Annotated in this window: 49 protein-coding genes (2 of these 49 running past the window's edge); 19 read left to right on the forward strand and 30 right to left on the reverse strand. The window is 68.3% G+C overall.

The genetic code is table 11. The features are described from left to right. Positions 1-493, forward strand: the 3' portion of a protein-coding gene (locus ACLJOO_RS07110; protein ID WP_410785999.1) for a hypothetical protein. It extends 32 nt beyond the left edge of the window; the window shows 493 of its 525 coding nt (coding positions 33-525); the start codon falls outside the window, past its left edge; the stop codon is at positions 491-493. 4 nt (positions 494-497) lie between these two features. On the opposite strand, the gene ACLJOO_RS07115 is transcribed toward ACLJOO_RS07110, so the two are convergent. Next, positions 498-893, reverse strand: coding sequence for a hypothetical protein (locus ACLJOO_RS07115; RefSeq protein ID WP_410786001.1), 396 nt, complete (start codon positions 891-893; stop codon positions 498-500). A 577-nt stretch (positions 894-1,470) separates the two neighbouring features. Here ACLJOO_RS07115 and ACLJOO_RS07120 point away from each other — a divergent pair. Next, the gene (locus ACLJOO_RS07120) at positions 1,471-4,590 is read left to right on the forward strand and encodes a glycoside hydrolase family 3 N-terminal domain-containing protein (RefSeq protein ID WP_410786002.1); all 3,120 of its coding nucleotides are present in this window, start codon (positions 1,471-1,473) and stop codon (positions 4,588-4,590) included. Positions 4,591-4,710: 120 nt separating this feature from the next. Here the strand turns inward: ACLJOO_RS07120 and ACLJOO_RS07125 are convergent, their stop codons facing one another. The 3 genes from ACLJOO_RS07125 to ACLJOO_RS07135 all read right to left on the reverse strand — a co-directional run bounded on the left by ACLJOO_RS07125 (position 4,711) and on the right by ACLJOO_RS07135 (position 6,968). Then, positions 4,711-5,370: a hypothetical protein gene (locus ACLJOO_RS07125; protein ID WP_410786003.1), complete on the reverse strand. Its 660-nt coding sequence runs from the start codon at positions 5,368-5,370 to the stop codon at positions 4,711-4,713. 76 nt (positions 5,371-5,446) lie between these two features. Then, entirely contained in the window at positions 5,447-6,364 is a 918-nt protein-coding gene (locus ACLJOO_RS07130; protein ID WP_410786004.1) for a GlxA family transcriptional regulator, read from the reverse strand. 4 nt (positions 6,365-6,368) lie between these two features. Further along, positions 6,369-6,968 (reverse strand): isochorismatase family protein, encoded by a 600-nt coding sequence (locus tag ACLJOO_RS07135; RefSeq protein ID WP_410786005.1) that lies wholly within the window; start codon positions 6,966-6,968, stop codon positions 6,369-6,371. Between the two features lie 191 nt (positions 6,969-7,159). On the opposite strand from ACLJOO_RS07135, the gene ACLJOO_RS07140 reads away from it, so the two are divergent. Further along, positions 7,160-8,383: an aldose epimerase family protein gene (locus tag ACLJOO_RS07140; RefSeq protein ID WP_410786007.1), complete on the forward strand. Its 1,224-nt coding sequence runs from the start codon at positions 7,160-7,162 to the stop codon at positions 8,381-8,383. A gap of 108 nt (positions 8,384-8,491) precedes the next feature. On the opposite strand, the gene ACLJOO_RS07145 is transcribed toward ACLJOO_RS07140, so the two are convergent. Further along, complete coding sequence (locus ACLJOO_RS07145; RefSeq protein ID WP_410786008.1) at positions 8,492-9,274, reverse strand: SDR family oxidoreductase; 783 nt, start codon at positions 9,272-9,274, stop codon at positions 8,492-8,494. Positions 9,275-9,378: 104 nt separating this feature from the next. Between ACLJOO_RS07145 and ACLJOO_RS07150 the strand changes: the two genes are divergently transcribed. Beyond that, positions 9,379-9,966, forward strand: coding sequence for a TetR/AcrR family transcriptional regulator (locus tag ACLJOO_RS07150; protein ID WP_410786009.1), 588 nt, complete (start codon positions 9,379-9,381; stop codon positions 9,964-9,966). 56 nt (positions 9,967-10,022) lie between these two features. Further along, entirely contained in the window at positions 10,023-11,225 is a 1,203-nt protein-coding gene (locus ACLJOO_RS07155) for a cytochrome P450 (protein ID WP_410786010.1), read from the forward strand. 21 nt (positions 11,226-11,246) lie between these two features. Here the strand turns inward: ACLJOO_RS07155 and ACLJOO_RS07160 are convergent, their stop codons facing one another. Next, a complete protein-coding gene (locus tag ACLJOO_RS07160; protein WP_410786011.1) occupies positions 11,247-12,650 on the reverse strand; it encodes a hypothetical protein in 1,404 nt (467 codons plus the stop codon). A gap of 216 nt (positions 12,651-12,866) precedes the next feature. Here ACLJOO_RS07160 and ACLJOO_RS07165 point away from each other — a divergent pair, with 216 nt between their 5' ends. From ACLJOO_RS07165 to ACLJOO_RS07175, 3 genes are all read left to right on the forward strand, one after another. Further along, positions 12,867-13,082, forward strand: a complete 216-nt coding sequence (locus ACLJOO_RS07165; RefSeq protein ID WP_410786012.1) for a hypothetical protein — start codon at positions 12,867-12,869, stop codon at positions 13,080-13,082. Between the two features lies 1 nt (position 13,083). After that, a complete protein-coding gene (locus ACLJOO_RS07170) occupies positions 13,084-13,635 on the forward strand; it encodes a phosphotransferase (RefSeq protein ID WP_410786013.1) in 552 nt (183 codons plus the stop codon). A gap of 64 nt (positions 13,636-13,699) precedes the next feature. Beyond that, positions 13,700-15,106: a sensor histidine kinase gene (locus ACLJOO_RS07175; protein WP_410786014.1), complete on the forward strand. Its 1,407-nt coding sequence runs from the start codon at positions 13,700-13,702 to the stop codon at positions 15,104-15,106. A gap of 3 nt (positions 15,107-15,109) precedes the next feature. On the opposite strand, the gene ACLJOO_RS07180 is transcribed toward ACLJOO_RS07175, so the two are convergent. From ACLJOO_RS07180 to ACLJOO_RS07200, 5 genes are read right to left on the reverse strand one after another with little or no spacing between them, the layout of a single operon-like run. Next, positions 15,110-16,018: a PmoA family protein gene (locus ACLJOO_RS07180; protein ID WP_410786016.1), complete on the reverse strand. Its 909-nt coding sequence runs from the start codon at positions 16,016-16,018 to the stop codon at positions 15,110-15,112. Then, entirely contained in the window at positions 16,015-17,127 is a 1,113-nt protein-coding gene (locus tag ACLJOO_RS07185; protein WP_410786017.1) for a Gfo/Idh/MocA family protein, read from the reverse strand. The genes ACLJOO_RS07180 and ACLJOO_RS07185 overlap by 4 nt, the downstream gene beginning before the upstream one ends. Before the next feature lie 25 nt (positions 17,128-17,152). Further along, positions 17,153-18,454, reverse strand: coding sequence for an ABC transporter substrate-binding protein (locus tag ACLJOO_RS07190; protein WP_410786018.1), 1,302 nt, complete (start codon positions 18,452-18,454; stop codon positions 17,153-17,155). A 20-nt stretch (positions 18,455-18,474) separates the two neighbouring features. Then, positions 18,475-19,359: a carbohydrate ABC transporter permease gene (locus tag ACLJOO_RS07195; RefSeq protein ID WP_410786019.1), complete on the reverse strand. Its 885-nt coding sequence runs from the start codon at positions 19,357-19,359 to the stop codon at positions 18,475-18,477. Continuing rightward, the gene (locus ACLJOO_RS07200; protein ID WP_410786020.1) at positions 19,349-20,272 is read right to left on the reverse strand and encodes a carbohydrate ABC transporter permease; all 924 of its coding nucleotides are present in this window, start codon (positions 20,270-20,272) and stop codon (positions 19,349-19,351) included. The genes ACLJOO_RS07195 and ACLJOO_RS07200 overlap by 11 nt, the downstream gene beginning before the upstream one ends. Before the next feature lie 182 nt (positions 20,273-20,454). Here ACLJOO_RS07200 and ACLJOO_RS07205 point away from each other — a divergent pair, with 182 nt between their 5' ends. Then, positions 20,455-22,203, forward strand: coding sequence for a hypothetical protein (locus tag ACLJOO_RS07205; RefSeq protein WP_410786021.1), 1,749 nt, complete (start codon positions 20,455-20,457; stop codon positions 22,201-22,203). Here ACLJOO_RS07205 and ACLJOO_RS07210 read toward each other — a convergent pair whose 3' ends face one another. The 3 genes from ACLJOO_RS07210 to ACLJOO_RS07220 are packed head-to-tail and all read right to left on the reverse strand — an operon-like array spanning position 22,204 to position 27,159. Then, positions 22,204-24,054 carry a hypothetical protein gene (locus ACLJOO_RS07210; RefSeq protein WP_410786022.1) on the reverse strand — a complete coding sequence of 617 codons (1,851 nt, stop codon included), beginning with the start codon at positions 24,052-24,054 and terminating at the stop codon, positions 22,204-22,206. Between the two features lie 25 nt (positions 24,055-24,079). Then, the gene (locus ACLJOO_RS07215; protein ID WP_410786023.1) at positions 24,080-25,027 is read right to left on the reverse strand and encodes a glycoside hydrolase family 26 protein; all 948 of its coding nucleotides are present in this window, start codon (positions 25,025-25,027) and stop codon (positions 24,080-24,082) included. Further along, entirely contained in the window at positions 25,024-27,159 is a 2,136-nt protein-coding gene (locus ACLJOO_RS07220) for a glycosyl hydrolase family 28-related protein (protein ID WP_410786024.1), read from the reverse strand. Before ACLJOO_RS07220 ends, ACLJOO_RS07215 begins: the two co-directional genes overlap by 4 nt. Positions 27,160-27,331: 172 nt before the next feature. Here ACLJOO_RS07220 and ACLJOO_RS07225 point away from each other — a divergent pair, with 172 nt between their 5' ends. From ACLJOO_RS07225 to ACLJOO_RS07245, 5 genes are read left to right on the forward strand one after another with little or no spacing between them, the layout of a single operon-like run. Then, the gene (locus tag ACLJOO_RS07225; protein WP_410786025.1) at positions 27,332-28,360 is read left to right on the forward strand and encodes a LacI family DNA-binding transcriptional regulator; all 1,029 of its coding nucleotides are present in this window, start codon (positions 27,332-27,334) and stop codon (positions 28,358-28,360) included. Further along, on the forward strand, positions 28,361-29,956 hold the full coding sequence (locus tag ACLJOO_RS07230) for an FAD-dependent oxidoreductase (RefSeq protein ID WP_410786026.1): 1,596 nt from the start codon (positions 28,361-28,363) through the stop codon (positions 29,954-29,956). It abuts the gene before it with no gap. A gap of 14 nt (positions 29,957-29,970) precedes the next feature. Next, positions 29,971-31,224 carry an ABC transporter substrate-binding protein gene (locus ACLJOO_RS07235; protein ID WP_410786028.1) on the forward strand — a complete coding sequence of 418 codons (1,254 nt, stop codon included), beginning with the start codon at positions 29,971-29,973 and terminating at the stop codon, positions 31,222-31,224. Then, a complete protein-coding gene (locus ACLJOO_RS07240; RefSeq protein ID WP_410786029.1) occupies positions 31,221-32,159 on the forward strand; it encodes a carbohydrate ABC transporter permease in 939 nt (312 codons plus the stop codon). The genes ACLJOO_RS07235 and ACLJOO_RS07240 overlap by 4 nt, the downstream gene beginning before the upstream one ends. Beyond that, a complete protein-coding gene (locus tag ACLJOO_RS07245; RefSeq protein WP_410786030.1) occupies positions 32,149-32,973 on the forward strand; it encodes a carbohydrate ABC transporter permease in 825 nt (274 codons plus the stop codon). The genes ACLJOO_RS07240 and ACLJOO_RS07245 overlap by 11 nt, the downstream gene beginning before the upstream one ends. Here the strand turns inward: ACLJOO_RS07245 and ACLJOO_RS07250 are convergent. Genes ACLJOO_RS07250 through ACLJOO_RS07280 form a run of 7 tightly spaced genes read right to left on the reverse strand, consistent with a single transcriptional unit; the run spans position 32,909 to position 42,282 of the window. Then, positions 32,909-33,496 carry an SUKH-4 family immunity protein gene (locus ACLJOO_RS07250; RefSeq protein ID WP_410786031.1) on the reverse strand — a complete coding sequence of 196 codons (588 nt, stop codon included), beginning with the start codon at positions 33,494-33,496 and terminating at the stop codon, positions 32,909-32,911. The two genes, ACLJOO_RS07245 and ACLJOO_RS07250, sit on opposite strands and share 65 nt — an antisense overlap. Positions 33,497-33,550: 54 nt before the next feature. Beyond that, positions 33,551-35,620: a hypothetical protein gene (locus ACLJOO_RS07255; RefSeq protein WP_410786033.1), complete on the reverse strand. Its 2,070-nt coding sequence runs from the start codon at positions 35,618-35,620 to the stop codon at positions 33,551-33,553. 31 nt (positions 35,621-35,651) lie between these two features. Further along, positions 35,652-36,533 (reverse strand): carbohydrate ABC transporter permease, encoded by an 882-nt coding sequence (locus ACLJOO_RS07260; protein WP_410786034.1) that lies wholly within the window; start codon positions 36,531-36,533, stop codon positions 35,652-35,654. Then, complete coding sequence (locus ACLJOO_RS07265) at positions 36,527-37,498, reverse strand: ABC transporter permease (RefSeq protein ID WP_410786035.1); 972 nt, start codon at positions 37,496-37,498, stop codon at positions 36,527-36,529. Before ACLJOO_RS07265 ends, ACLJOO_RS07260 begins: the two co-directional genes overlap by 7 nt. Continuing rightward, the gene (locus ACLJOO_RS07270; RefSeq protein ID WP_410786036.1) at positions 37,495-39,090 is read right to left on the reverse strand and encodes an extracellular solute-binding protein; all 1,596 of its coding nucleotides are present in this window, start codon (positions 39,088-39,090) and stop codon (positions 37,495-37,497) included. The genes ACLJOO_RS07265 and ACLJOO_RS07270 overlap by 4 nt, the downstream gene beginning before the upstream one ends. An 11-nt stretch (positions 39,091-39,101) precedes the next feature. Next, positions 39,102-40,631 carry an FAD-dependent oxidoreductase gene (locus tag ACLJOO_RS07275; RefSeq protein ID WP_410786037.1) on the reverse strand — a complete coding sequence of 510 codons (1,530 nt, stop codon included), beginning with the start codon at positions 40,629-40,631 and terminating at the stop codon, positions 39,102-39,104. A 1-nt stretch (position 40,632) separates the two neighbouring features. Next, positions 40,633-42,282: an FAD-dependent oxidoreductase gene (locus ACLJOO_RS07280; RefSeq protein WP_410786038.1), complete on the reverse strand. Its 1,650-nt coding sequence runs from the start codon at positions 42,280-42,282 to the stop codon at positions 40,633-40,635. 164 nt (positions 42,283-42,446) lie between these two features. Between ACLJOO_RS07280 and ACLJOO_RS07285 the strand changes: the two genes are divergently transcribed. From ACLJOO_RS07285 to ACLJOO_RS07295, 3 genes are read left to right on the forward strand one after another with little or no spacing between them, the layout of a single operon-like run. After that, the gene (locus ACLJOO_RS07285) at positions 42,447-44,000 is read left to right on the forward strand and encodes an FAD-dependent oxidoreductase (protein ID WP_410786039.1); all 1,554 of its coding nucleotides are present in this window, start codon (positions 42,447-42,449) and stop codon (positions 43,998-44,000) included. Then, positions 43,997-45,031, forward strand: a complete 1,035-nt coding sequence (locus ACLJOO_RS07290) for a LacI family DNA-binding transcriptional regulator (RefSeq protein ID WP_410786040.1) — start codon at positions 43,997-43,999, stop codon at positions 45,029-45,031. The genes ACLJOO_RS07285 and ACLJOO_RS07290 overlap by 4 nt, the downstream gene beginning before the upstream one ends. A 13-nt stretch (positions 45,032-45,044) precedes the next feature. Next, a complete protein-coding gene (locus ACLJOO_RS07295) occupies positions 45,045-45,578 on the forward strand; it encodes a dihydrofolate reductase family protein (RefSeq protein WP_410786041.1) in 534 nt (177 codons plus the stop codon). Positions 45,579-45,587: 9 nt separating this feature from the next. Here the strand turns inward: ACLJOO_RS07295 and hemB are convergent, their stop codons facing one another. The 7 genes from hemB to ACLJOO_RS07330 all read right to left on the reverse strand — a co-directional run bounded on the left by hemB (position 45,588) and on the right by ACLJOO_RS07330 (position 53,111). Continuing rightward, positions 45,588-46,571 (reverse strand): porphobilinogen synthase, encoded by a 984-nt coding sequence (hemB, locus tag ACLJOO_RS07300; RefSeq protein ID WP_410786042.1) that lies wholly within the window; start codon positions 46,569-46,571, stop codon positions 45,588-45,590. A gap of 1 nt (position 46,572) precedes the next feature. After that, entirely contained in the window at positions 46,573-48,300 is a 1,728-nt protein-coding gene (locus tag ACLJOO_RS07305) for a uroporphyrinogen-III synthase (RefSeq protein ID WP_410786043.1), read from the reverse strand. Next, positions 48,297-49,178 (reverse strand): hydroxymethylbilane synthase, encoded by an 882-nt coding sequence (hemC, locus tag ACLJOO_RS07310; protein ID WP_410786044.1) that lies wholly within the window; start codon positions 49,176-49,178, stop codon positions 48,297-48,299. Before hemC ends, ACLJOO_RS07305 begins: the two co-directional genes overlap by 4 nt. Next, a complete protein-coding gene (locus ACLJOO_RS07315; RefSeq protein WP_410786046.1) occupies positions 49,175-50,497 on the reverse strand; it encodes a glutamyl-tRNA reductase in 1,323 nt (440 codons plus the stop codon). Before ACLJOO_RS07315 ends, hemC begins: the two co-directional genes overlap by 4 nt. A gap of 76 nt (positions 50,498-50,573) precedes the next feature. Next, entirely contained in the window at positions 50,574-51,329 is a 756-nt protein-coding gene (locus ACLJOO_RS07320) for a redox-sensing transcriptional repressor Rex (protein ID WP_410786047.1), read from the reverse strand. A 100-nt stretch (positions 51,330-51,429) separates the two neighbouring features. Continuing rightward, on the reverse strand, positions 51,430-51,666 hold the full coding sequence (locus ACLJOO_RS07325; protein WP_410786048.1) for a glutaredoxin family protein: 237 nt from the start codon (positions 51,664-51,666) through the stop codon (positions 51,430-51,432). Continuing rightward, positions 51,663-53,111 carry a class I adenylate-forming enzyme family protein gene (locus ACLJOO_RS07330; protein WP_410786049.1) on the reverse strand — a complete coding sequence of 483 codons (1,449 nt, stop codon included), beginning with the start codon at positions 53,109-53,111 and terminating at the stop codon, positions 51,663-51,665. The genes ACLJOO_RS07325 and ACLJOO_RS07330 overlap by 4 nt, the downstream gene beginning before the upstream one ends. A 391-nt stretch (positions 53,112-53,502) precedes the next feature. Between ACLJOO_RS07330 and ACLJOO_RS07335 the strand changes: the two genes are divergently transcribed. Together ACLJOO_RS07335 and ACLJOO_RS07340 are read left to right on the forward strand one after the other, a co-directional pair. After that, entirely contained in the window at positions 53,503-54,045 is a 543-nt protein-coding gene (locus tag ACLJOO_RS07335) for a sigma-70 family RNA polymerase sigma factor (RefSeq protein WP_130384882.1), read from the forward strand. 217 nt (positions 54,046-54,262) lie between these two features. Continuing rightward, positions 54,263-55,375: a DUF5667 domain-containing protein gene (locus ACLJOO_RS07340; protein WP_410786050.1), complete on the forward strand. Its 1,113-nt coding sequence runs from the start codon at positions 54,263-54,265 to the stop codon at positions 55,373-55,375. Between the two features lie 232 nt (positions 55,376-55,607). Here the strand turns inward: ACLJOO_RS07340 and ACLJOO_RS07345 are convergent, their stop codons facing one another. Both ACLJOO_RS07345 and ACLJOO_RS07350 read right to left on the reverse strand, forming a co-directional pair. Continuing rightward, positions 55,608-56,753, reverse strand: coding sequence for a lysophospholipid acyltransferase family protein (locus tag ACLJOO_RS07345; protein WP_410786051.1), 1,146 nt, complete (start codon positions 56,751-56,753; stop codon positions 55,608-55,610). Beyond that, positions 56,746-56,969 carry the end of an NAD-dependent epimerase/dehydratase family protein gene (locus ACLJOO_RS07350; RefSeq protein ID WP_410787128.1) on the reverse strand. The gene runs 772 nt beyond the window's last position, so 224 of the gene's 996 nt are visible here — the last part of the coding sequence; its start codon lies off the right edge, out of view — the gene reads right to left on this strand; the stop codon is at positions 56,746-56,748. Before ACLJOO_RS07350 ends, ACLJOO_RS07345 begins: the two co-directional genes overlap by 8 nt.

Genomic DNA, 56,969 nt, shown 5'->3' on the forward strand with positions numbered 1-56,969 from the left:
ACTGGCGGGGCCTGAGCACTGGCAGACCGGGCAACTCAGCTCCGCCCACCTGACTGTCCGCGCCCTGGAGCCCCGCCGCGAGCACCTCCCCGCCGACGATCCAGTCGTCGCCCGCTACCAGTCGGCGTTGCACCGCGCGACCACTCGTGCCCAGTGGCCGATCGGGTTCCGAGTCACCGGCCTAACCCTCACCCCAGGCACGGTCATGGCCTGCGCCGAGCCGTTGGACCCGGCGGCCGACACGTTCAGCGACCATGTCACCCACGAGCTCGGGCCCGACGCCTGGTACGAGACCGAACGCCGCGACATCTGGTACCTCAATCTCCTCCACTTCACGGGCGCCATCACGGCCCCGGACGCCCTGATCAAGTGGGTCACGGACCACCGCACGACCCCGCTCGGCACCGTGGACATCGAGGCCCCGGAGCTCGTCCGCTCCGAGTACCAACCGGATCCGCGTCCGCACATGCGTCCGGTTCGGATCCCGGGATGAACAGTCAGCGCCGCCGGACGAGGTCTTCTTTCTCGAGGTCGCGATCGATCCAGAGCAAGTAGTCAGGCGTCAGTTCGCACCGGTACTGCGGATGCTCGCCCCGCAGCCCCGCGGCAGTTTGTGCGAGCAGGTCCTCGATGTCGACGTACGCGTTCTCGCTCGGTGGGCTGTCGTCGAAGCAGTCGAGGACTCCGCCGGTCCCGCTGGGGCGGACGGCCAGGAGGCATCCCGTGTAGTCGACCGCGAACGGCACCGCGGTCGGGAGGCCCCACAACCGGGTCAAGGCGTCGTAGCGGCGGAAGCTCTCGATCGCCGTGTCCACCCGTAGCGGAGTCCAGCCGCCGACCATGCAGAAGCCGTTCGCGTTGATCACGGAACTGCCGTCGTGGACGGCATACATCTCGACCAGTTGGTCGGGGAGCGGCGAATCGATCGCCCTCGACCATCGCCCGAATGCTCACCACCGGATCCTAAGAGGTCCCGCGAGACCTCTGAGCCTGGATCTGTGAACGCAGGGCCGGTCCGGCACCCGATGTCCGTCGAGTCGTGGGATTTGGCGGTCAGATACAGCTGTCGACAGCCTCGATCCACGACTCGCGGTTTCGAGCGGCAATCAAACGCCACGACTCGGCGTGAGACCGTACGGGCGGCCCGCGGGAGCCGTCGTAGCGGGGGGCGACGGTGGTGACCGCGGACAGGAACCGGGGACTGGAGACAGGAAATGCCATGTCCCAGCCCCCCATAACCTGTCCCCAGTCCCCGGCTGGGCGACGATCACGCACACATCGGCCTCGGCCTGTGAGAGCGCTCTAGTTTCGGAACCGGTGAGGTCTTGACCCGGGTTCGGGGAGGGCTGAGAGTCGGGCGCGAGTGCTCATGCTCTGTGTCCCCCTCGATGTCCTTCTGTGTGTCCCCTGTGAGGAGTCGCCATGCTCTGGTGGTCTGGTTCTCGATCCGTGGATCGCCGGAGGAGGCGGGTGGCGGTTCTCGCGGCAGCCGCATTGCTGGGCGGTCTGCTGGTGACGACGCCGGCGGCGGCCGACGATCCGGTTCCGGTGACGTTGGCGGCGTTCGAGGGCGCGGAGCCGTTCGCGGCGCCGCCGAACGCCGGGATCTTCACCTGGGGCAGCGACGCGGACGACCCGCCGACCCTCGAGCTGCAGACTCGCGCGGACGCGCCGGCCGGCGAGAAGGTGCTGCACGGGACGTACGACATCAGCGGCTGGGGCGGTTTCAGTCACGACGTCACGTACGACGTGAACCCCGGCGACTGGTCGCCGTACAAGGGGATCCGGTTCTGGTGGTACGGGCAGAACACCGCCCCGCTTCCGCCCGGCTCCGGGAAGCGGATCTTCTTCGAGATCAAGGACGGCGGGGCGAACGCCGAGGCGTCCGAGCTGTGGAACACCAGCTTCACCGACGACTGGCAGGGTTGGCACCTGGTCGAGATCCCGTTCAGCGAGCTCGTGTACCGCGGGGACTACCAGCCCGTCGGCGGTATCGACCACATCCTGAACCTGACCCAGATGTGGGGCTACGCGTTCACGATGCCGGCCGGCGCACCGGGTGAGTTCGCGATCGACCAGGTCGAGGTCTACGGCAAGGCCGACCCGGCGCTGAAGAACAGTGTCGTCACCGACGCCGACGTGTACCCGGTCAAGGAGGGCGGGACCGCGCAGGTGAAGGTCACGGTCGCGACCACCGGCGGTACGCCGCTCGACGAGCCGGTCACCGTCGACTACCAGACCGGAACCGGAACGGCCGGCGCCGACGACTACACGCCGGTTTCCGGAACGATCACGTTCCCGGCCGGAACGATTTCCGGAACGTCGCAGAACGTTTCCGTGACCACCCGGAAAGACCGTTCCGCCGAGGTCGCGGAAACCGTTCCCCTCGAGCTCACGGTCACCGGCGCGAAGGCCCCGCAGACCCAGCCGGTCGTGGTGATCGACGCGCACGACCTGCCGTACCTGAACAAGAAACTCCCGATCCGGAAACGGGTCGACGACCTGCTCGCCCGGATGACTGTTTCGGAAAAAGTCGGACAGATGACCCAGGCCGAGCGGAACGCGCTCCGGTCCCGCTCGGACATCGCGTCGTACGCGCTCGGCTCGCTGCTGTCCGGCGGCGGCTCCGTCCCGACCCCGAACACCCCGGCCGCCTGGGCCGCGATGATCGACACCTTCCAGCGGAACGCGCAGGCGACCCGCCTGCAGATCCCGCTGATCTACGGCGTCGACGCGGTGCACGGGCACAACAACGTGATCGGCGCGACGATCCTGCCGCACAACATCGCGATCGGCGCCACCCGCGATCCGGACCTGGCCCGGCGGACCGGTGAGGTGACCGCGACCGAGGTCCGCGCCACCGGCATCCCGTGGGACTTCGCGCCGTGCGTGTGCGTGGTCCGCGACGACCGCTGGGGCCGCGCATACGAGGGGTACGGCGAGGATCCGGCGCTCGTGCAGTCGCTGGCGACCGTGATCACCGGTCTGCAGGGCAAGGCCGACGGCAGTCAGCTCGCGCGCAACGACCGCGTCCTCGCCACCGCGAAGCACTTCGTCGGCGACGGCGGCACGACGTACGGCAGCTCGACGACCGGCTCGTACAAGATCGACCAGGGCGTCACGCAGGTGACCCGGCAGCAGCTGGAGACGATCCACCTCGCGCCGTTCCAGACCGCGGTCGACCTCGGCATCGGCACCGTGATGCCGTCGTACTCGAGCATGTCGGTCGACGGCGCCGCACCGGTCAAGATGCACGGCGACGGCGAGCTGATCAACGGCGTACTGAAGCAGCGGATGGGCTTCGGCGGGTTCGTGATCAGCGACTGGCAGGCGATCGACCAGCTGCCGGGCGACTACGCGAGCGACATCCGGACGTCGATCAACGCCGGCCTGGACATGATCATGGTGCCGACCAACTACCAGGGCTTCACCCAGGGCCTGACCGAGGAGATCGGCGCCGGCCGGATCCCGATGACCCGGATCGACGACGCGGTCCGCCGGATCCTGACCGAGAAGTTCAAGCTCGGCCTGTTCGAGCACCCGTACGCCGACACGACCAACGCCGCATCCATCGGATCGGCCGCACATCGAGCCGTCGGGCGCGAGGCCGCGGCGAAATCCCAGGTGCTGTTGAAGAACGACGGAAACCTGTTGCCACTGGCATCGACTGCCAAGGTGTACGTCGCCGGCAGCAACGCGAACGACCTCGGCAACCAGATGGGCGGCTGGAGCATCAGCTGGCAGGGCGGATCCGGTGCGACGACCACGGGTACGACGATCCTCGACGGGATCAAGCAGGTAGTACCGGATGCGACGTTCAGCGCGGACGCGTCAGCGCCGCTCGAGGGTCACGACGTCGGCGTGGTCGTGGTCGGAGAACGCCCGTACGCCGAAGGAATCGGGGATGTCGGCAACGGTCACGACCTACTGCTCTCGGACGCCGACAAGGCCGCCGTGGACAAGGTCTGCGGCGCGATGAAGTGCGTCGTACTGATCGTGTCCGGTCGTCCGCAGGTGATCGCGGACCAGCTCGGCAAGATCAACGCACTGGTCGCGTCGTGGCTGCCTGGGACTGAGGGCGCCGGTGTTGCGGACGTGCTGTTCGGCAAGGTCCCGTTCAGCGGTCGCCTGCCGGTGAGCTGGCCGCGCGCGGAGGATCAGCAGCCGTTGAACGTCGGCGATGCGTCCTACAACCCGCAGTACCCGTTCGGTTGGGGCCTCACGACCCAGACTGCAGCTCGTGCCGCGCTGACCGAGGCCCGCAACACCCTGCTGCGCAAGCACGATCCGTACGCGGTGGCGGCCGGGATCGCGGCGGGTGTCGCGCTCCAGGTCCGCGACTGGTCGGGGCCGCAGGCAACCATTGCGTTGGCCGCCGCAGCACAGTCCGCCAAGTTCCTGGAGCGCACCAAGGCGGACACCTTCGCCGAGGACGATGCCGTCGTCGGCGTGGCGCGGTGGATCGCGCAGAACCACGTCGGCCAGAACCTGAACGAGCCGGCGTCGAAGCTCATCTCCGACGCCGACCACGCCCTCCTCAGCGGGCAACTGAGCACCGCGGTCGCGAAACTGGCAGCGGCTTCTAGGTAAGACAAGTGCCGGCCGGGACGGTGACCCCTCATCCGTCCCGGCCAACACACCCCACGCACGAGACCCACCGCCCCAGATCCCCACGGGCCTCGCGCCCCCGCGCCTTTACCCCGCGGAACGTCAGCGGCTGATCTTCGCGGCCGCCTGGCGCGCGAGCTTGTCGAAGTTCGGCGCGGGCACGCCCGGGCCCATCTCGCTGAACGCCAGCACCGAGACGTTGCGTCCCTTCAGCGTGACGGCGTACGGGAAACCGCCGGCCTCGCTGCCCGGGTCGTTCGGCTTCGGGTAGTCGTACCAGCGGATCACCTGCGTGAGGTCGCCCGAGGCGCCCTTGACCACGCGGTTCTCGGTGATCTTCCGCGCGTGCGTCGGCGCCGGCTTGCTGTACGTGCAGCTCTTCAGCGTCGCGATGATCGAGTTGTACGCCGCCCGCGCGGTCGCCGCGTTCGCGTACTGGCTGACGTACTGCGCGCCGTACGCGTCCATCTCGTCGGTGAATCCGCGGGCCATCCGCGCCGAGACTCGCTTGCCCTCGGTCGACGCCGGTCCGCAGTAGGTCTTCGGCAGAATTCCCCTGTCAACCTGCCGAATCCAGTCCCGCCGCGCGTCGGCCTTCTTGACCTCGCCGACCGTCAGCATCTGCGACCGGCTCAGCGCGGTCGCCGACGTCGTACCGGCGTCCGCCCCCTGCGTCGCCAGGGCCGTGAGCCCCACGGCCAGCACACCTGTCGCCACACCGGTCGCAACCACACCTCGGCACATGCCCCCAGCAAACTTCATGGTCCGTCCCCTCGTCGGTTGGTTGTACGAGTAGACGTGCGACCCCCGGAAAAGGTTGTTTCTGGTCTAGACGGATCTAGACGGAGGTTCGGCCGCGGAGGCGGCGGAGCATCCGGGCGTCCTCGAAGCCGACGGTGCGGGCGGCGGATTCGACGGTGGTGCCGTGGCCGATGAGGTGTTCGGCTCGCTCCAGGCGGAGGAGTTGCTGGTACCGGAGCGGGGTGAGGCCGGTGGCGGCGGTGAAGATGCGGGTCAGCGTGCGTTCGCTGACGCCGACCTGCCCGGCCAGATCGGTCAGCGGCAGGCGGTCGGCGTACCGGGCGTCGATGACGTCCTGGACGCGGTGCGCGAGGTCGTTGAGGTGATCGCGGTGGCGGAGCATCGCGGATTCCTGCAGTTCGTCGCCGTTGCGGCGGGCGTACACGACCATCTCGCGCGCGACCCGGGCCGCCGCCTCGGCGCCGCGGCCGACCGCGACCAGGTGCAGCGCGAGGTCGATACCGCTCGCGATCCCGGCGGAGGTGATGACGCGATCGTCCTCGACGTACAGCACGTCCCGGACGATGATCGCCCGCGGGTAGCGGGCGGCCAGCTCGTCGGTCAGGTCGTGATGGGTCGTGAAGCGCCGCCCGTCGAGGAGGCCCGCCCACCCGAGGGCGTCAGCACCCGAGCAGACACTCGCAACCGATCCACCTCCCGCGTGGTGCGCACGCAGTCGCTCCCGGAACTCCGACCCGATGGGCGGCTCCGGCGACAACCGCGGCGACCGCCATCCCGGTACGACGACCAGGTCCCCCGCATCGAGCTCCGGCCACTCCAGTTGGGCCCGCAACGGCACGCCCTGAGCGGTCGCGATCTCCTCGGATTCGGCGACGTACGAGACCTCGTACCCGTACCCGAAGTCGTTCGCGGTCGTGAACACCTGCGCCGGCCCGGCCAGATCCAGCAAGTGGAGCCTCGGCACCAGTACGAAGACGACGCGAGTAGGGCGCATCCGGTCAGGATGGCATGGGTAGGCCGGCGAGCTCGTCGAGCGTCCGGATGGTGGCGAACCGGCCGGCCAGCGCGTACTCCGTGCGCTCGACGACCTGCTCCGCGGTCAGGGTCCGCGGGTCGGCGAGGATCTCCTCGACGGTCGCTTCGTCGCGGATCGACCAGTGCGCCAACGCCATCGTCGCGGTCGCCTCGGTGACGAACACGACGTCGTACCCGAGGTCGGACGCGACGCGTGCAGTGGTCTCGCAGCACTGCTCGGTACGGATGCCGGAGACAACGACCTCACCGACGCCGTGCTGGGTCAGCAGCTGCTGGAGATTCGTTGTGGTGAAGGCGTTGTGCGACGTCTTGGTGAGGATCGGCTCGCCCGGCAACGGTTCGAGTCCGTCGATCAGCCGGACGTGCCCGTTGACCGGGTCGAACGCGCCACCGGTCCCCGGCTCGGTGTGCAGCACCCAGACGACGAGATCACCCTTGTCTCGGGCAGCCTGCACCAGGCGGTCCACGCGCTCGGCGATGTCGGGGTGGTTCACCAGCTGCCAGTTCGGGCGGACCCGGAACGATTCCTGGACGTCGATCACGATCAGTGCGGTTCGGCTCATGACCTCATCCTCGCCCGCGCACGACGTACCGCTGAAGGCTCGATCGGGCCCCGGACCGGACCGATCTGGTCATGGTGTCCGCGAGCACGGAGAGATCGGACGAATTCACACCGTTCCGAACTGTTCCAAACACTCCTCCACCGTGCTTATCGTGCCCAGGTCTGGTTTCTACAACGATTGAGGGGATTGCGATGCCCGATCACCTGCCCCGCCGCCAGGTCCTCCGGACCGCCGGCGCCCTGGGCCTCGGTGCCGCCGCCGCGGGCGCTCTCAGCACTACCGCCGACGCGAACACCCAGGCCGCTGGTACGCCGGATAAGTTGAAGACCATGGGCGCACACCACGGCAAACTCGAGATCCACAAGGACAAGTTCGGCACCACCCCGGACGGTCAGCAGGTGGACGTCTACACGTTCACCAACGGCCGGGTGACGATCTCGATGCTCACCTGGGGCGCGACCATCCAGAAGGTGGAGACGCCGGACCGCCGCGGCAGGACCACGAACATCAGCCTCGGCTTCGACAACCTGCCGGACTACGCCAAGCTCAGCCCGTACTTCGGCGCCACCATCGGGCGGTACGGCAACCGGATCGCGAAGGGCAAGTTCACCCTGGACGGGACGGCGTACCAGATCCCGGTCAACAACGGCGAGAACGCGCTGCACGGCGGCACGCTCGGCTTCGACAAGAAGGTCTGGAAGGCCGAGGTCGTCAAGAACGACAAGGCCGTCGGCGTCGCGTTCACCTACGTCAGCCCGGACGGGGAGATGGGCTTCCCCGGTGAGCTCACCAGCACCGTCACGTACACGCTGGACAAGCGCGACGACCTGCGGATCGACTACCACGCGACCGTGGCCGGCAAGGCGACGATCGTGAACCTGACCAACCACGTGTACTTCAACCTGCTCGGCGAGGGCAACGGCACCATCTACGACCACGTGCTGGAGCTGAACGCACCGAAGTACACACCGGTCGACGCCACGCTGATCCCGACCGGCGAGATCGCCCCGGTGGCCGGTACGCCGTTCGACTTCAGCAAGCCGACTGCGATCGGCAAGCGGCTCCGCGGCGATCATCAGCAGCTGATCTTCGGCCGCGGATACGACCACAACTTCGTGATCGGCGGGCAGCCGGACAGCAACGGGTTGCGGCTCGCGGGGCGCTTCTGGGAGCCGGAGCACGGCCGCACGATCGAGGTGCTCACCGACCAGCCGGGTGTCCAGTTCTACAGCGGCAACTTCCTCGACGGCACGTTCCTCGGTATCGGCAACAAGGCCTACCGCCAGGGCGACGCGTTCGCCTTCGAGACCCAGCACTTCCCGGACTCCCCGAACCACTCCAACTTCCCGTCCACGGTCCTGCGCCCGGGCGAGGTCTACGAGTCCACGACCATTTACCGCTTCGGGACCAAGTAGACCGCCCGTAGCAGGACCGACCGCCAGGCCATCACAATTGCTCCGCCGACGCCCGGCCCCGCCTGATGGTGGGGCCGGGCGTCACTTGTGATGGCCTGGCGGTTCGGCCTACGCGGTCTTCACGCTGCCGCCGTCGATCAGGTAGTCGGCGCCGACGATGCTCGCGGCGAGCGGGGAGCACAGTTGGACGATCAAGGCGGCGACCTCGGCCGGCTCGATCAGGCGGCCGGTCAGCATGCCGATCTGCTGGGGTAGCCCGGCCAGCAGATCGTCGTGCGGGACACCCAGCGTCCGCGCGAGCTGACCGCCGTACTTGTCCGGGTCCGTCCACAGCGCGGTGCGCACCGGGCCGGGAGACACGGTGTTCACCCGCACACCTTGCGGACCGAACTCCTCGGCCAGCGCCTTGCCCAGGGCGGTGAGTGCGGCCTTCGCGGTCGTGTACGGCGCCGGCCCGCTCGACGGCATCCGGGCCCCGTTCGACGACACGTTGACGATCGCGCCGCCCTGCCGGATCAGGCTCGGCAACGCCGCCCGCGTCGTACGCACCGTGGCGAAGTAGTTCACCTCGAACAGTTGGCGCCAGACGTCGTCGTCGAGCGCGAGGAATCCACTGGCCAGTTCACCGTCGCCGCCGCCGACGTTGTTCACCAGCAGGTCCAGCTGCCCGACCTCCGCGAGCGCGGCCGCCACCGCCTCCTCGGGGCCGTCCGCCGTCGCGAGATCCGCGGGTACGACGTACGCACCGGTGGCACGAAGCTCCGGCGTACTGGTCCGCGCGACCGCTACCACCCGCACGCCCTCGGCGACCAACTGGTCGACGACAGCCAGCCCGATCCCCCGGCTGGCTCCGGTGACGAGCGCGGCCTTGTCCTTCAACTGAAGATCCATCTCATCATCCCTAATCGCGTCTTGAGTGATACTGGAAACCTACTACTTGCTACATCAATGTTGCAAGTAGCGTGGAAGACGTGACTTCCGGGTAGTCTTTTCGCATGACCTCCACCCCCGCCCGCCCGCTGCGCGCCGACGCCGAGCGGACCGTGCGGACGATCCTGGAGGCGGCCGAGCGGGTCCTGAACCGCAATCCGTCCGCCTCGATGGAGGAGATCGCCTCGGCGGCCGGTGTCGCCCGGACGACCGTGCACCGCCGGTTCGCGACCCGCGAGGCGCTGGTGACCACGATGAAGTCCTGGGCGTCGACGCAGCTCGCGAGCGCCGTCGACGAGGCCCGATTCGAGACCGCACCGCCCCTGGTCGCGCTCTACCAGGCGACCGCGAACGCCCTCCAGGTCAAACTGTCCTGGGGCTTCTCGATGAACAGCGCCCTGGCGGCCAGCAGTGAGAGCGACGAGATCATGGGCGGCGTCGTCGCCTCGTGCGATCGTCTCTTCGCGCGACTGCAAAAGGCCGGCGTACTGCGTGCCGACGTCGACCTGATCTGGGTACGCCGCGTCTACTACGCCCTGCTCCACGAGGTCGCCCAGAGCAGCGACCCGGACGAGACCGACACCGACACCTTGGCCACCCAGGTCGTCGACACACTGTTGCGCGGCGTCGGCAGCCCGAACGCGCAGCTCTGACCCGCGACGCGCTGACCGCGGAAGCAAGGGTTACCTAACTTGCATAGGGTCGGGGTATGACTGGACCGGTTCTGCAGATTCCGTTCGACGACGCGTTTCGGTTCGATCCGTCGCCGACGTTCGCCGAGTTGCGGGAGAACCGGCCGGTGGCGCGGGTGCGGACCCTCGCGGGGGCCGAAGTCTGGCTGGTGACGCGGTACGACGACGTGAAACTGGTGCTCGCCGATCCGCGGTTCTCGCGCGCCGCTGTGGTGAAGCAAGGAGCACCACGCGTCGCGCTCGCCAAGCCGATGCCGAACAGCCTGACCACCACCGACCCGCCGGAGCACAGCCGGCTCCGACGGTTGGTGGTGCCAACGTTCGCGCACCGGAAGATCGAGCAGACCCGGCCGTGGGTCGCGGAGCTGTCCGCGCAGCTCGCCGAGGACGTCGCGCAGGCGGGCGACGGCGCCGACATCAGGCAACTGGTCGCGTTGCCGTTGCCGATCCAGGTGATCTGCCAGCTGCTCGGCGTACCGTACGCGGACCGCGCGCAGTTCCGGGAGTGGACCGAGCTCGGGTACAGCATGAAGATGGCCGAGAAGGACCTCGTCGAGGAAGCGATGACCAACCTCACGGCGTACATCGAGGATCTGGTCACGAAGAAACTCGCGAACACCGCGGGTCCCGCGGAGGATCTGCTGGACGAACTGGTGCGCGCACGCGAGGAAGGCGACCGGCTGAGTCAGGAGGAGCTGATCGCGTTCGGCGTGAACCTCCTGGTCGCCGGGCACGAGACGTCGGCGAACCAGATTTCGAGCTGCGTCGCCACGTTGCTGCGCTGGCCGGAGAACTGGGCGCGGCTGGTCGAGGAGCCGGAGCTGATCCCGTCGGCGATCGAGGAGCTGCTGCGGTTCAACAGGTTCAGCGAGGTCGGCCAGCTCCGGGTCGCGATCGAGGACATCGAGCTGCACGGCGTACAGATCAAGGCCGGTGAAGGCGTGATGGCAGCGCTCAACTCGGCGAACCGGGATCCGCGGGCGTACGACGCCCCGGACGAACTGCGGCTGGATCGCAGCGACAACAAGCACATGTCCTTCGGCTTCGGACCGCACTTCTGCCTCGGCGCACAACTGGCGCGGATCGAGCTGCAGGAGTCACTGGCGGCGCTCGTCCGACGTTTTCCGCGGCTGAGCCTCGCGAAGCCCGCCGAAGAGCTCGAGTGGCGTCGCGTGCTGGTCAGCGGTCTCGCAGAACTGCCGGTGAACCTCAACCTCTGAGGTCCACCGGCAGTCGGTACGTCAGTTCTGCGAGCTGAACACGAGACCGTGCTCGGTCTCGTACTGCTCGATGAAACGCTTCGCCATCGGCTCGCTGCAGCTGACGGCCCGCGCAAGGTTCGCCGCGGTGCGCTCGTGCCCGTCCGGCCAGTCGGCGAGCATGTTCCACGCGCGCATGCGCTTCTTCTCCAGGTCGGTGGGCTCCGGCTCCGGCTCGGGCTCCGGTTCCGGCTTCGCGACGACGACCGGCGCCGGGTCCGGCAGCACCGGCTCGACCTTCGGGGTGGTGATCAGGGCCGGCGGCCGCGTGTCGCTGGTGTCGGCGAACGGCGACGGCGGCTTCGGCTTCTCCACCATCGGCTCGGCCTTCGGCTGCGGCGCGAACGGCTTCAGGTTGCCGGCCGACGCCGTGCTGTTGCCGTTGACCACATGCTGCGGCTCGCCGGCGTCCTCCACCACGACCGCCTCGGCGACCGACTCGTCGGTCTCCGGCCCCTGGTCGACGATCGCCATCAGCTCGCCGGTCCAGGCGTCGTCGTCCCGCAGTCCGACACCGCTGCCGTCGGCACGTCGCGGCTGCCCGCCCTCGAGCACCCACACGGCGGCGGGTACGGCGGGACGGTCCTCGGGCTGGTCCGGCGGCGGTGAGATCGCCTTCGTCAGCTTGTTGGTGATGACCTCGTAGTTGATCCGCTCCTCGAGCATCCCGGCCAGCCGGTCCGGGTCGTACGTCGTCTCGGCGATCTTCGCCAGCCGCTCGTCCTGGTGCTCGGAACGGATGTACTCCGCGACGGTGCCGGCGATCGCATCCCGCCGGCTCTTGTTCCGGATCTGGTGCTGGGCCGCGCGGAGGCTCTCGTACAGGCCGTAGCCGTGCTCGATCGCCAGCGACCGCGCCAGCCAGGTCACCCGTGGCTCACGGGCCCACTGGATGACGCCGTACACCGGGCCGGTCTCGCGCATCTGCCCCGCACGACGGAGCGCGTCGCGGCGACGGGCCGAGCTGTGGATCAGCCAGAGCACGTACGCGAACGCGGACAGACCGCCGAAGCCGAAAGCGAGGAACCGCTCCTCCGGCCGCCAGTGGCCGACCACGTTGAAGACGACCGCGACGAGTGCCGCGAAGAACGACATCGCACGGTACGCGTAGGCCTGCTCACCCTTGCGGCGGCGCAGGTCGGCGAGTGCCGCCGTCGCGACACCACCGAGCTCCAGCACCGCGACCGCGGGGGTGACGAGGACGATCTTGAGCAGCTGCGAGAAGCCGCTGTCCGGCCAGGGGATATGGGTCACGCCGGCCCAGACCTGGCCGACCAGCGCCGCGGCAGCCGCGGTCGCGTAGAAAGCGTAGGCGACTTTGTCCGCACCGGTGAGGGGTACGTTGGCCAGTTCGCCAGTACTGGTTGTGCTGGTGTTCTCCTGCAAGACGTGCACTCCTGACCGGTTTGGGCTCTCCGGCAGTTCGTCGGTTGGGTGGTACGGCGGCCCCCATATAGCGCGCTGCAAGAGGCTACCGGTTTCCGGCCCCGAAAGGGGAGGCGAATCCGGAAACGTCTCGAACCTGCCCACTCCCGCCCCGGTTCTAACCTGCCAATTCAAACGCGTTGTAGGTCCGGCTCCGCGATTCGTAGGCTCAGCTCCATGCTCCCGACGCTCCGCTCACTCCCCGCCCCCGACGCCCTGGCCACGGAGCTCGGCACACGCTACAACCTCACCTTCACCAGCTGCACCCTGCTCCGTTCACTGGTCAACGACGTCTACCAACCGGCCGTGGACCGGACGAAATCCGTTGGGAGACAGGGCTTTCGGAGCATCTGCGCGCACCCGGCGTACTCGCTCCACCGGTCCTCCCACTGAGTTGTACGCCGACTTCGGGCGGCAGCTCGCCGCGTTTCACGATGCCGCCGACAACTACACGTCGCCGTACTATCGGCCGCCGGCTGATCTCGTGCACCGGCTGGACCGGCCGCTCGAAGAAATCCTCGCCGTGGACGACACGGAGGAAAACCTGCTCCGGTCTCTCGCGGGTGCTGTACGGAACAACCTCGCGCAGTACTCAAAGGCAGGAACCTGCCACGGCGACGTCACCATGGACAATGTTTTGTTGACCAAGCAGGGACTTCTCCTCCTCGATTTCGACCTCGCCGCGGTCGGCCCGTTGGCAGCGGATTTCGGCGGTGTCGCGACGACCCCGCACTGGGACGCGTTCAAGTCGGCGTACGCCGCTCACCGGCCGATCACCCCCGAGGACGAGGCGGCGATCCCCTACCTGCAGGTCGCCGGCAGCATCTTCAACCTGTACTTCCATGTCGTCGACAAGCCGCGCTGGCGCGGCGTCGAGTCGCGGGACGAGGGGTGGGCGGCGGGCGAGCTCGACGGGCTGCGTGCGGCGGCGAACGTGCTGCTCTGAGCTTCACAGGAAGGTGCCAGGAAACACGAAGCAAGCCTCAGGGCTGGGCGCACATCCTGGGGGCATGAGGGTTGCGGCGCGTTCGTTGAGTGTTCGGGTCGCGGCGGCGATGGTGGTGCTGGTCGCGGTGATGAGTCTCGTGATCGGCGCGCTGACGACCGCCGCGATCGGCTCGTACCTGACCAGGCAACTGGACGGGAAGGTCGAGGCGACGCAGGGTCGTGCGATCAACGCGCTGACCAAGGGCGACATGAACGGGCCGCCGGCGGACGCGCCGCACGGGCAGGACGCGGGCACGGTGACTTTGTACGTCACCCAGACCGGCGCGTCGGGCAACGTGATCACCGCCGACGGGAAGCTGACCGTACTCAGCGACCAGGCGATCGGCGTACTCGACGAGGTGACCGCGGGCGAGAACAGCACGGTCGACCTGCCTGATCTCGGCGAGTACCGGGTGCACGCGTCCAGCGTCAACGCGGTGACCGTGATCACCGGGCTCCCGACGAAGGACATCCAGAACACGATCAACAGCCTGATCGGGTGGGAGGTGCTCTTCGGCGGGATCGGCGTACTCACCGCGGGCGGCGTCGCGGTGTTCGTCGTACGGCGTCAACTGCGGCCGCTGCGCCGAGTCGCGCAGACCGCCCGCGAGGTGGCCGGTCTGCCGCTCGACACCGGCGAGATCGGAGTCACCGCACGAGTGCCGGATCAGCTCACCGACGAACGCACTGAGGTCGGCCAGGTCGCGGTCGCGCTGAACACGCTGCTCGGGCACATGGAGAACGCCCTCGACGCGCGGCATCGCAGCGAGCAGCAGGTCCGGCAGTTCGTCGCGGACGCGTCGCACGAGCTGCGTACGCCGCTGACCACGATCCACGGTTACGCCCAGCTCAGCCTGCACCAGGGCGATCCCGAACTGTTCACGCACGCGATGGGCAAGGTGATGGTCGAGACCACCCGGATGGCGTCACTGGTCGAGGACCTCCTGCTCCTCGCCCGCCTGGACGCCGGCCGGCCGCTCGACAGCCGCCCGGTCGACCTGTCCCGCCTCGCCCGCGACGCGGTCGCCGACGCGCGAATCGTTGCCCCCAGCCACCATTGGGAACTCGAGCTACCGGCCGAACGGATCATCGTGATCGGCGACGAGCAGCGCCTGCATCAAGTCGTCGCCAACCTGCTCACCAACGCCCGCCGCCACACCCCACCCGGCACGACGGTCACCGTCGCCGCCACCAGCAGCGAACGCTCCGCCCTGCTCACCATCCACGACGACGGCCCCGGCATCCCCGCCGACCTGCTCCCCAACGTCTTCCAACGCTTCACCCGAGCCGACACCGCCCGCAACAGATCCACCGGCGGCGCCGGCCTGGGCCTCTCCCTAGCCCAGTCCATAGCCCAAGCCCACCACGGCACCCTCACCCTCACCTCAACCCCCGGCAACACCAACTTCACCCTCGCCCTCCCCCGCTAGAGATCAGCTGGTGGCTAGGGCCTTCTGGGCTTGGGCTGCTAGGGATTTTGCGCGGTTGTCGTCGGTTCGGCCGTCGGCGACCAGTACGGCGTAGCGGAGGTGGAGGGTGTCGTCGGCGGGGAACGGGAGTTCTTCGGTGAAGAACGGGGCGGGGCAGACCGCGGCGAAGTCCTCCGAGCGGACGAACCACTCCGGTGGGTGGCGGACGTTGTCGGCGGCGTCGGCGACGATGATCGTCGACGCGGTGTCGGTCTCGTCCTGGCGGGCGGTGAAGCCCATCCACGGTGCGCGCTGCCCGCGCAACTCGTCGCCGCCCTTGCCCTGCGGCGCAAGGATCGTGCCGTTCGTAAAGGAGCGCGGCCCGCGCCAGAACAACCCGCCGTACCCGGCGTTCGGCCGGCCCGCCGTCGTCGGGCTGCCGATCTGGATGAGGTCGCCGGAGACGTTCGTCATCGCGGTCTCGTAGACGAGCACCCAACCGTCGTCCGCGAGCCGCACGGTGATCGTGCGGGCCTCGTCGACGACGTGCCTGGCGTCCTGCGTGTGCCAGGACAGGTGGTGCGCGAACCGGACCTCGTCGTCGGACACGTCCAGGGCGTCGACCCGGTCGTGGTCCTGCGAGCCGTTGTTGCCGAGCGGCTTGTACCCGTTCTCCTTGGTGTACGTCGGACCGCCCCAGAAGTTGTCGTGCCCGAAGTGCGGCAACGACCAGGACATGCCCTTGTGCCACAGGTGATCCCACGGGCGGTACACGCTGACCAGGTCGCCGGTGAGCGTCCGGATCGGGTGGAAGTACGGTCGCGGCGACTCGTACTGCGGGTCGTCCGCCCTGTACACATAGGTGAACAGCTCGCCGCCGCCCGCCGTGACCTGGATCGACCGGCCGACCGCGTGGTTACAGCCCAGATTCATGAACTCTCCCGTGGTTGCTTTGTCCAGGGCGCCCCGATCTCGCTGAACAACGCCAGCTCGTCCGAAGCCCGGTCGATCCACTTCTCCACGTCGAGAACGATCGGCCGGCGCTCCAGTCCTTCGCCTTCCCACCGCACCAGCTCGGGCGGGATCACCTTCGGGTCCGGCGCCGTCCGCACCGCCTCGACCACGCGGGTGAACCCACCCGTCGCGGCCAGCGGCACGTACAGCGGGACCGTCGGATCCGCCCGATGCGCGAGCAGGTTCTCCAAGAGATCAGCTCTGCCGTACTTCGTCTCGCCGATCAGATCCGACTGGTACGTCAGGACCGCGCGCCCCTCCGACCCGTGCACGATCACCGTCGCGTCGAGGTGATCGATCGCGCACAGCGTCACCGCGATCAGGATCGGCGTACCGCGACTGGTCGTGATCCGCACCGCGGAGGTGTCGTCGGACTCGATCGGGTTCGCGCGGTACAACTCCGTCTCGATCGACCGTACGTCGTCCACGCCGGTCGAACCGTCCAGCAGCAGGGCCGCCGCGGCCGCATGCGCGAGCGGATTCGTCACCGCGCCGTCGACGACATCGACGCCGTCGAGCCGGCGCTTGCCGGACCACCGCGCGCGCTGGAAGTACCGGGCCTTGCGCACCCACTTCCCCACCGCGCTGATGCCCCGGATCTCGCCGAGCTGCCCTTCGGCGATCATCGCCGCCAGCTTCAGCGTCGCCTCCGACGCCTGCGCCTGGAAGCCCACCTGACACGCCCGCCCGGTCTCGGCCACCACAGCGGACAGCTGCTCGAATTCGGCCATCGACGCGGTCGGCGGCTTCTCCAGCAGTACGTCGGCGCCCGCGCGCATCGCCAGCTCCGCCAGCGGGACGTGGGTCTGGATCGGCGTACAGATCACCACGACGTCGGCCTCGGTTGCCGCGAGCAACTCTTCCAGACCGCTGAAGACCTGGACGCTCGCGGGCAGGTCGTCCGCGCCTTGCGGATCGGCGACCGCCACCAGTTCGGCCCGGCCGGCCTCCGCCAGCCGGGCGACGTTGCGGACATGGGAGGCGCCGTGGCCGTGGATTCCCACCACGGCCACGCGAGCCCCCGTCATCGACAATCAGTTGCCGTCAGCAACACTATTTGAGCTCCCCGTTGACCTCGTCCAGGAACGCCTTGGCGGCCGCCTCCGGCGCCTGCCGCCCGAACAGTACCTCGGTCGTGTACCGCTGGATGATCTTCTCCACCTGGCCGCCGCCGACCGGCGGCGCCGGCGACGGGTCGCCGAGTTCCTTGCCGATGTCCTGGATGAACTTCGCGGACGCGGCGTCGGCCGGCTGCAGCTTCGACGTCACCGCGGAGCGGATCTCGGTGTTCGGCGGCACGCCCCGCTCGGCCAGCAGCACGCCGCCGGCGGCCGGGCTGTTGGCCAGGTAGTTCACGAACTCCGAGGCCTCCTTCTGGTGCTTCGACCGCGCCGAGATCGACCAGAACATCGAGCCCTTGTAGTACGAGCCGTTGTCGGCGGCCTTGCCGTCCTTGCTCGGGATCCGCAGCAGCTTGAGCTGCTGGCCGGACGCCTTGCTGAAGGCGAGCAGCTGGTTGCTCCAGATGAAGCTCATCGCGACCTTGCCGGTCGCGAACGCGGACTGGTCGAGCGACGCGTTCATGTCCTGCGAGATCGCCTCGGCCGACGGGATCGCCTTCGCGTCCCGGAGCTTCAGGATGTACTTGAAGAAGTCGGTGGTCTTCTCCGGCGAGACGCCGAGCTTGCCGTCCTTCGTCCAGAGCGACTCGCCGTTCTGCCGGGCCCACAGGTTCAGGCCGGCCTCGTTACTGCCCAGCGTGCCGGTTCCAGTGACCTTGCCGCCGGTCTTGGCGGTGATCTCCGCAGCGATCCTCGCGAAGTCGTCCCAAGTCCATTTCGTGTCGTCCGGGATCGCCACGCCGGCGGTCTTGAAGGCCGCCGGGTTCACGACCACCGCGAACGAGTTGATGCCGGCGTTCAGCCCGTACAGGCCGCCGTCGAACTCACCGGCGCCGAGCGTGTCCGGCTCGAACTTGCCGGTGTCCAGGCCGTCGGCCTTCTTCAGGTCGAGCAGCGCGCCGCGATCGGCGTACTCACGCAGGTACTTCTCGTCCATCTGGATGATGTCCGGCGCGTCGTTCGCCGCGACCGTCGTGGCGAGCTTGTCCCAGTAGCCGGACCACTCGCCGAACTCGCCCTTGATCGTGACGTTCGGATGGTCCTTCTGGTAAGCGTCGATCACCTGCTGGGTGAGCTTCGTCCTGGTGTCCGATCCCCACCAGGTGAATCGGAGCGTGACCTTGCCGCCGTCGGCGGACGACGACGCACCACCGGAGTCGCCGCCGCAGCCGCTCGCCGCCAGCAACGTGGTTGCCAGCGCCAGGGCTGTCAGGGCGCGTGGAATGTGCCTCATGAGGTGCACCTTTCAGGGAGTTACTTGATGCCGGTGGTCGCGATGCCCTTGATCAGGAACCGCTGGCCGAGCAGGAAGGCGAGGAAGACCGGGACGAGGGACACGACCGACATCGCGAACATCGAGCCCCAGGACGAACTCGAGGTCGAGTCGACGAACGACCGCAGTGCGACCGGGACGGTGTACATGTGCGGGTCGGTCAGGTAGATCAGCTGGCTGAAGAAGTCGTTCCAGGTCCAGATGAACGTGAAGATCGTCGTGGTGGCGAGCGCCGGGACCATCAACGGAAGGATGATCCGCAGGAAGATCGAGGCCTTGCCGCAGCCGTCGATCCGGGCGGCCTCGTCCAGCTCGCGCGGGATACCGCGGATGAACTGCACCATCAGGAACACGAAGAACGCGTCCGTGGCGAGCAGCTTCGGCACGATCAGCGGCAGCACCGTGTTGATCCAGCCCAGGTTCGAGAACAGGATGTACTGCGGCACGATCACCACGTGGATCGGCAGCATGATGCTCAGCAGCATGATCGCGAACCAGAACTTCTTGCCCGCGAACTCCAGCCGGGCGAACGCGTACGCCGCCATCGAGCAGGACACCAGGTTGCCGAGGATCGAACCGAGCACCACGACGCCCGAGTTCAGCAGGTAGCGGGTGAACGGCTCGGTCAGCGCGTGCCAGCCGACCCGGTAGTTCTCGATCCGCAGGTCCTTCACCAGGATCCCGGGATCGCGGAAGATCTCGTTGCCCGGCCGCAGTGAGCTGACCACCATCCAGATCACCGGGTACAGCATCACCAGCGCGGAGCCGGCCAGCAGCACGTGGATCACCAGCGGCCGGATCCTTGCCCAGGTGACGACGCCGGCACGCCCGGCGGTGACTGTTGTGCGGAGCGTCTCAGTCGTCATAGAACACCCAGTACTTCGAGGCGAAGAAGTTCGCGGCGGTGAAGACCCCGATGATCACGAGCAGGAACCACGCCATCGCGGAGGCGTAGCCCATGTCGAAGTTCCCGAAGCCCCGGTCGTAGAGGTACAGCGTGAAGAACATCGTCGAGTCCGACGGTCCGCCGCTGCCCCCGGAGACGACGAACGCCTGGGTGAACGACTGGAACGCGTGGATGATCTGCAGCACCAGGTTGAAGAAGATGATCGGCGTCAGCAGCGGCAGCGTGATGCTGAAGAACCGCCGCAGTACGCCGGCGCCGTCGACGGACGCGGCCTCGTAGTACATCGTCGGGATCTGCCGCAGGCCGGCCAGGAAGATCACCATCGGCGATCCGAACGTCCAGACGTTCAGGACGACGAGGGTGCCGAGCGCCGTACTCGGGTCGGAGATCCAGCCCTTGCCCTCGATGCCGAACACGTCCAGCACCTGGTTGAGCAGGCCCGTGGTGCCGAACACCTGCCGCCAGAGGATCGCGATCGCGACACTCGAGCCGAGCAGCGACGGCAGGTAGAACACCGAGCGGTAGAACGCCATACCGCGGACGCCGCGGTCGAGGACGACCGCCAGCAGCAAGGCGATCCCCAGTTGCAGCGGGACCGAGACGAACACGTAGGTGAACGTCACCTTGAGCGAGTTGTGCAGCCGCTCGTCGGACAGCATCCGGGTGAAGTTCTCGAGGCCGATCCATTTCGGGGCCTGGATCAGGTTGTAGTCCGTGAAGGACAGGTACAGCGAGGCCACCATCGGCCCGATCGTGATCAGGAACAGCCCGAGCAACCACGGCGCCAGGAAGAGATATCCGGCCAGGTTGTCCTTCTTCTGACCTGCCGGTTTCTTACCCCTCAGACTGCCCAGCTCGCCTAGCGCACTCATGATCACCGCCTTCGGAAAGCGCTTGCCTTGGCCGGTCAAACTAGTACGGGAAACCGGTTTACGCAAGAGTTCATCGGTGTAGGAAACGACCGGATCCGGACCTGGTGCGAGGTATTGACAGGACAAAGTTCCGGCGCGACAGTTCTGAGCATTTGGCAACCGTTTACCGACGGGAGATCCCGATGCTGCGCCGTACTTTTCTCACCGGTTCGCTGACCACGATTGCGCTCGGCGCGCTGCATCCAGGTGCGGCTCGTGCTGAAGTGGCAGCCGTGGACGAGGACTTCCTGACCCTGCTGACCGAGGCGAACCGGAAACAGATTCCGCTCGTGCTCGGCAACTTTCAGAACGTTTCCGACAGTGTCCGGACCGTGGCTCGCAAAGCCCGCCGGCTGGTTTCCGGCTACGTCTGGGGAAGGTCGCCGTACCACCACGACGCCACCCTCCTCGGACCGCTCGGCTGGCTGGTCGACCAGCTCGCCGCGCGACAGCACGAGGACGGCCTGTACGACGTCGGCAACCTGCACTCACCGCCCGACAGCGCGTTCGCGATCCAGGACGTGTGCATGCTGTACGCGCTGCTCGACGCGGACGCCTCTGCGGAGACCGCGTCGATGCGCGCGACGCTGGCCACGGTGATCAAGAAGGCCGGGCCGGCGTTGGCGAGTGGCGGCGTCCACACCCCGAACCACCGCTGGGAGGTGTCCGCAGCGCTGGCTCGGGCGAACCACCTGTTCCCGGACCGGCGGTACGCGGCGCGGATCGAGGACTGGCTCGACGAGGGCATCGACGCGACCCCGGACGGGATCTACAGCGAGCGGAGTTCGACGTACGCCGCCGAGGTGACGAACCCGTGTCTCCTGACGATCGCGTGGTTGCGCGACAAGCCGGCACTGCTGGACTACGTACGGCGGAACCTCGATGTGACGCTGTACTTGCTCGAGCCGAACGGCGAGGTGGACACGACCGCGTCGCGGCGGCAGGACCAGAAGGGCGTGCGGGAAGTCTGGTGGTACCTGACGCAGTTCCGCGAGCTGGCACTGCACACGCACGACGGGCGGTTCACGACGATTGCCAAGAGCATCGAGGCGCGTGGCACGGGTGAGCTGGGCGACTTCCTGGCGGAGGTGCTGGAGCGGCCGGAACTGTCCGCCGTCCTCCCGACCGCGACACCGGCTCCGACGAACTTCGTGCAGCACTACCCGTCGCAGGCCTCGGTCCGGATCCGGCGAGAGGCGCGGACCGCGACGGTGTTCGGCGGGACCGACTTCCACGACCTCCCGCTGATCTCGTCGGGCCTCTCCACGAACCCGACCTTCTTCAAGCTCCGCAACGGCGCGGCGATCCTCGACTCGGTCCGCTTGTCGCCGCAGTTCTTCAGCACTGGGCATTTCCGCAGCGACGGCCTCCGCCGGCTGGGTCCGAACTCCTTCCGCCTCTCCCAGGAGGTCAAGGTCCCGTACCACCTGCCGCTCCCCAAGCGGTACCGCCGCTCGGACGGCCTGTACGCCCTCACCCCGGACGGCCGTTTCTACGCGGCGATGGATTTCGGGCACCGGCCGAAGCAGTTCCGGACGTTGCGGACCGAGGTGACGGTGACCGAGGTCGGGGACGGGTACGACCTGACGTTCGAGTTCGCCGGCGACGAGACGGCGTACGCGATCGAGCTGTGTTTCCGCGCGGGCGGAACACTTTCCGGCGTCGACGCATTGGATGCTGCGGGCAACTACCAGCTGACGTCCGGGACCGGGAGCTACACGGTCGGGACCGACCGGATCGAGTTCGGCCCAGGGAACGGCGCCGCCCGGGTCGCCATGGACCCGGGCGAGCGCTACACCTACCTGGGCGGCAGCCTCACCCCGGACGGACTCCGCGTCTACCTGACCGGCCGTACGCCGGGCCGCCAGGTGCTGAGGCTGCGCGCTTCCTGACTACCCGGCCGTCCGCACGACGGTCTCAAGCGAGCCGTCGTGCGGAATCCGGAGCACGTGGACCCGGCGCCGCTGGTCGCGCAGATAGGTCCGCGAGGAGGTGCTGAGCGTCGCCGTACGCCGTCCCGACCAGGTGATCGTGATCGTGGCCCGTCCGCGACGGATCACGATGCCGTCGGCGGTGGCTGTCCGCGTCTCGCCGTACGGCACGACGGTCCCGTCGGAGAAGACCACCTCGTCGCCCGGCTGGAGCACCAGCGGGACCTGCTCGGTCGCGGCACTCGTCGCGGTCACCCGGCGGCTGACCGAGTGCGAGCCGATCACGAGCTCGGTCGACACCGAGCCGTCAGGCGTGCGGTAGCGGACCCGGTCCTTCGACGGGTACTCCGCGATCAGGTTGCTCTCGGCATCGGCCTTGCCGGCGCGGACCGTGCCCCAGCATCCGGTCGCGGTCTGCTGCGCGTGGATCACCGTGCCGGCCGCCGGGTGCCACAGGAATCCGGTCCCGGCCGTGACCGCGCTGCCCTGCCGCTCGCCGAAGAAGGCGCCGAGGTACAGGCCGGGGCGCCGTACATAGAGGTAGTCCTGGTTGCCGTAGTCGTCGTGGCGCCGTTCGGTGAAGTTGTCGCGGCGCAGATACGGGATGTTGGCGATCGCGGCCCGCTTGGCACTCCTGGTCGGCAGCGTCTCGCCGTACGGCGCGTGCGCGATGATGCGCGGCGAGGTGTCCTGCTTCGCCAGCGCCGGCACCGGAGCGGGATCAGCGGCCCACGCCTGCCGGGTCGCCGCTTTGTCCTCGCGGGACGTGAAGAAGGCGCCGAAGTCCGGTACGGCGGGGACGAAGTGCGAGCCGAGGATGCTCCGGTCCGGGTCCGCGACGACATCGTCGTAGAACGCGACCGAGGTCCGGTCGGAGACGGCGTAGTACGTCAGCCAGCCGGATCCGTCCGGTTCGCGGAGCAGGTTGTAGCCGAACCAGTCGGAGAACTTGCGCGTCATCGAGACCAGCAGCGGGTTCTTGGTCTGCAGATAGAGCTCGGCCATCTCCGGGAGCATGACCTCGAAGTTGTAGTTGATGTCCATCCCGCGCGGATCGTAGAAGAACCCGGCCGGGCTCTGTGCCCACTTCGCGACGAACCGGATGCGGTCCTGCAGCTTGGTCCAGCGGGCCTGGTCCGGCAGCAGCCGCAGGGTCAGCGCCGAGCCCGCGACACCGGCGACAGCCTGGTTCGTGTACTCGAACGGATCGTCCCAGACCACCGAGTTGCTCGGGTCGAGATACCAGTCGACTCCCTTGCGCAGGACACCTTCCAGCTGCGTCCGCCTGCTCGGCAACGCCTTTGCCTGGCGAAGGTTCGCCAGGGTCTTGGCCAGGTAGCCGATGCCGAAACCGCTGGACGCTTTGCCACGCTCGCCCGGCGAGTACTCCGGCCACGAACCGTCAGGGTTCTGCAGAGCCAGGTAGTGCTGCAGGGCTGCGTCGAGTCGGCCGAGTAGCGCGTTGTCGCGGTAGTACGGGTTCCAGGCTCGCTTGTTCGCGTAGAACCAGCTCAGCGTGAAAACGTGTTCCTGGACGCGTGAGTTGAACGGTTGCGACGGCGTCCGCCACCAGCCGCCGCCCATGAATCCGTACGGGTCTGTGTCGACGATGTCGTTCGTCATCGGCGCGAGGATCACCAGGTACCCCGCGAACCGCTGCTCCCCCGGCGCGAACAGTCGGCGATCGGGTGCTCCGGCCGGCAGATTCGCCAGCAGCGGAAGGCCGGCAGCATGAGCCGGTGCCGAGATCATCGCGGGCGCGAGCCCGGCGCCCACGGCCCCGAGCAGGACGGTACGTCGTTTGACATGCATGACTGAACTCCTGAAGTAGTGACCGTCACGGGTTGAAGTACGGGTCGAAGGCGAATCCGCGCAGCGCGGTGAGGCCGGGGTTGTCGGCGGGCAGGTCGACGCGCCAACGGTTGTCGGGCATGTCGCCGTCCATATGGAAGTAAAGGAAGGCCTTGAGCTCCGGATAGGACGTCTTGATCTTCATGCGGGCGGCGTCCAGGTACTCGGCCTGACGGTTCAGGTCCGTCTCGTCGCGATGGACTCCGGTCTCGCCGACCATGAAGGGCTTCTGATACCTGACCGCGAACCCGTACGCCGGACCGAACATCGACTCGAAGGACCGGTAGTTGTACTCCGGCTTGTCGGTTCTGGGACGGGAGTAACCGTCGGCCGCCACCCAGTCGACGTACTCGGCGCCCGGCCAGAACTCGTCGGCCAGCCCGTTCTCGGTGTCGATGAACGCGCGCCAGGTCGGGTTCCACACGAAGGCGACGTTCGGCGCCTGCTCGGCGAAGACGTCGTGGAACAGCTTCCAGGCGTCCTTGAACAGCTCGATGTCGGTGTAGCGGAGCTCGAACTCCCAGCTGTAGCGGAAGAAGATCGGTACGCAGTAGGCGGCCAGCGCCTTCGCCTCCGCAGCGGCTTCGGATACGAGCGTGCCGTTGATCCACTTCGCGCGCAGCTCGTCCTGGGGGCCTGCGGCGTACGAGATCATCGGAATCCGGCCGGCCGCGATGTCGTCCGGAATCCGCTCGTCCGCCACCGCGCCGTGCTGGAAGTTGTGATTGACGCCCAGCTTGTGGCCGAGCTTGGCCTCCAGGGCCGCCGGCTGGGACAGACCGTCGCGATCCTCGTCGGCGAACGCCCCGAAGTGCGCCCCCTGCGCCGGGACCAGATCGTCGGCCATTCCACACGCCGCCGCCGCGGCAGGCACCGCCGACAACGAGGACATCACCAGAGCCCCCGCCAACAGCGCTGCCACCCGGCGCCTCATCGGATCTCCAGTACGGCGAACTCCGGCTCCGGCACGACGCGCTGCGATCGGACATCGGCGATCGCGGCGCCCCACTGGGTGAACTCGGGGGTCTTGTCGCGGTAGCCGCGAGTGCCGCGGAAAACGATGTCGTGACAGTCCCGTAGCCCGACGCCGTACGGGTACGGGCCAAGGACCGTGGCGACGCGGAAAAGGACGGAATTTCCGAACAGCAGGTGGTGACAGCGGTCGAGCTCGACGGCCTGCGACTGCCAGCCGTAGATGTGGTCCTCCGTCTGCAGACCGAAGAACTGCCAGCCGGACACCTGTCGGAGGACGACCTCACGATGCTGGTGGTGCTCGATCGACAGCTCGTACGCCGAGGTCGGCACGGACGAGTACTCGACGAGCAACCCGTTGTCGGCCCAGCCGTTCGCGCTCCAGATGTTCGACAGCACTCCCCCGCCGCCGCGAACCCAGATGCCGTACTTGTGTTTCCCCTTGTACGTGTAGCCGGGGTCGCCGCCAGGTACGTCGTCCGGATGCCACTTCACGAACTGAGTCGCGATGTCGGCGAGGTACGACCCGCGTCCCGACCGCCAGCTGACGTTCACCGCACCGGGCGTGTTCCGGGCAGTGTCGAGTCCGAGGCCATGGACGATGTTGCGTCCGCCGAGCGGGGTTTCGACGAGCGCCCGCGGCCGATCCGGATCACCGAAGTACGGCGTACCGTCCGGGGTGCGCAGCCAGGTCTGACGAGGATGCAGACCGATCAGGTTGGTGTGCGGGCGGAGGCGTAGCGTCCCGGCGAGCACGTACTCGCCGATCGGCACGAAAACGTTTTCGTGCCGATCCACAGCTGCCTGGAAGACCGGAAGATCGTCACCGCCCGCGCCGATGGTCCTCCCCATCCGGGCGGCCACGTCCGCGACGCTGACCCAGGTGGACACGCTCGGCAACTCAGGCACATCGGTCGTCAGCACGTTGCGATCGGGAGCGCCCTGTGACATCGCCACACCATCGGCCCGAGCCTCGCGGGCCGACAAGGCATCGGTGATCCGCAGGCCGTAGCTGAGCTCGATGCCGCCGTCGCGTGCCGACGTACGGCGACCGCTCTGCGCCAGCGTGAGGACGGTCGGGGTCCGGCGTACGACGCTGTTCACGAGGTTGAGCTGGTTGCTGTTGCGGATCCGGGGATCGGTGGCCCCGGGCAACTGATCGCTGTCGTTCATGACGATGCCCTCGGCAACGTCTTCGAGAACACAGCCGTGCAGGTAGAGGTGCAGGAACTGCGCGGCAACGCACTCGACGCCCCGCGGTGCGTCGGCCAGGACGGTGCGGACGAGCACCAGCTTGGCGTCGTTGTTCGCCCGGACCGCGGTCTCCCGCTGGCCGGTGAAGCGACAGTCCAGCACGGTGGTCGGCCACCCGGCCGAGGCTGCGTACGCGTTGAAGCCGACCGCGCCGCCCCGGACGCGGACCCGCTGGATCAGGTTCGCGTTGTGGTCGATCCCGGCCCAGCCGTCGCCGACGTCCAGGTCGAGGTCCTGCAGCAGGCACAGTTGAGCGCCGCCGAACCGGACCGCGATCGCCTGCGGATTGCCCGGACCGATCGCGATGTCCACGTTGATCAGACCGGAGCCGAACGTGTCGTTGTTCGCATAGCTGACCGGACCCCCGACGGGACGGCGCCGGAACGAGAAGACGTCGCGCGGCGCGGAACCGGCGTACCCGGGACTGTTCGGCGCGAGCACGAAGCGCGGACGCCGGCGGCCGAAGCCGATGATCCGCACCGAATCGTGGACGTCGATCGGAGCCGTCAGGCGGTAGGTCCCAGGCGGTACGAACACCACACCGCCGCCATCGCCGGGCGGGAAGTCGCGGGCACCGCCGAGGATGTCGCCGAGCTTGTTGGTGATGCCCCGGCGGGACGCCTCGTCGACCGCCGCCTGCAGTGCTTCGGTCGCGTCCGCGCCGACCTCGAAGCCCGGTGAGCCGAGCACGACCCCAGTCGGATCCGGCGGGCAGGCGTCGTACGCCGACCTGAAGCCGAGGGGCTCCGAATGGGCGGCGGCGGGCTGGATGCCGGCCCGGACGAGCGGAGCGGCAACGGCGGCCGCAGCCAGGCCGGTGAAGGTGCGGCGACTCAGCATGGAAGCTCTCCTCGCGACGATCGGAACAGCGGCGAGTTTTCTGTGCCGGACAGGCGGTGGTCAAGACCTTGGCTGTGGTAATTCGGATTAGCAGCCGGAGCGAGCCCTTGACGACGATCCGGGAGCTGTTCTAATGTCCCCGGCAATCCGTATTACCGCGAAGGATCGATCAATGCCGGACAAGGCGACCACCCGACTCACCCAGCGCGATATCGCACGCCTGGCGAAGGTCAGCCAGACGACGGTGTCGCTGGTGCTGAACAACCGCAGCGACGCGATCGCGCGGATCCCGGCCGAGACCCGGGACCGGGTGCTCAAGGTGATCCGCGAGACCGGCTACCAGGCCGATCCGCTGGCCCGCCGGATGATGAAGCAGCGCAACCAGATCCTCGGCGTGTTCACCTACGAGTCGGTGTTCCCGAGTGCGAGCGGCGACTTCTACCACCCGTTCCTGGCCGGTATCGAGGATCGCGCCGAGCGCCTCGGGTGGGACCTGCTGCTGTTCACCAGCGCTCCGGTGACCGACGGGCACCGGCGGATCTTCCACGAGAACAACCGGCTCCGGATCGCCGACGGCTGCCTGTTGCTCGGGCGCGAGATTCCGTCGGACGAGCTCGCCCGGCTGATCACCGAGGACTACCCGTTCGTCTCGGTCGGCCGCCGCGACGACGCCGGCGCCCCGGTGCCGTACGTCGGCGCCGACTACGCCACCGCCACCCGGACCGTCGCGGAACGGGCGCAAGAACTCGGCCACCGGCGAATCGCCTTCGTCGGCCTCGGCGTCGGCGCCGAGTCGTCGGCCGACCGGCTCCGGGGGTTCCGCGAAGCCGCCGGCCCGCGCGCACCGCATGTGCCGACGCTCGATCGTTCGCCGGGCGAGGTGCTCGACGACCTGCTCGATCGACGCGTCACCGCGGCGTTCGTCGAAGAGCGAGCCGACGCGATCGCGTTGTACGCCGCGGCGGCCGAGCGCGGGGTCGACGTACCGGGCGACCTGTCCGTGGTCGCGCTCGGTGACTCGACGCGGCCGGCCGCCAGCGACCTCGATTTCACGGGTTTCCACGTTCCACGGCGAGCCATGGGCGTCCGCGCGGTCGAGCTGCTGGAGGCGGTCCTCAGCGGGACCTCCACCGAGCAGCAACTGCTGCTGCCCTGCGAGCTGACCGACGGAATCACACTCACTCCACCCAAAGGTGCCTGAATGCATACCGATGTACTTGTGATCGGCGGCGGACTCGGCGGCGTGGCCGCGGCTCTCGCCGCGCTGCGTGCCGGTCGCTCGGTGATCCTGACCGAGGAGTTCGACTGGCTCGGCGGGCAGCTGACCAGCCAGGCGGTCCCGCCGGACGAGCACACCTGGGTCGAACAGTTCGGCGTCACGGCGTCGTACCGGACACTGCGCGACGGGATCCGTGACTACTACCGCCGCCACTACCCGCTGACCTCGGCGTCGCGGGCCGCAAGCGAGCTGAATCCAGGTGCCGGCTACGTGTCGAAGCTCTGCCACGAGCCTCGCGTCGCGCTCGCCGTACTGGAGGAGATGCTCGCTCCGTACCGAGCCAGCCGCCGCCTGCAGGTGCTGCAGCCGTACCGGCCTGTCGCCGCCGACACCGACGGCGATCGGGTCACCGCGGTCACCGTGCAGCATCGCGACACCGAGGAACGGTTGACGCTCACCGCGCCGTACATCCTCGATGCGACCGAGACCGGCGAGCTGCTGCCGCTGACCGGGACCGAGTACGTGACCGGGTTCGAGGCGCAGAGTGAGACCGGTGAGCCGAGCGCTCCGGCCGAGGCGCAGCCGCTGAACATGCAGGCGGTGTCGTACTGCTTCGCGGTCGACCACGTGGACGGGGACCAGGTCGGGGACAAGCCGGCGAACTACGCGTTCTGGCGGAACTACCAGCCGTCGTTCTGGGGCGATCGGCTGCTGTCCTGGACGGCGCCGAACCCACGGACGCTGGAGAGCTCGCAGCGGACGTTCACGCCCAACCCCGACGACGACCCGCTCGCGGTGGTCGCGGACCAGCGGCGGACGGGCGGCGACACGAACCTGTGGACGTTCCGCCGGATCGCGGCCCGCCGGCACTTCGTTCCGGGTGCGTACGAGAGCGACATCTGCCTGGTGAACTGGCCGATGATCGACTACTTCGAGGGCCCGGCCATCGACGTACCGGACGCGGCGAAGCATCTCGCGGCCGCTCGTGAACTCTCGCACGCCGTCTTCTACTGGCTGCAGACCGAGGCGCCGCGGGCCGACGGCGGAACCGGCTTTCCCGGGCTGCGGTTGCGGGGCGACCTGGTCGGCTCCGCGGACGGTCTGGCGCAGGCGCCGTACATCCGCGAATCCCGCCGGATCAAGGCGGAGTACACGGTCGTCGAGCAGGACCTCTCGGTCGCCGTCCGCGGTGCGCAGGGGGCGGTCGAGTACGACGACAGCGTCGGCATCGGCATGTACCGGATCGACCTGCACCCCTCGACCGGTGGCGACAACTACATCGACGTGGCCAGCAGCCCGTTCCGGATCCCACTCGGCGCGCTGATCCCGGAGCGCGTGGAGAACCTGCTGCCCGCGAACAAGAACCTCGGCACCACGCACATCACCAACGGCTGCTACCGGCTGCATCCCGTCGAGTGGAACATCGGCGAGTCGGCCGGCGCGCTCGCGGCGTTCTGCCTCGACCGCGGCACCGCCCCGCGCGCAGTCCGCAACACCCCTGCTCTGCTCGCCGAGTTCCAGGACCTCCTGGTTGCTCAGGGCATCGAACTCGCCTGGCCGGACGTCACTGGCTACTGATGGAGGACTGACCGATGAAACTCCGTTCCCTGACAGCGGCCGGTGTGGCCGCGGCTCTGCTGGCCCTCGCGGGCTGTGGCGGCTCGTCCGACGGCGGCTCCGACGCTGCTGGTCCGGTGGACCTGCGGATGACGATCTGGAGTGCCAACGCCAAGCATCTGGCGTTGTTCGACCAGATCGCCGCCGACTACAAGAAGGACCATCCCGAGATCGGCAAGATCACCTTCGAGTCGATCCCGTTCGACAGTTACACGACCACCCTGACCACGCAGATCGGCGGCGGCAACGTGCCGGACCTGGCGTGGATCTTCGAGAGCAACGCCCCGGACTTCGTCAGCTCGGGCGCGCTCGAGCCGATCGACAAGGACGCCGATCTGCTGCCGAGTACGACGGCCAACTGGGAGAAGGACGGCAAGCTCTACGCGTACCCGTTCTCCACCTCGCCGCTGGGCGTGTTCGTGAACACGGACCTGGTGAAGGCGGCGGGGCGGCCGGCTCCGGCCCAGCAGATCGCGGCCGGGACCTGGACCTGGGAGGAGGCCGCCAAGACCGCTGCCGCCGTACAGGCCCGCGGTAAGGGCGGGCTCGTCGTGGGCGACTTCGACTACAAGGGCTGGGACACGCTGAACGCGATCTGGTCCGGCTGGGGCGCGCGGCCGTGGAGCGAGGACGGCAAGACCTGCCAGTTCGACCAGCCGGAGATGGTGGACGCGATGACGTTCGTCCACAAGCTGATCTTCACCGACAAGGGCATGCCGGGACCGGGCGTGACGAAGGACTTCTACGCCGGCGACTCGGCGATGATCCTGACCCAGATCAGCCGCGCCGCGCTGCTCGAGAAGTCCAAGTTCAAGTGGGATCTGGTGCCGCTGCCGAAGGGTCCGTCGGGCGAGTACTCCGTCGTCGGGCAGGCCGGGATCGGCGTCTTCAAACGCGGCAAGCACGCCGACGCGGCCAAGCAGTTCCTGGCGTACTTCAGCAACGCCGAGAACTCGGCCAAGCTCGCGCAGTTCTTCCCGCCGCCGCGCAAGTCGCAGCTGAACGCCGCGACGCTCGCCAAGGCCAACCCGTTGCTCAAGCCGGCGCAGCTCGACAGGGTTGTTGTCAAGGGCATCGAGAGCGGCACGATCAAGCCCAGCCATACCGGGTACGCCGAGCTGCAGCAGACCGTTCGCGCCGCCCTCGACCCGCTGTGGAAGCCGGACGCCGACGTGAAAACGGTGATGTCCGGCGTCTGCTCGAAGATCAACCCCCTGCTGGCGAAATGACCTTGCTCCTCGACAAGCCGGCGCCTCCCCAGGCGCCGGCCGAGCGCGCGCCGTACTGGACGATGCGGCGGCGGGACACGTTGGCCGGGTGGCTGATGGTGCTGCCGCAGCTTGCCGGGATCGTTGCCTTTGTCATCGTTCCGCTCGGGCTCGTGGTCTGGTACAGCGTGCACGAGTGGAATGTGCTGGGCGGAACGTTCGAGTTCGTCGGCGGTGACAACTACGCGGCGCTGGCCGACGATCAACGGCTCGGTCCGGTGCTCAGGGCAACGGGTTTGTTCTCGGCCGGGCTGGTGGTGCTGAACCTCAGCCTGGCGCTGTTCCTCGCCGTACTGCTCAACCAGAAACTGCGCGGAACGGTGATTTTCCGGACCTTGTTCTTCTCGCCGGTCGTGGTGACGCTGGTCGCCTGGACGATCGTGTGGGGGTTCCTGCTGCAGGACAACGGCGGGCTGAACGGGTTCCTGAACCTGCTCGGGATCGACGGGCCGAACTGGCTGCGCTCCGGCGGTACGGCGATGGCGTCGGTGATCGTGGTCCAGCTGTTCAAGAACGTCGGCCTCAACATGGTGCTGTTCCTCGCCGCGCTGCAGGGCGTTCCGGCAGAGCTGTACGAAGCGGCCCGGATCGACGGCGCGTCCGCGTGGGCCCGGTTCCGTCGGGTGACCGTGCCGCTGATCAGTCCGACGATCCTGCTCACGATGATCCTGACCATCGTCGGATCGCTGCAGGTGTTCGCGCAGATCGCCGTACTGACCCAAGGCGGGCCTGAGACGTCGACGACCGTACTCGTCTACTACCTGTACCAGCAGGCGTTCCAGTTCCATCACTTCGGGTACGGCTCGGCGCTGTCGCTGCTGCTGTTCTTCATCGTCCTGGTGCTGACGGTGATCCAGTGGCAGATGCGGAAGAAGTGGGTGTTCCATGAGGCTTAAGCTGCTGATCTACGGCGTACTGCTGGTGTGTTGTGTGCCGTTCGTGTTCCCGATCTGGTGGATGGCGACGACGTCGCTGAAGCCGGTGGCCGAGATCTTCGCGTTCCCGCCGTCGTTGCTGCCGGGGTCGCCGACGCTGGACGCCTATCGCCAGGTGTTCGAGCTGCAGCCGTTCGGCCGGCAGTACCTGAACAGCCTCTACATCGCGCTGGTCGTCACCGTCGGCACGCTGGCGGTTTCGGCGCTCGCCGGGTACGCGTTCGCGCGGGTCAAGTTCCGCGGCGCCGGGGTCGTGTTCGTGATCGTCCTGAGCGGGCTGCTGGTGCCGAACGAGGTGACGATCATCCCGCTCTACCGGATGTTCGACGCGTTCGGGCTGGTGGACACGCATTGGCCGCTGATCCTGATCCCGATGCTCGGAGCGCCGAGTGTGCTGGCGACGTTCATCATGCGGCAGTTCTTCATCACGCTGCCGACCGAGCTCGAGGAGGCCGGCCGCGTCGACGGGCTGGGCCGCTTCGGTCTCTTCTGGCGGGTGTGCCTCCCGCTGGCCAGACCGGCGATCGGTGCGGTGTCGATCTTCACCTTCCTGCACAGCTGGAACCTCTACCTCGAGCCGATCGTGTTCCTCTCGTCGAAGCAGAAGTTCACCGTCCCGCAGGCTCTCACCCAGTACGTCGACGCGTACGGCGGACCGATGTGGAACACGCAACTCGCGGCCGCGACCCTCTCCGCGCTGCCCGTCCTCGTCATCTTCGTCCTGGCCCAACGCCAGTTCGTCGAAGGCCTCGCCCAAACCGGCTTGAAGGGCTGAGGTTGTCGACGGCGAGGGGCCACCAGTTGTCGGGCTCGGCGTAGGCGCGGGGGTCGCGGGCGGTGAGGTAGGCGATCAGCAGGTCCTTGTAGTCGGCCTGCTGATCGTCGTCCGCGGTACGGCGGAACGCCTTGAACCGGCCGATCCGGTACAGGTAGTCGACGAAGCTGCCGAGGGACTCATTGACGGTCTCGAGCCGGGCCTGCTCGCCGTGCAGCTCCGCGAGCAGGACGCGGCCGTCCAACGGGTTGAGGTAGTACCGGAGCGCGGAGTCCGGGTGCGGCGCGCCGAGGGTGACGAAGGTGATCTCGTCGCCGTTGAGCGTTGCGCGCGCCCCGTCGAAGGCCTCGGGTTCCGTGGCCGCCTCCAGGACGAAGACACCCGACAGCTTGTCCGGGAGGCCGACGTCGAAGAGTTCGTCCGCGACGATGCCGGCGGACGCGAACAACTCCCGGTCCTCGGCGTCGAGGCAGGTGATGTTGCTCGCCCCGAACAGATCGACAAGCTGCTGCTGATTCGCCATGGGTTCCTTCCGACGGGGATCGGACCGACATCCTCTCCCCGCCGGAGGTCACCGTCAGGCTTGGACCTGGTAGCCGAACTGGACGGTGAGTCCCGTCGCCGCGGCCGCGTTCGAGACCCTGAGTCGAAGGCGAACGGGGGTGGTGGTGCCGTCGATCGGGATCGGGCTGGCGAGCTTCGTGGTCTGGACCGTGGTGGTCGCGTCGATCGCCGCGGTCCCGGCCAGTGCGCCATCCGCCTCCAGGCGCACGTTGCAGGAGCCGGCGGCCAGTGAGCGAGCGACCCGCGTCACCCGGATCGGACGGCCGTCGACGTACAGCAGGTCGGTGAAGTCGTAGGTGCCGTCGGTCACCGCGTCGGGGAGCCGAAGAGTGAGCCGGCCGTCGGTCTGCTCGACGCCCTTGTTGCCGGTGAACCGGGCCGTTGCGTAGGCGAGGTAAGGGCCGGCGTTGTTGCCGGTGAGCTCGTTGCTGGCGGCAAGTACGTCGGTACTGCGGTTGACAATGCCGTACTCCTGCCGGTTCACCCCGTCCGCGAGGCCGCCGATCGCGTTCCCGGTGAGCACGATCCGGCTCGCGGTCGGCCGGAGGTTGATCCCGGACCCGTTCCGGAAGACGACACCGCCCGAGGTCCACGGTTGGCTCAGCGCGGCGCCGACGAGATCGAACGACGTGGCGTCGATGACCGCGATCGGCCAGGCCGCGTTCAGCCCGGTCGCGCCGCCGACGTCCTGCAGCGTGACCCGGTCGTCGGTCTCCCAGGTGTGCGGCGCCGCGGTCGTGATCCTGACCCCCGCCGCGCTCGACGTCACACCGGTGATCTGCTGGGCGAACGACGGATGCGCCATCCGGCCGTTGTTCCCGATCAGGCACCCGGTGACCGTGATCCGGGTCGACGCGATGTCGATCCCGTGCCGGCCGCAGCCACGGATCACCGAGTTCGCGAACGTCGCTGTTCCCGTGAACCCCACGCCGACCCGAACCGCGTCCTCGGCGTTGTCGGCCGAGATGTAGGTGTTGATGAACTGCGCCTGAGCACCCGCCTCCAGCAACACCGGTACGCCGTGACCGTTCTCGAAGCCGCCGCCCTCGAAGTACAGGAACTTCGGCAACCCTTCGGTGGTGGTGTTCCGCATCCAGATTCCGTGGTGGCCGAACAAGATCGCGGTAGCGATGAACTTGATCGACCCGCCCTGGCCATCGATCACCACGTTGTCGACGCCCGGGTTCGCCGTACCGGCGGCGATCGCGCACTGGACGAACTCGACCGGATCGGCCCGGGAAACGTTGTTCTGGCCGTTCAGCAGGATCACCTGCTGGCCGGAAAATCCGTTCCAGACACAGTTCCGGAACCGGACCGTGTTCGCGCTCCGCAGGATGACGCCGTTGTAGCCGTCCATGAAACGACAGTCGGAAAAGGAAATCAGGTAGTTTCCGACACCGTCTTCTTGTTGGGTGCGGATCATTGCGCCGCCGGTCAGCCCGGTGCCATGCATCTGCAGATCGCGGAAACCGCCACCGTGCACACCGGAAAGCACGAACCCGTCGGCCGATCCGGTGGCGAGCAGGATCTGCGTACCGGAGGTGAACTCGTCACTCGCACCAGCGCCCTGGAACACGATCGGAACACGTGTGACGGTGATGGTGTGCTCGAGCCGGATCGTGCCCGGACCCATCGTGATCGTTCCGCCGGCCGGCAACGCGTTCACGGCGTTCTGCAGCCGGCTCGAGTCGTCCGTCGTCCCGGCGCCGGTGACGCCGTACCAGGACAGATCGAGCTCGTTGGTGCGTGGGCGTTTCCAGCGGCCGGTCGCCGTACCGGTGACGGCGAAGACCATGCCGCCGTCGTCGGGGTCGGTCGCGGCGGCGTCCCAGTAGACGAGGCCGCCGCCGAGACCGGGTGTTGTGTATCCCAGCAGGAGAAGTTGTTCGCCGTTCGTCGTACCGGGCGTGGTTCGTAAGTCTGCGACGGTTGCGGCGACGCCGGTCGCCGCGGTCAGGGCGGGCTTCTTGTCGGCGGCGTTGGCCGGCTGGGCGGCGACGGCGGTTGCGAGGCCGGTGACCCCGAGAACGGACAGGGTACGGCGACTCAGTCGGGCAGGCGGGTGTGATTCGTCGGAAGGCATGGCGGAACCTTTCTCGGACGGAAGGTGGGACTCAGCCCTTCACCGCCCCCAGCACGACGCCCTTCGCGAAGTGCTTCTGCAGGAACGGGTAGACCAAGCAGATCGGAACCAGGGAGACGACGAGGATCGCCATCTGCAGCGACTGCTGCGGCGGCATCACCTCGCCGGGCAGGTCGCCGCCGACCTGGGTGTTGTCGACGACGTACGTCCGCAACACCAGCTGCAGCGGCCACTTCTCGGGTGAGTTGATGTAGAGGATCGCGTTGAAGTACGCGTTCCAGTAGCCGACCGCGCTGAACAGCCCGACCACGGCGACCACCGCCTTCGACAGCGGTAGCATCACCCTGGTCAAGATCTGCAACTCGTTCGCGCCGTCGATCCGGGCCGCGTCGATGATCTCGGCCGGTACGTCGAGGAAGAACGCGCGGACGATGATGATCTGGAACGCACTGGTCAGCCCCGGCAGGATCAGCGCCCAGTAGGAGTCGATCAGCCCGAGCTCCTTGATCAGCAGGTAGTTCGGGATGATGCCGGCGCTGAAGAGCAGCGTGAACAGGACGATGAACAGCAGCGGCCGCTGTCCCCACGTCCCGGGGCGGGACAGCGAGTAGGCGATCGAGACGACCACCACGATCGACAGCCCGGAACCGACCACGGTGAGCAGGACGGAAACGATCGTCGCCCGGGTGACGACGCCGCCGCGGAAAATCGCTTCGTACGCCGCGAACGACGGATCGTGCGGAAACAGCACGTACCCGCCGGAACTGGTGATCTGCTGCTGGTCGGCGAGCGAGGTCGAGAGGACGGCGAGGAAGGGTACGAGCACGAGCGCGCAGGCGACGACCAGTACGACGCCTTTCAGCCCGCGGACCGGTGTGCTCGGCGGCGCCGTACCGCTGATCAGGTTCACCATTTCGAGTACACCCCGCGCTCACCGAACAGATGGGCGACCTTGTTGGCGCCCAGGACGAGGATCGTGCCGATCAGCCCCTTGACCAGACCGACCGCGGCCGCCACGCCCCAGTTGCCGCCGACGATGCCGCGGTTGTAGACGTAGGTGTCCAGTACTTCGGACGCGTCCAGCCCGACCGGTCCCTGCTGCAGGAAGATCTGCTCGAACCCGACCGACAGCACGTCGCCGAGGCGGAGGATCAGCAGCAGGACGATCACCGGACGGATCGCCGGCAGCGTCACGTGCCAGAGCTGCCGCCACCGGCCGCCGCCGTCGACGGCGACCGATTCGTAGAGCTGCGTGTCGACGCGGGACATCGCGGCCAGGAAGATGATCGTGCTCCAGCCGGCGTCCTTCCAGATCACCTGCGAGGTGATCAACGGGATGAAGAGATCGGGGTTGCCGATGATCGCCAGCAGCGGTAGGTCGTGGGCGCGGGCCCAGGTGTTGTAGAGGCCCGCGTTGCCGAGCATGTGCTGGAAGATCGCGACGACGATCACCCAGGACATGAAGTGCGGCAGGTACAGGATCGACTGAGCGACCCGCTTCAGCCGCTCGCTGAGCAGCGAGTTGAGCAGCAGCGCGAGCGCGATCGGCACCGGGAACACCAGCACCAGTTGCACAAAGGAGATCACCAGCGTGTTGACCAGCGCGTTGACGAAGTCCGGGTCGCCGTCGACGATCACCCGGAAGTTGTCCAGGCCGGTCCACGGCGCCTCGGTGATCCCGAGGTACGGCGCGTAGTCCTTGAACGCGATCACGTTCCCGAGCAGCGGCACGTAGTGGAACAGGACCAGCAGGAGGATTCCGGGCAGCCCGATCAGCAGCAGGAAGCGGTCCCGGCGGAACCGCTGCCGGCCGGACAGCGTTTTCTGCGTCTTCTGGTTGCTCCGCGCAACCGTTTTCCGTTGCAGCACGAGCGTCACTGGTTGGAGTACTCGTCGCGGATCTTGTCGCCGCCGCGCTTCTTCCAGTTCGCGACGGCGTCGTCCCAGCTGCTGATCGGTTTCCGGCCGGAGATGATGTCCAGCTCGGCGGCGTTGATCAGCTTGTCGAGTTCGTCGGCCTTGCTGATCGAGGTGGCCGAGTACAGTCCGGCGCCGGGGTTCGCGAGCAGGTTCGGAACGATCTTTTCCTGGTACGCGCGTTGCGTGCGGACCCGCTGCTCGGTCGACGGCCCGAGGACGTGCGGCGCATCGGCGACGTACTCGAGCGGCAGGCTCACCTGGGTCTTTCCCGCCGACGTACGCTCGGGCTTGTCGCCCTTCCAGGTGTAGTGGATGCCCTCCACGCCGAACCGGCGGAACATGTACTCGCTGGTGCCGAGCGGCGCGGCCAGCCAGTCGCAGATCCGGAGGAGTTGCTTGACGCGGTCGTCGCCGGCCTTCTTGAACGCGGTGAGGGCGAAGATCGCGGCCCCCTCGCGTTGCACCGGCTTACCGCCGTCGTACGCCGGGACGGGCATGCCGCCGACGTCGACGCCGTACGTGTCGGCCATCAGGTCCCAGGCGGCGTACCCGTCGGCGTTCAGCGAGATCGTGCCGTTGCCGAACAGGTCGCGCAGCTGGAGCTTCCCGCCGAGGGCGTCCGGGTGGAAAACGCCGGCCTTCACCAGCTCGGCGGTGCGTGCGACGGCCTCTTTCCGTTCCGGAACCTCCAGTTCGGAAACGAACTTTCCGCCGTCTTCCTTCCAGACGTTGGGGACGCCGAGCATGTTGCCGATGAAGGTGGTGACGCCCTTCGAGGCGCCGAAGGCCCACTTGTTCGCCTTCGCGTCGGTCAGGCCCTTCGCGGTCTCGACGAACTCCGCGTAGCTGGCCGGTTCCGGGTTCAGCGAGCGCGCCTTGAGCAGGTCGGCGCGGCTGAACATGATCGTCCCGATCACCGACCGCGCGATCGGGATCGCGTGGATGCCGCCCTTGTACATCGTCGGCAGCCAGGAGTCGGTCGGCAGGTTGGCCAGGAACTGGTAGTCCTTGATCGCCGTACCGGACAGGTGCGAGGTCAGCTCCGCGCAGAGCTTGGTGAGCATCTCGCCGCGGTTGGGGAACTTCGACGCGATCATCAGGATGTCCGGCAGGTCGCCGCCGGCGATCACGGTCGACAGCTTGCTCACGTAGTCCGCGGCGGGCGTCATCGTGATGTCGAGGTTCGCGCCGACCCGGTCGTTCAGCGCCTTCCAGTACGTGTTGCTGCCGGCCCCCGGTGGCGCCGGGTTGAACATGTTGGTGAGGATCTTGACGTCACCGGCGCCGGCACCGGGCTTGTCCTTGTACCCGTCGACCAACTGACGCGGGTACTTGAAGAAGCCCGGCATCACACCGTCCGCGGTGCCCGGCAGGTCCGGCTTCACCGACGCGTAAGGCACGTACTCGGGCGGCGTCGCCTTCGCGGCCGCCTTCGCCGAGCTACCCGAGCCGTCGGACCCGCCGCATCCTGCCAGGACCGTGCTGGAGGTTGCTGCAAGCAACGAAACGCCGCCGGTCAGTTTGAGGAAGTCCCGCCTGTTGGACTGCATGAGCACTTCTCCTAGTTCTGAAGCTCGGGCAGCGAGAGGACGCTGCCGTGCTCGGTGAGGGCGGCGGCGAGCGCCGGGTAGTCGTAGTCCTGAACGGTCTGGCCGGTCCGCAGCGACTGGGCCAGCAGCTCCCCCGCGGCCTCGCCGAGCATCCCGTAGTTCGGCTCCATCCGGGCCGACAGGTAGCCGACATGACTGGCCGAGAAGCAGATCGGTACGACGAGGTTCCCGATCCCGCCGCGGGCCGGGAACAGCACCTCGGCGGGCAGCTGGTAGAGGTCGACCGGACCGTTCTTCTCGGTTCCGGTGACGGTTCCCTCGCCGACGATCGTGTCGTCGCCTTCCGCGTAGTACTGGACGATGTGGCAGTCGATGCCGTAGTTCCAGCAGCAGACAGCGGTTTCCTTGGTGTTGCCCGGGCGGCGCAGGTCGTGCTGCGTGAGCACGGTCTGCCCGATCATCCGGCGCGCCTCGCGGATGTAGAGGGCGTGCGGAAACCCTGGTCCGTAAGGGCTGTCGGAAAACTCGTCCGGCGGCAGTCCGAACGTTCCGGCGTCCTTTCGGAAACTTTCCGGAAGGGACGGATCGTTCGCCAGCCAGTACAGCATTCCGCGATGCCAGCGGACGTGCTCGGCGATCACCTCGTCGCGGCGCTGCCACGAGCCGTCCGGGTAGTCCCACGACGCACCCGGAAGGTCGAACCCGATGAACAGCGCCTGGTTGGTCTGGTACTTGTCGTTCGGCAGCAGCGCCGTGTGCGTGACGATCGACGAGAGACCGGCGACGCCACGCTGCTCGAGCAGCTGCCCGAGGTAGGTGTACAGCTTCGGGTCGTAGTCGTCCGGCTTCTCGAACGGCATCCGGTCCGGGCCCTTGTCCAGGACGCCGCGGAAGTTGTACGCCTGCACCCTGGCGTCACCGTCCCCCGGCGCCTCGGTCGGCACGGGCTTCACCGGGTAGAACGTGTTCGGCCGGAACGCCTGCCGACGGTACGCCCGGTCGGGCAGGAAGCCACCGAGCGGTTCGTCGTACCGGCTGGCCGGCTCGCGACCGACGGCGTACGGGACACCCGCGGCCGCCAGCAGGTCGCCCTCGTACGACGCGTCCACGAACGCCCGCGCTCGCCGCCAGCCCTGGCTGGTGCGAACGCCCTGGATCCGGTCGCCACGAACCTCCACGTCGGAACGTCCGTCGATCCGTTCGTTGAGCAGTACGTCGGCCTTCGCCTCGTCCAGGAGTTGACGGGCGACGCGTTCGGCGACCTTAGGCTCGAAGCGGTACCGCGGACCGTCGGCGCGGTCGTCGGCGCCGTACGCGGCCGCGATGCCGCCGAAGAAGCGATCCTGGGTCAATCCGGCCAAAGCGGAAAGCGTGTTCGGAGTGTCGCTCTTCACCAGACCGCCGGCGACGATCCCGCCGACGTGGCCGGTCGGTTCCAGCACCAGACTGCGATAGCCGCGGAACTGGAGCCGGAGCGCGGCCATGATCCCCGCGAGCGTCGCGCCGTAGATGATGACGTCGTACTCCTGTGCCTCCGTCATGTCAGCTCACCTTCGCCCGGCGTTCGGGGGCCGCGTGCAGAGGCGTCGGGTTCGCAGCCTGCGACGGGCGCGTGCGGGCGATGTCGTCCGGCCATTTCACTGGAATGCCGAGGGTGCCGGTGAGCAGCCGCTGCAGGTCTTCGGTCTGGTCGGACGAGTCGGCGATCGCGTGCGGCTCGGTGCCGTTGGTCAGGCACTGCGCCGCCAGTGCGCCGACGGCCTCGCCGATACTCCACTCGACCGGATGGAGCCGGTAGCAACCGTTCGTCAGGTGCGTGGTGCCGATGTTCTTGTTCGCCGGCAGCAGGTTCCGCAGCCGTTGCGGGATCAGCGCGCCGAGCGGGATCTGGAACGGGTACACCTCGAGGTTCACGTAGTTGATCCCGGCGGTGCTCGGATGCAGGTCGATGTTGTAATGCCCCACGCCGACGCCGTCGGCGAAGAACGCGGCGCCCGCATCACCACGATCCGCGACGGCGACGTGCTGCTCGAGCACCGTGAACCGCGCCTTGATCCGCCGCGACTCCCGGATGTACGCCGACTTCGCGAGGCCGTCCGCCGTACCCGTGAGATCCGGGCGGAGCTTGAGGCCCGGGTAGCCGGTGCCGCCGTCGTGGCGGGGCGCCTCGGTCTGCATCCAGTGCAGGTACGACAGCGACAGCTCGCGGCAGCGCTGCAGAGCGCGGTCCTTGTCGGTGCCCGGACCGACCAGCGCGGCCTCCCAGTAGTCGACGTTCGGCCAGTTCACCAGCGAGATGTCGGTGTCGATCAGCGACCGGTCGAACTGGCTGCGGGCGCGGATCCGGCGGAAGTGCCACAGGTCGGCCGCGTGCGGGAGGTCCTGGTCGACCTCGAAGATCCGGTTCTCCCGGCCGCCCATCGTCTTGATGTCGATCTTCACCCAGGACAGCTGTGGCCCGGGCCAGAACGGATCCACGTGGGTCTTCCAGTGGTCGTACGACGCCGGCCGCTCGATCGTGTGATCCTCGCCGGGCCGGTACTCGAGCGGGAAGCACCAGGTGATTGCCTGCTGGTCGAGCGGGTCCGCGACGTCAGCAGCGAACTGCTCGCCGGTCTCGCTCTGCGCCTCGGCGCCGAGAACGTGCTCGACACCGGCGAGCTCGAGCAGGTCACCGAGCTCGGTCGCGTCGACGACCAGCGGCGCCGTCACCGTGATCCGGCCATTGGGTCCCTGCAGCGTGACGGAGGTGACGCGGTCGCCGTCCGTCGTCGCAGCCTTGGGGACGTGGTCGTAGAGAACCGTGATGCGCCGGGCTGAGATGTAGGGCGCCAGCAGCTCGTCGATCACGGCCACGGCGACGCGCGGCTCGTGACACAGCCTGCTGACGTTGCCGAGACCCGGGTTGAGCGCGGGCTGCGCGAACGCCTCGGCGGTCAGCGGGTAGTTGCGCCGGTAGTAGTCCCGGATCCGGGTCCGCAGCTCGCGGTAGCCGGACGAGATGTGCGGGCTCTCGATCCACGGGTGCTCGTCGGACGGCACCGCCTGCGCGGTCAGCTGTCCACCGAGCCAGTTGGTCTCTTCGGTCAGCAGCACCTGGCACCCGAGCTTGGCGGCGGTCAGAGCCGCGGCCACACCACCCAGGCCACCGCCCACCACCAGCAGTCCGGCGCTCAGCTCTCGATCGGTCACGACCATCCTCATATCTGCTAATAGATCAGCAAAATCTCATTCCCCGAGTTGCGCATCACCGTACGCTCGCCCCGTCTACCGCTGTCAATAGCTTGTTGCAGGCCGATTTCGAGCGGATGAACTATTTGCTGATTATTAGCAACTGAGCTGATACAACAGTCCGCATGAGGCTCGCACTCGAAGGTCTGCAGTACCACCGCCCAGCGCCGGCGGCCGAGTCCGCGGGACCGACCGACGCCGATGTCGTCGTGTACGGCGCGACGTCCGGCGGCGTCACCGCGGCGGTTCGGGCGGCCCGCTCCGGGCAGCGCGTCGTCCTGCTCGCGTTCGACGACCGGGTCGGCGGCATGACCGCGTCGGGTCTCGGCGAGACGGACGTCGGCGACGCGCAGACGATCGGCGGACTGGCGCGGGCGTTCTATGCCGACGTCGCGGCCGCGTACCACGCGCCGGATCCGCACTGGAAGGTCGAGGCGCACGTGGCCGAGGAGATCTTCCTGCGCTGGCTGGCCGATTCAGGCGTCGTACTCCATCAGCGACGGCACCTGCTCGAAGTGACCAAGACCGGCAACCGGATCATCGAGCTCCGCACCGACGACGGCTCCAGCTACCGCGGGCAGGTGTACGTCGACGCGTCGTACGAAGGCGATCTCCTGGCCGCGGCCGGCGTCTCGTACACGGTCGGGCGCGAGTCGTCGGCGGTGTACGGCGAATCGATCGCCGGTGTGCAGCACAGCATCAACCACCAGTTCGAGCGGCCTGTCGACCCGTACGTCGTACCCGGGCAACCGTCGAGCGGTCTGCTTCCGGGCATCTCCGCGGAGCCGTACGGGGCGATCGGATCCGGCGACCGGCACGTGCAGGCGTACAACTTCCGGCTGCACGTCACCAACGGACCGCACCGGATCCCGTTCCCACGACCGGAGGGGTACGACGCCTCGCGGTACGAGCTGCTGCGCCGGTACCTCGAGGCCGGGATCTACGAGCTGTACGGCCGGACCACGCGGGTGCATGGCAGGGTGTTCGACATGAACAACCACGGCGCGTTCTCCTCCGACCACATCGGGGCGAGCGACGAGTGGCCGGAGGCCGGCTACGCGCGCCGGGAGGAGATCTTCCAGGACCATATCCGCTACCAGGCGGGGCTGCTGTACTACCTGTCGACCTCGGCGGACCTGCCCGCCGACGTACGGGCGGCGACCCGGGCGTTCGGGCTCGCGCCGGGCGAGTTCAGGAAAACGTCGTACTGGCCGCACCAGTTGTACGTCCGGGAAGGCCGGCGGATGCTCGCGGACCATGTCGTGACCGAACACGAGGCGACCGGACGGACCGTGGTACCGGACCCGATCGCGGTGGCGTCGTACGTGATGGACTCGCACAACGCGCGGCGCGTGCTGGTCGACGGAAATCCGCGGAACGAGGGGAATGTGCAGGTTCCGCTGGTCCGCCCGTTCGGAATCTCGTTCCGATCGATCGTTCCGCGGATTTCCGAGTGCGCGAACCTGCTGGTCGCGGCGGCGGTGTCGGCGTCGCACGCGGCGTTCGCGTCGGTGCGGATGGAGCCGGTGTTCATGGCGGTCGGCGAAGCCGCCGGTTGTGCTGCGTCGCTCGCGGTGTCCGCGCGGATCGCCGTACAGGATGTGGAGTACGACGCACTGCGCCGGAACCTGACCGGGTCGGGTGGCATCGTGGGGTGGCCCAGAGGGGAGGCGGCATGAAGAAGACAGCTTCACGGCAGGCGGATGTGGCGAAGGCGGCCGGGGTCTCGCAGTCGACCGTCTCGATGGTGATGAACGGTACGGCGGACCTCGGGCGGATCTCGGCCGGTACGCAGCGCCGGGTGCTGGACGCGGCCCGGCGGCTGCAGTACGCGCCGGCCGGGCAACGGCGGGCGGTCGCGCGCACCACGCCGCACCTGCTCGGCGTGCACACGTTCGAGCCGATCTTCCCGACGAGTTCCCGGGACTACTACTTCGAGTTCCTGCGCGGCATCGAGGAACAGGCCGCGGCCGAGGGGTGCAACCTGGTGCTGTTCACGGCCGCCCCCGACGAGTCCGGCGTACGGCGGATCTTCGCGGACGACACGAACGGGCTCCGGCAGGCATCCGGCAGCCTGCTGCTCGGTCACCACGCGGACCGCGAAGACCTGGCCCGATTGGCGTACGAGGGCTATCCGTTCGTGTACGTCGGTCATCGCGAGGTGCCCGGAGCGTCGATCAGCTACGTCGGCGGCGACTACCGGACCGCGACCGGCGAGATCGTCGACGACCTGGTCGCGCTCGGCCACCGGACGTTCGCGTACCTCGGCGAGCACTCGCGCGACGAGCCGCAGGAGGACCGGTGGACCGGGTTCGCCGGGGCGCTGCAGCGGTACGACCTGCCGGTGCCTTCACCGGTCTTCGAGCAACCGTCGGGGTTGACGACAGGCTGGCTGGACCGGGCTCTGGCGGCCGGGACGACCGCGATCCTGGTCGAGTCCGTCAATCTGCTGCGGGTCCTCGCGGCGATGCTGAACCTCCGCGGGCTGTCGGTGCCCGGCGATCTGTCCGTCGTACTGCTGGTGGACGACGAGACCGAGGTCGGCTCCTTGCCGTGGGCAATGTTGCGGGTGCCCCGGAACGCGATGGGGCGCCGCGCGGTCCGGCTGCTCACCAGCATGCTCACCGAGCCGGACGGCGACTACGAGCGACAGATCCTGCTTCCGTGCGAACACACCCTCGAAGGGACGGTCGGGCCTTCGCCGCGTTGAGCGGTGGTGGAAAATGGTGGTTGTGAGCTTTCATGCCGCTGCCTTCATCGCCACCAGCCTCGACGGGTACATCGCGCGCGCCGACGGGTCCATCGACTGGCTCACCAGCCGGGCGGAGCACGCCGGAGAGACCGGGTACGACGAGTTCCTGGCGTCGGTGGACACCGTCGTACTCGGACGCAACACGTACCAGCTGGCCTGCAAGTTCGACAGCTGGCCGTACGAAGGCAAGCAGGTCGAGGTCCTGAGCACCACACTCGACCCCGACACCGACGACCGCATCCTCGTCCACCGCACCCTGGACGCCCTCGTCGAGACCCTCAACGACCGCGGCGCCCAACGCATCTACGCCGACGGCGCCGCCACCATCCAAACCTTCCTGACGGCAGGCCTCCTCAACGAACTGACCATCACCACCGCCCCCGTCCTCCTAGGCACCGGCATCCCCCTCTTCGGCCCCGTCCCCACCGACATCCCCCTAACCCACAACGCCACCCGAACCCTAAAAGCCGGCTTCACCCAATCCGACTACTCGGTCGCGCGCTGAGCGGCTCGGTCAGCGGTAGTGGAGTTGCTGGGCTACTTCGGTGGCCCAGTAGGTGAGGATGGTGTCGGCGCCGGCTCGGCGGATTGAGGTCAGGGTCTCCATGATGGCCTTGTCGCGGTCGATCCACCCGTTCGCGGCGGCGGCTTCTACCATCGCGTACTCGCCGGAGATGTTGTACGCCGCGACCGGGACGTTCACGTGGTCGCGGATCTGGCGGACGATGTCCAGGTACGGCAAGGCGGGCTTGACCATCACGATGTCGGCGCCCTCGGCGATGTCGAGGTCGACCTCGCGGATCGCGTCGCGGGCGTTCGCGTTGTCCTGCTGGTACGTCTTGCGGTCACCGGTCAGCGACGAGTCGACGGCCTCCCGGAACGGGCCGAAGAACGCCGACGCGTACTTGACGGCGTACGCCAGGATCACCGTATCGAGGAATCCGGCCGCGTCCAGCGCCGTACGGATGACCCCGACCTGCCCGTCCATCATCCCGGACGGACCGACGACGTGCGCCCCGGCGGTGGCCTGCGCGACGCCCATCTCGGCATACAGCGCAAGCGTCGCGTCGTTGTCCACGCGCCCGGCGGAATCCAGTACGCCGCAGTGCCCGTGGGACGTGAACTCGTCGAGGCACAGGTCCGACATCACCAGCAGCGCGTCACCGGCCTCGGAGACCGCGTCCCGGATCGCGACGTTCAGAATCCCGTCCGGATCCAGCGCACCGGACCCCTGAGGATCCTTCGACGTCGGTACGCCGAACAGCATCACCCCGCCGAGCCCGAGCTGCGCCGCCTCGGCGATCGCCTTCCGCGCCGTGTCCCGGGTGTGCTGCACGACGCCCGGCATCGACTTGATCGCGATCGGCTCGCGCGCGCCTTCCCGGACGAACATCGGCAGGATCAGCTGCCGCGGCTCCAGCGAGGTCTCCGCGACCAGCCTGCGCACCGCCTCCGACGACCTGAGCCGCCGCGGCCTCACTTCCGGGAATCCAGGCATATCAGCTCTTTCGACGAGAACCCGAGCGACGTTCGGACGGGCGGGTGACCGGTTCACCGGCCTCCACCATGGTGTCACGCCGATCCGCACCGAACCGGGCGAGGGCGTCGGCCAGTTCCTCGACGGACGGCGACTCCGCCATCGCGTCGACCCGCAGGCCGTGCTCCTCGGCGGTCTTCAGAGTCGCCGGGCCGATCACGCCGATCACCGTCGACGCGTGCGGCTTGCCGGCGATGCCCACCAGGTTCCGCACCGTCGAGGACGAGGTGAACACGACCGCGTCGAACTTGCCGGACTTGATCGCCTCGCGGGTCGGCGCGGGCGGCGGAGCGGCCCGGACGGTCCGGTACGCCGTGACGTCGTCGACCTCCCAGCCGAGATCGGTCAGGCCCGCGACCAGGGTCTCGGTGGCGATGTCCGCACGCGGCAGGAACACCCGGTTGATCGGGTCCAGCACCTCGTCGAACGGCGGCCAGTCCTCGACCAGCCCGGCGGCCGACTGCTCACCGGACGGGACCAGGTCCGGACGGATGCCCCAGGCGCCGATCGCCTCGGCGGTCTTGTCGCCGACCGCCGCGATCTTCAGCCCGGAGAACGCCCGCGCGTCCAGCCCGTACTCGTCGAACTTCTCCCGGACCGCCTTCACCGCGTTGACCGAGGTGAACGCGACCCATTCGTAGCGGCCCTCGACCAGGCCGCGGATCGCCTTGTCCATCTGCTGCGGGTTGCGCGGCGGCTCGACCGAGATCGTCGGGACCTCTTCGGGCATCGCGCCGTACCGACGGAGCCGGTCCATCAGCGGGCCGGCCTGGTCCTTGGTCCGCGGAACCAGGATCCGCCAGCCGAACAGCGGCTTGGTCTCGAACCAGGACAGCGCCTCGCGCTGCTCGACGACGGTGCCGACCACGATCACGGCCTCGCCGGTCACCTTCGCGGCCCGCAGGTCGGTGACGATCGTCTCGAGCGTCCCGACCACACTGGTCTGCGAGGTCGTCGTACCGCAGACCGTCGCCGCGACCGGGGTGGACGCGTCGAAGCCGGCCTCGACCAGCGCCGCGACGGTCTCCTTCAGCACCTCGGAGGCGTTCAGCAGGACGAGGGTCTGCTTCGGCTGCAGGCGGCTCAGGTCGAGCTTGTTCTCGGCGAGATCGACGACGGTGACCTCGCGGTCGCCCTTCATGGTCAGCGGGATCCCGGCGTACGTCGGAACCGCGCTCACCTCGCTCACGCCCGGCACCACGTTGAACCCGATGCCCGCCTTCTTGCACGCGGCCGCCTCCTCGGCGCCGCTGGAGAAGGTGAACGGGTCGCCGGTCAGCAGCCGGACCACGTTCGCCGCGGTCTTGGCCGTCTTCACCACCAGGCGGGCCCGGGCCGCGACCCGCAGCGCCCGGCTGCCCTCGGCGCCGGAGCCGTCCACGACCTCGACGCCCGGCCTGCAGTAGGTCAGGAACGCGTCGTGCTCGGGGCCCTCGACAACGACCGCGTCGGCGTTCGCGAGCACGTCGCGGCCCGCCAGCGTCAGCAGCGCCGGGTCACCGGGGCCGACGCCGACGAATGTGACATGGCCGAGCGGTTTGGTCTGCTTGACGGTACTGGTCGCGGCCTTCTGAGGTGCCGCGGTGGCGGCTGTCTTCGCGCTCACGTCTGCCTTCGCCCTCGTCGTTTTCCTGCTCGTCCTGTGGGCCGTCTTCTTGGCCGCAGTGCTCGTGCCCTGTGCCGGTGTCATGTTCGCTCCAGCAACTCGTTCGCCAGCGCCTTGCCGAGAGACACCGGATCGTCCACCGGCCCGTTCGCGGAGAGCCGCCGTACGCCGTCGTCCTGGCCGAGCGCGCCCCGCAGCCAGAGCTCGGGGCCGTCCTCACCCTCGACCACCTCGGCGAGCGCGCCGACCGGAGCCGTGCACCCTGCCTCCAGCGTGGCCATCAGTTGCCGTTCCGCCGTCACCGCCGCGCGGGTCGCCGGATCCTCCAGCGGGGCCAGCGCGGCCAGTACGTCGGTGTCGTCCGCGCGGCACTCGATGCCCAGGGCACCTTGTCCCGGCGCGGGCAGCATCTGGATCGGATCCAGGGTCTCGGTCACCTCGTCGAGCCGTCCCAGCCGGGACAAGCCTGCCCTCGCGAGCACCACGGCGTCCAACTTGCCGTCGGTGACCAAGCCGATCCGGGTGTCCACGTTGCCGCGGACCCCGGTGCACTCGACGCCCAGGCCGAGCGCGTCGAGCTGCGCGACGCGTCGTGCAGCGCCGGTGCCGATCAGGGCGCCGTGCGGCAGTTCGCCGAGCGTCAGGCCGTCGCGGGCGACGAGCACATCGCGCGGGTCCTCGCGGACCGGGATGGCGCCGAGCGTCAGGCCGTCGAGCGGCATGGTCGGCAGGTCCTTCAAGGAGTGCACGGCGATGTCGATCTCGTGCGCCAGCAGTGCGTCGCGCAGTGCGCTGACGAAGATGCCGGTGCCGCCGATCTGCTCGACCGGTGCGCGGTTCACGTCGCCGGTGGTCGTGATAAGGACGAGCTCGACCTCGTGCCCGAGTGCGCGCAGCTGGTCGGCCACGATGGTCGACTGCGCGGTTGCCAGCTTGGAGCGGCGGGTGCCGAGCCGGATCATGCCTGCTCACCTCCGGTCGCCGTCGAGTCGGCGCGGGTGTTGCTCGTCTCGGCCGGCGTCTTCGCGGCCGTGACCGCGTCCACGGTCGCCTGGTCGAGTGCGAACAGTTGCCGCAGCGCGTCGGCGTACGTCGGTCCGCCCGGATCGCCGCCGAGCTCCTTCACCCGGACCGTCGGGTTGTGCAGCACCTTGTCGACGACGCGGCGGATGGTCCGCTCGACCTCGTGCCGCTCGTGCTCGCCGAGCTCGGGCAGCCGGCGCTCGAGGCGGGCCAGCTCCGAGTCGACCAGCGAGCTCGCCATCGCCCGCAGCGCGACCACGGTCGGCGCCACCGAAGCGGCCCGGCGCGTCGCCTCGAACGAACCGGTCTCCTCGCCGACGATCCGGCGTACCTCGTCGATGTCGGCCTGGCTGCCGCCCGCCGTACCGATCAGGTCGGCCAAGGTGATCAGCGTGACGCCGGGGATCCGGGCCGCCTCGGGAGCAACGTCCCGCGGCAGCGCGATGTCGAGCACACCGAGCGACCGGCCGTCGGTCGCGTTCCGGATCGTCTCGGCGGTCAGTACGACGCCGCGCGCGCCGGTGCACGACACGACCAGGTCGGCGTCGCGCAATGCTTCGGGCACGTCTGTCAGGCGGATCGCCGTACCGCCGATCCGGTCGGTCAGCGCGACCGCACGGTCGTAGTTGCGGTTGGCAATGGTTACGGTCTTCGCGCCGCCGTTGAGCAGGGTCTGGGCGGCCAGCGAGGCCATCGAGCCGGCGCCGACGACCAGGGCCCGGCGGCCCTCGAACCCGCCGACCGCGTCCAGACCGGCCGAGACGACCGAGCGGCCGGCCGAGTCGATGCCGGTTTCGGTGCGGGCCCGCTTGCCGACCCGCAACGCGTGCTGGAACAGGGCGTTCAGGTCGGTGCCGACGGTCTCCAGGTCCTGGCCGACGCGCAGCGTCTCCTTCACCTGGCCGAGGATCTGGCTCTCGCCGACGACCATCGAGTCCAGCCCGACCGCGACCTGGAACAGGTGCGCGACCGCGCCTTCCTCGAAGTGCACGTACAGGTGCTCGGCCAGATCCAGCAGCGGTACGCCGGTGACGTCGGACAGGATCGCGGTGACCTCGTCCATCCCGGCGTGGAACCGGTCGACGGTCGCGTAGACCTCGGTCCGGTTGCAGGTGGCAAGGACCGCGGACTCCGCGACGGCCGCGGAGTTCCGCACCGCCAGGGCCAGCTTGGTCGCCGCGTCCGCGTCGAGCGCGACCCGCTCGAGTACGTCGATGGCAGCGGAACGGTGACTGATGCCGACCACGAGGAAGCTCATCCGCGTCCTCGCTTCGCTCCGGGCGCGGATGAGGCACGAACCGCGCTGTGTTGGATGGTGAACTCGCTTCGCTCGTTCACGCGCCGACACCTCCCCCGACACTCGGGAGATCCGTCATACCGTTCATCGCTGGTAGTTCGGGCACCTGGGGGAGCGCCGCCTCTCCGGACTTTCGTTGTTCGTGGTACGCCAGGATCTGCAGCTCGATCGAGAGGTCCACCTTGCGGATGTCGACGCCGTCGGGCACGGACAGCACCACGGGCGCGAAGTTCAGGATGCTGGTCACGCCGGCGGCGACCAGCCGGTCGCAGACGTCCTGCGCGGGACCGGCGGGAGTGGTGATGACCCCGATCGAGACCCGGTCGGCCTCGACGATCTCCTCGAGCTGGGCGAAGTCGCGGACCTCCATGTCGCCGATCCGCTCGCCGACCAGGTTCGGGTCGGCGTCCAGCAGGGCGACGATCCGGAAGCCGCGGGTGCCGAAGCCCGAGTAGTTCGCCAGCGCGTGGCCCAGGTTTCCGATCCCGACGATGACCACGGCCCAGTCCTGGGTGACGCCGATCTCGCGGGCGATCTGGTAGCGCAGGTACTCCACGTCGTACCCGACGCCGCGGGTGCCGTAGGAGCCCAGGTAGGACAGGTCCTTGCGGAGCTTGGCCGAGTTGACGCCGGCCGCGGTCGCCAGGTCCTCGCTCGACGCGGTCGCGATGCCACTGTCCGAGAGCGCGGTCAGGGCCCGCAGGTAGACCGGCAAGCGCGCGACAGTCGCCTCGGGGATGCCGCGTTCGGTTCTCGTCGGCGGGCCGGGGCGACGGCTGCTGGCACGCGTCACAATTCTCCTGGGAGCGGTTGGTTCACCGCGGTCTGACGGCCGGCGGCCCTCTTACTCTAGGAGCTTGTGAACGTGAGAACAAAATCGGCGGGAGTGACCCCTACCTCATCAGGGCCTTTCGCAGTCTGGCGGGGTCGACCCGCCAGAAGTCGTGCTGCTTCCCGTCCACGAACGTGACCGGGATCTGTTCGCCGTACTGCGTGAACAACCGGTCGTCCTGCGTGATGTCCACCTCGGACCAGTCCGCACCCACCTCGGCGCAGACCGCCCGGATGACCTCCCGCGCCTCGTCACAGAGATGACAGCCGGGCTTCCCGTACATCAGAACGCGGCTCATCGGTCCGCCTCCCGGAGCCGGCCCTTCGCGACCTTGCCGGTGACCGAGTGCGGCAGGTAGTCCACCACCTCGATCTCGACCGGGCACTTGAACCGCGCCAGCCGGCCCTCGGCGTACTCGCGGACCGCGGCCACGTCGACCGATGCGTCCGGCAACGGCACCACGAAGGCCTTGACCGCCTCGCCAGTCTCCTCGGACGGTACGCCGATGACGGCGGCCTCCCGTACGCCGGGAGCACCGACCAGCACGTCCTCGACCTCGCTCGGGAACACGTTGAACCCGGACACGATGATCAGCTCGCGCAGCCGGTCGACCAGGAACAGGTCGCCGTCCGCGTCCAGGAACCCGACGTCACCGGTCCGGTACCAGCCCTCCGCATCCGGGCCGTCGACGCCGTCCGGCCAGTAGCCGGAGAAGAGATTGCCGCCGCGGATCAGGATCTCGCCGGGGTCGTCGCCCTCGACGTCCTCACCCTGCTCGTCGGCGATCCGGACCTCTACGTTCGGCAGCGGGCGTCCGACCGAGCCCGGCTTCGGCTCAGCCTCGCCCAGGGTCGTGGTGACGCCCGGAGACGCCTCAGTCAGGCCGTACCCCTGGTGGACGTGCAGCCCGGCGGCCCGCTCGAAGCGGTCCGCGAGCGCGCGATCCAGCGTGGACGCGCCGGTCAGCACGACCTTGACGGTCTCGAGCGCCTCCCGCAGATCGGAGCGGGTCAGCAGCGCGTGCAAGGCGGGCGGAGCGAGCGGCAGCCGCGTCACGCCGTACTGGCGAACCAGGGCGAGGGTCTGTTCGGGGTCGAAACGCTGCTCGACGACAAGCGCGGCGCCGGTGGCGACCGCCCAGCCGAGGACTGCGTTCAGGCCGAACGCGTGGAACATCGGGAGCACCCCGAGCACCACGTCCTCAGGCCCCATCCGGTCCTCGCCGAGCTCGCCGAGGTTCCGCACATTCGCCGCGAGGGCCCGATGGGTGAGCATCGCGGCGCGCGGATCTCCACTGGTTCCGGACGTGTAGAGCAGCACCGCGAGCGTCTCGGCATCTCTCGACGGAAGTAACGGAGCGTTACCCTGGAGCTCGTCGGGCGCCACCGTGCGGACGCCCTCGAACCGGTCCGCGAGCCCCGGTCCGGCGATCGCCAGCCGGGCTCCGGAGTGCGCCGTGACGGCCGCCAGTTCGGGCTTGGTGAGCCCGGTGTTCAGCGGTACGGCGACCAGTCCGGCCCGGAGAATGCCCAGGTAGGACGTGACGAACTCGATGCTGTTGGCAACCAGGAGCAGCACCCGGTACCCCGGCACGAGACCGGCCGCCGCGAGCCCTTGCGCAGTCCGGTCGACGGCCTGGTCGAGCTCGCTCCAGGTCAGCCGCCGATCCCCGTCGACCAGCGCGGGACGCTCGCCGTGCCGTTGCGCTGTGTCACGAAGAATGTCCGCGAAATTCACGTTCACCAGGCGAGTCTGTCACGGCCGGGATTCGCTCCGGGACCAACCGTCTTTCACAGAACGGTTGCAGCGGAGCGTAACCACCGATATACAGGTGACTTCGCGAGCGCGCTTCTGCTGAACCTCACACTGCAGAAACCCGCCCGCGGCGGGGACCTTCATGCGCAATGCACTACCCCCGACAGCAGGCTGCTCCGTACCGCGGACGCAGTCCGCTGGCGCATTCGTGACCATCGGACCGGACGGAAGGCGGCACGCCCCAGCCTGTTGACAGCACGTATCTGAGCAGTAACGTTCAGTGCTGTCCCAGTCGCTGTGGCCATTCGCGGATGTGTCGAACGACGTGTCAGTTGAACGGGGAGAACACTTGACCACGCCGGAGCCAAGCCCGGACGGGATGAGACGTGCGGAGCTCGTCGATCGCGCCCAGGCCGGGGACGTCGGTGCCTTCGGTGAGCTGTACGACGAGTACTCGCTCACCGTCTATCGCTACATCTACGCACGGGTGTCGTCGTCGGCACTCGCCGAGGACCTGACCAGCGAGACCTTCGTCCGGGCGCTCCGCGCGCTGGACTCGTTCCGTTGGCAGGGCCGGGATTTCGGAGCCTGGCTGGTGACGATCGCCCGGAACCTGATCACCGACCACTACAAGTCGGGCCGGGTCCGGCTCGAGGTGGTCACCGACGAGATCGAGACCCACGACCGGCAGACCGAAGGCCCGGAGATCGACGTGCTGGCCGCGGCCACCGCCGAGGTCCTCCGGGACGCGGTGGCCGGCCTGCCCGACGAACAGCGCGACTGCCTGACGATGAGGTTCTTCGCCGGTCTGTCGATCGCCGAGACGGCCAAGGCGCTGGAGAAATCCGAAGGCGCCGTCAAGCAACTGCAACTGAGGGCCGTACGGCACTTGGCGAAGGTTATCCCCAAGGACTTGAGATGAGGCGGATGACAACGAACGTCTTTCGTAACCCGTCAGGGAGTTACCTCGTTTGCCTGGTGAGGACCTGTCGGTGACCCCGACTGGCCATTGAGGAGAACGAGAACTCATGAGTGACCTACACAGGGCTCGAGCGCGCGCGGAGGCATTCGCGCACGCCGTCGATCACGGGCCCCGTCACTCCACGCGACTGGGCGATGACCCCGAGTTACTGGAAGCTGTGGAGCTCGTCGGACGGCTGAGGACCGCCGGCGCAGTCGCACCGCGACCGGAGTTCAGTGCCGAGCTGCGGCACCGCCTGTTGGAGCAGGCGGCGGCGCGCGCGGCGACCACTGCGACTCCGTTGACGGTGCACACCGCACCAGACGACTCGGACGACCCGCCGGGTAGCGAGGACGTTGGCGCGTCCGTGACAGATATCCGTCGTCGCCAGGGCCGGAGGATCCGGCTCGTGGCCAGCACCGCCGCGCTGGTGCTGCTCGGAGGTGGCATCGGTTCCGCCGCCGCCGCTCAGCAGGCCATGCCCGGCGACACCTTGTACGGAATGAAGCGCAGCATCGAGAACGTGGCGACCAACGTCGGAGTCGGCGACGACTCCCGCGGCCGGCGCGATCTCGAGCACGCGATGACCCGATTGTCCGAAGTCCAGGAGCTGGCCGGCAACGGCGGCTCGGTGGGCACGATCAACGCGACACTGGACGACTTCTCGGCACAGTCCCGCAAGGGCGTGTCCCGGCTGCTCGCGTCGTACCAGCAGAACGGCGACGAGAGTTCGATCACCGCGATCACGTCGTTCATCACCAGCGCCCGCCAGGCTTTGGTGGGAGCGACGCCGAAACTCCCGCCGGAGTCGTTGAAGTCCGGTGTCGAGGCGCTCGCCACGATCGAGCAGCTGACGCAACTCACCACGGCCGCGTGCCCGAAGTGTGCTGCGCCGAAGCCGGCCGGCGCGCCGAGCACCGGCACGAACAACAACCAGCCGAACCGCACCAGCCCCGGCACCGGCTCCGAGTCGAGCAACCCGGTCAAGGCGTCGTCGAGCCCCAAGGCGTCGACGACAACGGTCCCGACCCCGGTCGACTCGGCCACTGTGCAACCGAGCACGGTGCCGACCAAGCTGCCGAACACCACCATCGTGGAGTCCACCGCTCCGCCGCCGACCAGCCTGAAGACGCCACCCGTGCCGTCGTCGTCAAACTCGCCGATTGCGACGCCCACCGTGCTGCCTTCTACGCTGACCCCGACCACGCCGTCCTGGCCGTGGCCGTTCCCGACAACACCACTGATCAACCTGCCCGGAGTGCTCCAAACCCTCTTCCCACCCTGGAAGTAGAAGGACACCCCGAGCCCACGCAGCCCCCGGCACAAGCACCACGCGCCGGGGGCTGCGTCGTCCCTGCCCCTCCCCCCCGCGCCGTTCGCCCCACCACCGACCGCGCCGGAGTTCTCCATTCGAGGGGATATCCGCTCGTGTTGTGGGTTCTCCCCCCGTGTACCAACAGAGAACCCACAACAGGAGGGGATATCCCCTCGCATTGTGGGCGGGGCGGCGCGGCGGGGGTGGGTTAGAAGAAGACGCTGCGGCGTTGCATGAGGAGGGTGTAGAGGGTTTGCTGGATGGTTTCGCGGACCTGGTCGGTGACGTTGAAGACCAGCATCGGGTCGTCGGCGGCGCCGTCGGCGAAGTCGTCGGTGCGGATCGGTTCGCCGAACTCGATCAGCCACTTGGACGGCAGCGGGATCAGGCCGAGCGGCCCGAGCAGCGGGAAGAACGGCGTGATCGGGATGTACGGGACGCCCAGCAACCGCGCCAGCGACGCGATGTTGCCGACCAGCGGATAGATCTCCTCCGCGCCCACGATCGAGCACGGCACGATCGGTACGCCGGTCCGCATCGCCGCGCTGACGAACCCACCGCGCCCGAAGCGCTGCAGCTTGTACCGCTCGGCGAACGGCTTCCCGAGCCCCTTGAAACCTTCCGGCCAGACACCGACCAGATTCCCCTGCCGGAGCAGCCGCTCGGCGTCGTCGTTGTTCGCGAGCGTCGCACCGCCCTTGCGGGACAGTTCGCCGACGAACGGCGTCTGGAACACCAGGTCCGCGGCGAGCGTGCGCAGCGGCCGGCCGGTGTGGTCCGCGACGACCACCTGAGTGACTAGCCCGTCGAGCGGCATCGTGCCCGAGTGGTTCGCGACGATCAGGGCGCTGCCGTCGGACGGAATGTTCTCGATCCCCCGGACCTCGACCCGGAACCACTTCTCGACCATCGGACGCAGCATCGGCAGCAGCACCTGATCGGTCAGATCGGAGTCGTACCCGAACTCGTCGAGCTCGTACTCCCCGGTCACCCGCCGCCGCAGGAACGCCAGCCACTCGGCGACCCGCCGCTCCCCGTCCTCCCCGAACAACTGCCGAACCACCCGCTCGAGCCCGACAAAGTCGAACGGCGGCAACTCAGGTCCGTCGACATCCGGCACCACCCCGATCGGCTCGCCCGTCGTCTCAGCCGAGCGCGCACCAGCCGCACCTGCTCCGGTCGCTGCACGCCCGGTTGCGGCGTCGTCGGCTCGTTCGTCGTCCCGGACCTTCTTCTTCTTGCGACCGCCTGGGCCCGCGAGGGCGCGGGCTGCGGCGGAAGGCGTCGTACGGCGGCCGGTGCCGCGGCCCGGTCGGCCGCCGGAGCCGATCGGGATCACGTCCGCGTCAGCCACGCAACGCTCCCCTGAAGCCCGCGGTGAGCAAGCTGGACACCCGCGTCATCGCGCCGGTCCCGAGCGATTGCCGGAAGTCGTCGAACGCCTCCGCGGTCGAGTATTTCGGCTCGAACCGGAACTCGGTCCGCATCCGCGTCGTGTCCACGCCTCGCCCGTAGGTCAGGAACGTGATCTGATCCGGCGAGAAGTCCGCCAGCCGGGCTCGCCGTACGG

This window comes from Kribbella sp. C-35, assembly GCF_046549195.1.
Lineage (GTDB): Bacteria > Actinomycetota > Actinomycetes > Propionibacteriales > Kribbellaceae > Kribbella.

Excerpts from the sequence above, each read along its gene's own strand:
- ACLJOO_RS07115 (WP_410786001.1), bottom strand. The coding sequence starts at position 893 with ATGTATGCCGTCCACGACGGCAGTTCCGTGATCAACGCGAACGGCTTC.
- ACLJOO_RS07125 (WP_410786003.1), bottom strand. The coding sequence starts at position 5,370 with ATGAAGTTTGCTGGGGGCATGTGCCGAGGTGTGGTTGCGACCGGTGTG.
- ACLJOO_RS07130 (WP_410786004.1), bottom strand. The coding sequence starts at position 6,364 with ATGCGCCCTACTCGCGTCGTCTTCGTACTGGTGCCGAGGCTCCACTTG.
- ACLJOO_RS07135 (WP_410786005.1), bottom strand. The coding sequence starts at position 6,968 with ATGAGCCGAACCGCACTGATCGTGATCGACGTCCAGGAATCGTTCCGG.
- ACLJOO_RS07140 (WP_410786007.1), top strand. The coding sequence starts at position 7,160 with ATGCCCGATCACCTGCCCCGCCGCCAGGTCCTCCGGACCGCCGGCGCC.
- ACLJOO_RS07145 (WP_410786008.1), bottom strand. The coding sequence starts at position 9,274 with ATGGATCTTCAGTTGAAGGACAAGGCCGCGCTCGTCACCGGAGCCAGC.
- ACLJOO_RS07150 (WP_410786009.1), top strand. The coding sequence starts at position 9,379 with ATGACCTCCACCCCCGCCCGCCCGCTGCGCGCCGACGCCGAGCGGACC.
- ACLJOO_RS07155 (WP_410786010.1), top strand. The coding sequence starts at position 10,023 with ATGACTGGACCGGTTCTGCAGATTCCGTTCGACGACGCGTTTCGGTTC.
- ACLJOO_RS07165 (WP_410786012.1), top strand. The coding sequence starts at position 12,867 with ATGCTCCCGACGCTCCGCTCACTCCCCGCCCCCGACGCCCTGGCCACG.
- ACLJOO_RS07175 (WP_410786014.1), top strand. The coding sequence starts at position 13,700 with ATGAGGGTTGCGGCGCGTTCGTTGAGTGTTCGGGTCGCGGCGGCGATG.
- ACLJOO_RS07180 (WP_410786016.1), bottom strand. The coding sequence starts at position 16,018 with ATGAATCTGGGCTGTAACCACGCGGTCGGCCGGTCGATCCAGGTCACG.
- ACLJOO_RS07185 (WP_410786017.1), bottom strand. The coding sequence starts at position 17,127 with ATGACGGGGGCTCGCGTGGCCGTGGTGGGAATCCACGGCCACGGCGCC.
- ACLJOO_RS07190 (WP_410786018.1), bottom strand. The coding sequence starts at position 18,454 with ATGAGGCACATTCCACGCGCCCTGACAGCCCTGGCGCTGGCAACCACG.
- ACLJOO_RS07195 (WP_410786019.1), bottom strand. The coding sequence starts at position 19,359 with ATGACGACTGAGACGCTCCGCACAACAGTCACCGCCGGGCGTGCCGGC.
- ACLJOO_RS07200 (WP_410786020.1), bottom strand. The coding sequence starts at position 20,272 with ATGAGTGCGCTAGGCGAGCTGGGCAGTCTGAGGGGTAAGAAACCGGCA.
- ACLJOO_RS07205 (WP_410786021.1), top strand. The coding sequence starts at position 20,455 with ATGCTGCGCCGTACTTTTCTCACCGGTTCGCTGACCACGATTGCGCTC.
- ACLJOO_RS07210 (WP_410786022.1), bottom strand. The coding sequence starts at position 24,054 with ATGCATGTCAAACGACGTACCGTCCTGCTCGGGGCCGTGGGCGCCGGG.
- ACLJOO_RS07215 (WP_410786023.1), bottom strand. The coding sequence starts at position 25,027 with ATGAGGCGCCGGGTGGCAGCGCTGTTGGCGGGGGCTCTGGTGATGTCC.
- ACLJOO_RS07220 (WP_410786024.1), bottom strand. The coding sequence starts at position 27,159 with ATGCTGAGTCGCCGCACCTTCACCGGCCTGGCTGCGGCCGCCGTTGCC.
- ACLJOO_RS07225 (WP_410786025.1), top strand. The coding sequence starts at position 27,332 with ATGCCGGACAAGGCGACCACCCGACTCACCCAGCGCGATATCGCACGC.
- ACLJOO_RS07230 (WP_410786026.1), top strand. The coding sequence starts at position 28,361 with ATGCATACCGATGTACTTGTGATCGGCGGCGGACTCGGCGGCGTGGCC.
- ACLJOO_RS07235 (WP_410786028.1), top strand. The coding sequence starts at position 29,971 with ATGAAACTCCGTTCCCTGACAGCGGCCGGTGTGGCCGCGGCTCTGCTG.
- ACLJOO_RS07240 (WP_410786029.1), top strand. The coding sequence starts at position 31,221 with ATGACCTTGCTCCTCGACAAGCCGGCGCCTCCCCAGGCGCCGGCCGAG.
- ACLJOO_RS07245 (WP_410786030.1), top strand. The coding sequence starts at position 32,149 with ATGAGGCTTAAGCTGCTGATCTACGGCGTACTGCTGGTGTGTTGTGTG.
- ACLJOO_RS07250 (WP_410786031.1), bottom strand. The coding sequence starts at position 33,496 with ATGGCGAATCAGCAGCAGCTTGTCGATCTGTTCGGGGCGAGCAACATC.
- ACLJOO_RS07255 (WP_410786033.1), bottom strand. The coding sequence starts at position 35,620 with ATGCCTTCCGACGAATCACACCCGCCTGCCCGACTGAGTCGCCGTACC.
- ACLJOO_RS07260 (WP_410786034.1), bottom strand. The coding sequence starts at position 36,533 with ATGGTGAACCTGATCAGCGGTACGGCGCCGCCGAGCACACCGGTCCGC.
- ACLJOO_RS07270 (WP_410786036.1), bottom strand. The coding sequence starts at position 39,090 with ATGCAGTCCAACAGGCGGGACTTCCTCAAACTGACCGGCGGCGTTTCG.
- ACLJOO_RS07275 (WP_410786037.1), bottom strand. The coding sequence starts at position 40,631 with ATGACGGAGGCACAGGAGTACGACGTCATCATCTACGGCGCGACGCTC.
- ACLJOO_RS07285 (WP_410786039.1), top strand. The coding sequence starts at position 42,447 with ATGAGGCTCGCACTCGAAGGTCTGCAGTACCACCGCCCAGCGCCGGCG.
- ACLJOO_RS07290 (WP_410786040.1), top strand. The coding sequence starts at position 43,997 with ATGAAGAAGACAGCTTCACGGCAGGCGGATGTGGCGAAGGCGGCCGGG.
- ACLJOO_RS07295 (WP_410786041.1), top strand. The coding sequence starts at position 45,045 with ATGGTGGTTGTGAGCTTTCATGCCGCTGCCTTCATCGCCACCAGCCTC.
- hemB (WP_410786042.1), bottom strand. The coding sequence starts at position 46,571 with ATGCCTGGATTCCCGGAAGTGAGGCCGCGGCGGCTCAGGTCGTCGGAG.
- ACLJOO_RS07305 (WP_410786043.1), bottom strand. The coding sequence starts at position 48,300 with ATGACACCGGCACAGGGCACGAGCACTGCGGCCAAGAAGACGGCCCAC.
- hemC (WP_410786044.1), bottom strand. The coding sequence starts at position 49,178 with ATGATCCGGCTCGGCACCCGCCGCTCCAAGCTGGCAACCGCGCAGTCG.
- ACLJOO_RS07315 (WP_410786046.1), bottom strand. The coding sequence starts at position 50,497 with ATGAGCTTCCTCGTGGTCGGCATCAGTCACCGTTCCGCTGCCATCGAC.
- ACLJOO_RS07325 (WP_410786048.1), bottom strand. The coding sequence starts at position 51,666 with ATGAGCCGCGTTCTGATGTACGGGAAGCCCGGCTGTCATCTCTGTGAC.
- ACLJOO_RS07335 (WP_130384882.1), top strand. The coding sequence starts at position 53,503 with ATGAGACGTGCGGAGCTCGTCGATCGCGCCCAGGCCGGGGACGTCGGT.